Origin of the sequence: Streptomyces sp. NPDC001832, from assembly GCF_040297265.1 — a bacterium.
Lineage (GTDB): Bacteria > Actinomycetota > Actinomycetes > Streptomycetales > Streptomycetaceae > Streptomyces.
This window is the reverse complement of the sequence record NZ_JBEOYU010000009.1, coordinates 1-57,671: the sequence shown is the minus strand read 5'-3', so window position 1 is coordinate 57,671 and position 57,671 is coordinate 1. Positions and strand designations below refer to the sequence as shown.

General features: G+C 68.6%; 44 protein-coding genes, 1 tRNA gene and 2 pseudogenes (1 of these 47 running past the window's edge). 27 read left to right on the top strand and 20 right to left on the bottom strand.

Annotation, left to right across the window (positions count from 1 at the left end):
• The 14 genes and pseudogenes from ABT115_RS10220 to ABT115_RS10150 all read left to right on the top strand — a co-directional run.
• Nucleotides 1–1,197, top strand: partial view of an ATP-binding protein gene (locus tag ABT115_RS10220; RefSeq protein WP_351786338.1) — the 3' portion only. The gene continues 1,437 nt to the left of window position 1, outside the view; 1,197 of the gene's 2,634 nt are visible here — the last part of the coding sequence; its start codon lies off the left edge, out of view; it ends in the stop codon at nucleotides 1,195–1,197.
• A gap of 50 nt (nucleotides 1,198–1,247) precedes the next feature.
• A tRNA-Pro gene (locus tag ABT115_RS10215) sits at nucleotides 1,248–1,321 on the top strand.
• 1,137 nt (nucleotides 1,322–2,458) lie between these two features.
• Nucleotides 2,459–3,490, top strand: coding sequence for a 2,5-dihydroxypyridine 5,6-dioxygenase NicX family protein (locus ABT115_RS10210; protein ID WP_351786336.1), 1,032 nt, complete (start codon nucleotides 2,459–2,461; stop codon nucleotides 3,488–3,490).
• A 34-nt stretch (nucleotides 3,491–3,524) separates the two neighbouring features.
• Nucleotides 3,525–4,796 carry an FAD-dependent oxidoreductase gene (locus tag ABT115_RS10205; RefSeq protein WP_351786334.1) on the top strand — a complete coding sequence of 424 codons (1,272 nt, stop codon included), beginning with the start codon at nucleotides 3,525–3,527 and terminating at the stop codon, nucleotides 4,794–4,796.
• A 94-nt stretch (nucleotides 4,797–4,890) separates the two neighbouring features.
• The gene (locus tag ABT115_RS10200; protein ID WP_351786331.1) at nucleotides 4,891–6,294 is read left to right on the top strand and encodes an MFS transporter; all 1,404 of its coding nucleotides are present in this window, start codon (nucleotides 4,891–4,893) and stop codon (nucleotides 6,292–6,294) included.
• Nucleotides 6,295–6,353: 59 nt separating this feature from the next.
• Nucleotides 6,354–7,202, top strand: coding sequence for an FAD binding domain-containing protein (locus ABT115_RS10195; RefSeq protein WP_351786327.1), 849 nt, complete (start codon nucleotides 6,354–6,356; stop codon nucleotides 7,200–7,202).
• Nucleotides 7,199–9,571 (top strand): xanthine dehydrogenase family protein molybdopterin-binding subunit, encoded by a 2,373-nt coding sequence (locus tag ABT115_RS10190; RefSeq protein ID WP_351786324.1) that lies wholly within the window; start codon nucleotides 7,199–7,201, stop codon nucleotides 9,569–9,571. Before ABT115_RS10195 ends, ABT115_RS10190 begins: the two co-directional genes overlap by 4 nt.
• Entirely contained in the window at nucleotides 9,568–10,107 is a 540-nt protein-coding gene (locus ABT115_RS10185) for a (2Fe-2S)-binding protein (RefSeq protein WP_351786322.1), read from the top strand. The genes ABT115_RS10190 and ABT115_RS10185 overlap by 4 nt, the downstream gene beginning before the upstream one ends.
• Nucleotides 10,098–10,766 carry an SRPBCC family protein gene (locus ABT115_RS10180; RefSeq protein ID WP_351786320.1) on the top strand — a complete coding sequence of 223 codons (669 nt, stop codon included), beginning with the start codon at nucleotides 10,098–10,100 and terminating at the stop codon, nucleotides 10,764–10,766. The genes ABT115_RS10185 and ABT115_RS10180 overlap by 10 nt, the downstream gene beginning before the upstream one ends.
• Nucleotides 10,763–12,328 carry an isochorismatase family protein gene (locus ABT115_RS30865; protein ID WP_502969058.1) on the top strand — a complete coding sequence of 522 codons (1,566 nt, stop codon included), beginning with the start codon at nucleotides 10,763–10,765 and terminating at the stop codon, nucleotides 12,326–12,328. The genes ABT115_RS10180 and ABT115_RS30865 overlap by 4 nt, the downstream gene beginning before the upstream one ends.
• A gap of 117 nt (nucleotides 12,329–12,445) precedes the next feature.
• Nucleotides 12,446–13,216: a maleate cis-trans isomerase family protein gene (locus ABT115_RS10165; protein WP_351786318.1), complete on the top strand. Its 771-nt coding sequence runs from the start codon at nucleotides 12,446–12,448 to the stop codon at nucleotides 13,214–13,216.
• Nucleotides 13,217–13,252: 36 nt separating this feature from the next.
• Complete coding sequence (locus ABT115_RS10160) at nucleotides 13,253–14,407, top strand: XdhC family protein (RefSeq protein WP_351786315.1); 1,155 nt, start codon at nucleotides 13,253–13,255, stop codon at nucleotides 14,405–14,407.
• A 76-nt stretch (nucleotides 14,408–14,483) separates the two neighbouring features.
• A complete protein-coding gene (locus ABT115_RS10155) occupies nucleotides 14,484–14,963 on the top strand; it encodes a MarR family winged helix-turn-helix transcriptional regulator (RefSeq protein WP_351786312.1) in 480 nt (159 codons plus the stop codon).
• Nucleotides 14,964–15,230: 267 nt separating this feature from the next.
• Nucleotides 15,231–15,430, top strand: a pseudogene (locus ABT115_RS10150) (mycothiol transferase); the annotation flags it as partial.
• Nucleotides 15,431–15,519: 89 nt separating this feature from the next.
• On the opposite strand, the pseudogene ABT115_RS10145 reads toward ABT115_RS10150, so the two are convergent.
• A pseudogene (locus tag ABT115_RS10145) lies at nucleotides 15,520–16,172 on the bottom strand (TOPRIM nucleotidyl transferase/hydrolase domain-containing protein).
• Between the two features lie 293 nt (nucleotides 16,173–16,465).
• Between ABT115_RS10145 and ABT115_RS10140 the strand changes: the two are divergent.
• On the top strand, nucleotides 16,466–20,674 hold the full coding sequence (locus ABT115_RS10140) for a carboxypeptidase regulatory-like domain-containing protein (protein ID WP_351786310.1): 4,209 nt from the start codon (nucleotides 16,466–16,468) through the stop codon (nucleotides 20,672–20,674).
• A gap of 119 nt (nucleotides 20,675–20,793) precedes the next feature.
• Here ABT115_RS10140 and ABT115_RS10135 read toward each other — a convergent pair whose 3' ends face one another.
• The 7 genes from ABT115_RS10135 to ABT115_RS10105 all read right to left on the bottom strand — a co-directional run bounded on the left by ABT115_RS10135 (nucleotide 20,794) and on the right by ABT115_RS10105 (nucleotide 29,123).
• Nucleotides 20,794–21,735 carry a formylglycine-generating enzyme family protein gene (locus ABT115_RS10135; RefSeq protein ID WP_502969064.1) on the bottom strand — a complete coding sequence of 314 codons (942 nt, stop codon included), beginning with the start codon at nucleotides 21,733–21,735 and terminating at the stop codon, nucleotides 20,794–20,796.
• Between the two features lie 165 nt (nucleotides 21,736–21,900).
• Nucleotides 21,901–22,923 (bottom strand): aliphatic sulfonate ABC transporter substrate-binding protein, encoded by a 1,023-nt coding sequence (locus ABT115_RS10130; protein WP_351786307.1) that lies wholly within the window; start codon nucleotides 22,921–22,923, stop codon nucleotides 21,901–21,903.
• The gene (locus ABT115_RS10125) at nucleotides 22,920–23,702 is read right to left on the bottom strand and encodes an ABC transporter ATP-binding protein (protein ID WP_351786305.1); all 783 of its coding nucleotides are present in this window, start codon (nucleotides 23,700–23,702) and stop codon (nucleotides 22,920–22,922) included. Before ABT115_RS10125 ends, ABT115_RS10130 begins: the two co-directional genes overlap by 4 nt.
• A gap of 4 nt (nucleotides 23,703–23,706) precedes the next feature.
• Nucleotides 23,707–24,534 (bottom strand): ABC transporter permease, encoded by an 828-nt coding sequence (locus ABT115_RS10120; protein ID WP_502969063.1) that lies wholly within the window; start codon nucleotides 24,532–24,534, stop codon nucleotides 23,707–23,709.
• Nucleotides 24,535–24,593: 59 nt separating this feature from the next.
• Entirely contained in the window at nucleotides 24,594–26,078 is a 1,485-nt protein-coding gene (locus ABT115_RS10115; RefSeq protein WP_351786300.1) for a sulfatase family protein, read from the bottom strand.
• Between the two features lie 171 nt (nucleotides 26,079–26,249).
• The gene (locus ABT115_RS10110; protein WP_351786297.1) at nucleotides 26,250–27,389 is read right to left on the bottom strand and encodes an ROK family transcriptional regulator; all 1,140 of its coding nucleotides are present in this window, start codon (nucleotides 27,387–27,389) and stop codon (nucleotides 26,250–26,252) included.
• A 492-nt stretch (nucleotides 27,390–27,881) separates the two neighbouring features.
• The gene (locus ABT115_RS10105; protein ID WP_351786294.1) at nucleotides 27,882–29,123 is read right to left on the bottom strand and encodes a PucR family transcriptional regulator; all 1,242 of its coding nucleotides are present in this window, start codon (nucleotides 29,121–29,123) and stop codon (nucleotides 27,882–27,884) included.
• Between the two features lie 602 nt (nucleotides 29,124–29,725).
• Here ABT115_RS10105 and ABT115_RS10100 point away from each other — a divergent pair.
• The gene (locus ABT115_RS10100; protein ID WP_351786292.1) at nucleotides 29,726–31,933 is read left to right on the top strand and encodes a glycoside hydrolase family 20 protein; all 2,208 of its coding nucleotides are present in this window, start codon (nucleotides 29,726–29,728) and stop codon (nucleotides 31,931–31,933) included.
• A 125-nt stretch (nucleotides 31,934–32,058) separates the two neighbouring features.
• Here ABT115_RS10100 and ABT115_RS10095 read toward each other — a convergent pair whose 3' ends face one another.
• Nucleotides 32,059–33,693, bottom strand: a complete 1,635-nt coding sequence (locus tag ABT115_RS10095; RefSeq protein ID WP_351786290.1) for an amidohydrolase — start codon at nucleotides 33,691–33,693, stop codon at nucleotides 32,059–32,061.
• A 92-nt stretch (nucleotides 33,694–33,785) separates the two neighbouring features.
• Here ABT115_RS10095 and ABT115_RS10090 point away from each other — a divergent pair, with 92 nt between their 5' ends.
• The 3 genes from ABT115_RS10090 (at nucleotide 33,786) to ABT115_RS10080 (ending at nucleotide 37,439) form a co-directional block, all read left to right on the top strand.
• Nucleotides 33,786–34,514 (top strand): TetR/AcrR family transcriptional regulator, encoded by a 729-nt coding sequence (locus ABT115_RS10090; RefSeq protein ID WP_351786288.1) that lies wholly within the window; start codon nucleotides 33,786–33,788, stop codon nucleotides 34,512–34,514.
• A gap of 195 nt (nucleotides 34,515–34,709) precedes the next feature.
• On the top strand, nucleotides 34,710–36,056 hold the full coding sequence (locus ABT115_RS10085; protein WP_351786286.1) for a carboxylesterase/lipase family protein: 1,347 nt from the start codon (nucleotides 34,710–34,712) through the stop codon (nucleotides 36,054–36,056).
• A gap of 138 nt (nucleotides 36,057–36,194) precedes the next feature.
• Nucleotides 36,195–37,439, top strand: coding sequence for a cytochrome P450 family protein (locus tag ABT115_RS10080; protein ID WP_351786283.1), 1,245 nt, complete (start codon nucleotides 36,195–36,197; stop codon nucleotides 37,437–37,439).
• Nucleotides 37,440–37,507: 68 nt separating this feature from the next.
• On the opposite strand, the gene ABT115_RS10075 is transcribed toward ABT115_RS10080, so the two are convergent.
• The 4 genes from ABT115_RS10075 to ABT115_RS10060 all read right to left on the bottom strand — a co-directional run bounded on the left by ABT115_RS10075 (nucleotide 37,508) and on the right by ABT115_RS10060 (nucleotide 41,843).
• Nucleotides 37,508–38,200 (bottom strand): formylglycine-generating enzyme family protein, encoded by a 693-nt coding sequence (locus tag ABT115_RS10075; protein WP_351786280.1) that lies wholly within the window; start codon nucleotides 38,198–38,200, stop codon nucleotides 37,508–37,510.
• Nucleotides 38,201–38,308: 108 nt separating this feature from the next.
• Entirely contained in the window at nucleotides 38,309–39,094 is a 786-nt protein-coding gene (locus ABT115_RS10070) for an SDR family oxidoreductase (protein WP_351786277.1), read from the bottom strand.
• A 104-nt stretch (nucleotides 39,095–39,198) separates the two neighbouring features.
• Nucleotides 39,199–39,738, bottom strand: a complete 540-nt coding sequence (locus ABT115_RS10065) for a PadR family transcriptional regulator (protein ID WP_351786274.1) — start codon at nucleotides 39,736–39,738, stop codon at nucleotides 39,199–39,201.
• An 89-nt stretch (nucleotides 39,739–39,827) separates the two neighbouring features.
• A complete protein-coding gene (locus ABT115_RS10060; RefSeq protein ID WP_351786271.1) occupies nucleotides 39,828–41,843 on the bottom strand; it encodes an FAD-dependent oxidoreductase in 2,016 nt (671 codons plus the stop codon).
• A 236-nt stretch (nucleotides 41,844–42,079) separates the two neighbouring features.
• On the opposite strand from ABT115_RS10060, the gene ABT115_RS10055 reads away from it, so the two are divergent.
• Complete coding sequence (locus ABT115_RS10055) at nucleotides 42,080–42,607, top strand: DoxX family protein (protein ID WP_351786268.1); 528 nt, start codon at nucleotides 42,080–42,082, stop codon at nucleotides 42,605–42,607.
• A gap of 271 nt (nucleotides 42,608–42,878) precedes the next feature.
• On the opposite strand, the gene ABT115_RS10050 is transcribed toward ABT115_RS10055, so the two are convergent.
• Nucleotides 42,879–43,577, bottom strand: coding sequence for an HAD family hydrolase (locus tag ABT115_RS10050; protein ID WP_351786266.1), 699 nt, complete (start codon nucleotides 43,575–43,577; stop codon nucleotides 42,879–42,881).
• Nucleotides 43,578–44,124: 547 nt separating this feature from the next.
• Here ABT115_RS10050 and ABT115_RS10045 point away from each other — a divergent pair.
• A complete protein-coding gene (locus tag ABT115_RS10045; RefSeq protein WP_351786264.1) occupies nucleotides 44,125–44,799 on the top strand; it encodes a ScbR family autoregulator-binding transcription factor in 675 nt (224 codons plus the stop codon).
• Between the two features lie 281 nt (nucleotides 44,800–45,080).
• On the top strand, nucleotides 45,081–45,365 hold the full coding sequence (locus ABT115_RS10040) for an SHOCT domain-containing protein (protein ID WP_351786627.1): 285 nt from the start codon (nucleotides 45,081–45,083) through the stop codon (nucleotides 45,363–45,365).
• Nucleotides 45,366–45,669: 304 nt separating this feature from the next.
• Here ABT115_RS10040 and ABT115_RS10035 read toward each other — a convergent pair whose 3' ends face one another.
• Nucleotides 45,670–46,635, bottom strand: coding sequence for a DUF5996 family protein (locus ABT115_RS10035; RefSeq protein ID WP_351786261.1), 966 nt, complete (start codon nucleotides 46,633–46,635; stop codon nucleotides 45,670–45,672).
• Between the two features lie 434 nt (nucleotides 46,636–47,069).
• Here ABT115_RS10035 and panD point away from each other — a divergent pair, with 434 nt between their 5' ends.
• From panD to ABT115_RS10020, 3 genes are read left to right on the top strand one after another with little or no spacing between them, the layout of a single operon-like run.
• Nucleotides 47,070–47,495 carry an aspartate 1-decarboxylase gene (gene panD / locus ABT115_RS10030; RefSeq protein ID WP_351786258.1) on the top strand — a complete coding sequence of 142 codons (426 nt, stop codon included), beginning with the start codon at nucleotides 47,070–47,072 and terminating at the stop codon, nucleotides 47,493–47,495.
• 30 nt (nucleotides 47,496–47,525) lie between these two features.
• Nucleotides 47,526–47,888, top strand: coding sequence for a GNAT family N-acetyltransferase (locus ABT115_RS10025; protein ID WP_351786255.1), 363 nt, complete (start codon nucleotides 47,526–47,528; stop codon nucleotides 47,886–47,888).
• A 10-nt stretch (nucleotides 47,889–47,898) separates the two neighbouring features.
• On the top strand, nucleotides 47,899–48,180 hold the full coding sequence (locus ABT115_RS10020; RefSeq protein ID WP_351786252.1) for a hypothetical protein: 282 nt from the start codon (nucleotides 47,899–47,901) through the stop codon (nucleotides 48,178–48,180).
• 412 nt (nucleotides 48,181–48,592) lie between these two features.
• Here ABT115_RS10020 and ABT115_RS10015 read toward each other — a convergent pair whose 3' ends face one another.
• The 3 genes from ABT115_RS10015 to gnd all read right to left on the bottom strand — a co-directional run bounded on the left by ABT115_RS10015 (nucleotide 48,593) and on the right by gnd (nucleotide 52,196).
• Entirely contained in the window at nucleotides 48,593–49,390 is a 798-nt protein-coding gene (locus tag ABT115_RS10015) for a family 1 encapsulin nanocompartment shell protein (protein ID WP_351786249.1), read from the bottom strand.
• Nucleotides 49,387–50,457: a Dyp-type peroxidase gene (locus ABT115_RS10010; RefSeq protein ID WP_351786247.1), complete on the bottom strand. Its 1,071-nt coding sequence runs from the start codon at nucleotides 50,455–50,457 to the stop codon at nucleotides 49,387–49,389. The genes ABT115_RS10015 and ABT115_RS10010 overlap by 4 nt, the downstream gene beginning before the upstream one ends.
• A gap of 296 nt (nucleotides 50,458–50,753) precedes the next feature.
• On the bottom strand, nucleotides 50,754–52,196 hold the full coding sequence (gnd, locus tag ABT115_RS10005) for an NADP-dependent phosphogluconate dehydrogenase (RefSeq protein ID WP_351786244.1): 1,443 nt from the start codon (nucleotides 52,194–52,196) through the stop codon (nucleotides 50,754–50,756).
• A gap of 313 nt (nucleotides 52,197–52,509) precedes the next feature.
• On the opposite strand from gnd, the gene ABT115_RS10000 reads away from it, so the two are divergent.
• Nucleotides 52,510–53,826, top strand: a complete 1,317-nt coding sequence (locus ABT115_RS10000; protein WP_351786241.1) for a peptidoglycan DD-metalloendopeptidase family protein — start codon at nucleotides 52,510–52,512, stop codon at nucleotides 53,824–53,826.
• Nucleotides 53,827–53,850: 24 nt separating this feature from the next.
• Here the strand turns inward: ABT115_RS10000 and ABT115_RS09995 are convergent, their stop codons facing one another.
• On the bottom strand, nucleotides 53,851–55,032 hold the full coding sequence (locus ABT115_RS09995) for a DMT family transporter (RefSeq protein ID WP_351786238.1): 1,182 nt from the start codon (nucleotides 55,030–55,032) through the stop codon (nucleotides 53,851–53,853).
• Nucleotides 55,033–55,254: 222 nt separating this feature from the next.
• On the bottom strand, nucleotides 55,255–55,710 hold the full coding sequence (locus ABT115_RS09990; RefSeq protein WP_351786235.1) for an ATP-binding protein: 456 nt from the start codon (nucleotides 55,708–55,710) through the stop codon (nucleotides 55,255–55,257).
• Between the two features lie 320 nt (nucleotides 55,711–56,030).
• On the opposite strand from ABT115_RS09990, the gene ABT115_RS09985 reads away from it, so the two are divergent.
• Nucleotides 56,031–57,515: an SDR family NAD(P)-dependent oxidoreductase gene (locus ABT115_RS09985; protein ID WP_351786233.1), complete on the top strand. Its 1,485-nt coding sequence runs from the start codon at nucleotides 56,031–56,033 to the stop codon at nucleotides 57,513–57,515.
• Nucleotides 57,516–57,671 lie beyond the last annotated feature (156 nt).

The following is a 57,671-nucleotide window of genomic DNA, read 5'->3' as shown; positions in this document are numbered from 1 at the left end:
CATTCCCACAACAACCAGCTGAAGGAAGCGGCACACGCACTCGCAGCCGAGGCCGCACGCACCGCCCCCGGCCCAGGCCTGATGCGGCTCCAGGCCGCCCACTTCCTCTGGGAGGGCATGCAGGCCGCCGAGGACGACGGACCCGCCCGCTCCGGTCGGCTCGCCCGGAACGCCGATCATCTTTCCGGCCGTGACAATGCCGAGCGTGCCCTGCTCACCATCCGAGCCTTCGACGCCATGATGCGCGGCGAGAACTCCCAGCTCATCGTCGACCTCTGCGAACGCGCCCTGGTCGACGGCCACCCCGCCCGAGGGCTCGGCTGGACCGACACCGAGTGGGGCTTCGAACTCCCGACCCTCGTCGGCATCACCTATGCCTTCACGGACCATCTCGACCGGGCCGAGGAGCTCTTCGGCGAGGCCGTCCGAGCCTTCGAGATCTCAGGCTGGAGCGGCGCACATCTCGCGTTCGCACACACCCTGCTCGGGCTGGTCCACCGCCGTCGCGGCCGACTGGCGGAGGCCGAGGGCTTCCTCCGCGAAGGACTGCGCCTCGCCGACCGTGTCGGCAGCGGACTTCCCGTCCACTGGGACGCGGCCTGCCTTCTGATCGACACATTGGTCGCCCGAGGCCGTGTCACCGAGGCCCGCGAAATCGCTGACCGTTACGACTTCGGATCGCCCTACCCCAGCGCGATGGTGCTGCCCGACGCGCCGTGCGTACGAGGACGTCTGCTGCTGGCCGAAGGCCGTACGAAGGAAGCGGTCACCGAACTCGAAGCGGCCGGTCAGGCCCTCGAACCCCGCGGCAGGTTCAACGGCGTCTGGGCTCCCTGGGCCGGCGATCTCGCCCGCGCACTGGCCGAGGAGGACCCGGGCCGCGCCGCCCAACTCGCCACCTCGGCCCAGGTGCACGCCGAACGCTTCGGTACGGACACCGCGATCGGTGAGGCCCTGCGCTGTGCTGCCCTCTTCGCCCGTCCCGAGGACGCCACGCATCTGCTGGCCGAGTCGGTCCGCCACTTGGAGGCGTCCCCGTCCGCGTACGAACACGCCCTGGCCCTCGTCGACTACGGCATCGCGGTCCGTTCCCCGCGCGAACTCGCCAGAGCCCATAAACTGGCCACGGCGTGCGGCGCCGAATCCCTGGCAAACCGCGCCCACCAGGCACGGGCGTCGATCCGGTCCTCGGAGTGAGGTAATGTTTGTCCTGCGCAGCCGCCCGGTAACACCGGGGGGAATCGCATCGGGACGTGGCGCAGCTTGGTAGCGCACTTGACTGGGGGTCAAGGGGTCGCAGGTTCAAATCCTGTCGTCCCGACAACAATGTCGGATGTTTCCGTAGGCCAGGGGCTCTCTTCGGAGGGCCCCCGATGCGTTGGTGGGAGGGGCTGGGAGCCCTCTCCTGCTCCTGTGTTCACCGAGCGTCGCCTGATCCGGTCGAGATGGCCGTCAGCGGCTTAGACCGACCACGGCCAACACATGCCTCGGCCGCTTCCTGAGCACGAATTCGGCCAGCTTCGGCCTCCAGTGCCGCCCTCCGGCCAGTCAGCCGGTCGGCCGCTGCACCCGGTTCTTCTTGAGGCCGGGACGAGCTGAGTGGCCATCACGAGCAGTTCCAGTTCTTCCGAGGACGTGCCAGTAGCGCACCATGCGCGAGACGGTTGAGGCAACCCGACCGGCCAAAATGGGTTTTGGTAGCTCACTTTGGTTCAAATGCCTTGGCTGGCTTGGTACTTGTCGACAAGTAATGAAAAGCAACGCTATGGCTGCGGGGGAGGAGAAGGCACTTCGGGTAACCCCCCGCCGGGGCCGGAGAGGGGTCCATGGACGGAGATGTTGTTGCCGACGCCCCGCCACAGCCACTCCCTTCCCTGGCAGCGCCGCCCCCGGGCCAACGCACTCCGTGCGCCCCGTCTCCAGCGCAGCCACGAAGGAGTAGGGCCAGCCAGGGATGAACTGCTTGAGGTGAACGCGGGGGCGGCACCGCGGCGACAGTTCGCTTCGTGGAAGCGGGAGATGACATCGGGGCCCTCCTCAGAGGCAGCATGCACGGCGGGAACCAGCCATCGGAAGACACCCTGGGCACATAGTCCGGATGCGGATGAATGAGATCCGAGCATGTATGACTCCCTTCACGCAAGGTTCCGTGCCCGTTTCATTCAACGCCCGGTCACATGTGACATCCGAGGGGACGGGATGGATACGCGAGAAAGTCCAGGTCAGGCCAGTATGGCACCGCAGTGTGATGTAAATCACCATGAAGGGTCGTATCAATGTCGACGCCAGCCTCTTGTCGGGGCGAGATCGTACGTGCTCGGATTAATTCCGTCAGCGGCGTTCCAGAGCACTGCAACCAAGGCGTCGACATCTGTCCGCATGGCTGGATCCAGGCCCCCTCACTCGCACGCCCGGGCCGTTCGATCACCGTTTCCCGTCCATCGCTTAGGAGCGAGACATGCTCGACCTCACCTCCGTTGATCTGCTCGACGCGTTCACCCGCGAGCTGAAGCTGTGCAAGCTCCGGCCCGACGAGCACGTCGTCGTCCTGTCCGAGCCGACCAGTCGCGGTGACTACGTGGCGGCCGCGTTCGGTGCGGCGAAAGCCTGCGGCGCGCACGTCATCGCCGCCACCGTCCCCGGCGGCAACCCGTCCCCCGCGGACAGCACCCGCACCGGCGCCGGGCCCGGCCTGACTGCGGTGCTGGACGACTCCACAGCGCAGGAGCTGCTCAAGGCGGCCGACCTGGTCGTGGATCTCACGCGGGAGGGCTTCATCCATGCCCCCCTGCAGCAGGAGATCCTGCGGGCGGGCACCCGCATCCTCTTCGTCTGTGACGCCCCGGACGTCCTCATCCGGAACCTGCCCAAGGAGGAGGACAAGGCGGAGGTCCTCAAGGGTGTGGAGCTGTTGAAGAGTGCATCCGTCATGCGGGTGACATCCGAGGGAGGCACTGACCTTGTCGTCGAACTGCCGGGCTCCAAGCCTGAGTTCCAAGTGGGCTTCGCCGACGACCCGGGTCGCTGGGACCACTGGCCGAGCACCATGGTGCTGTGCTGGCCGCGACTCTCCGACGGCAGGATTGTGCTGGCAGAGGGCGACATCCTGCTGCCGTTCAAGGAGTACGTGCGTCAGCCGGTCACCTTGGAGATCGCGGGCGGACACATTGAGAAGGTTTCCGGGGGAGCCGAGGCCCGGCTGCTGAACACGTTCTTCGAGGACGCGAACGACCAGTGGGCGCGGAGCCTGTCCCACATGGGCTGGGGCCTGATGCGGACCGCCGACTGGTTCGCCACCGCCCTGTACGGCAAGGAAGAGCTGATGGGCATGGACGCGCGGGCGTTCGCCGGGAACTTCCTGTGGTCCACCGGCCCGCACCCCGTGCTCGGCCGTGAGTCGTACGCGCATCTCGACATCGCCATGCGTGGCTGCACCGTCTCTGTCGACGGCCAGGAGGTCGTCACCGCGGGCCGACTCGTCGACTTCTGACACCTCTTGCCGCACCTGCATCTGGAGAGAACACATGCGATCTACTCAATCGTTCGAAGTCGTCATCGTCGGAGGCGGGCTCGGCGGGATGACCGCCGCGCTGTCGCTACGGCAACGAGGCCTGAGAGTCACCGTGTTGGAGCAGGCACCGCAGTTCGGCGAGATCGGTGCCGGCATCCAGACGGCACCCAACGCAAGTCGGATCCTGCTCGGACTGGGGCTGCGCAAGCAACTCGAGGCCATCCGCACCGAGCCCCAGGACCAGGTGCGGCGGAGGTGGAAGGACGGCAGCATCGTCGGGTTGACCGAGCTCGGTGACTTCTGCAAGAAGCGTTACAACGCGCCGTACTGGCACTACCACCGCGCCGATCTGCATCAAGTCCTCACGGACGCCTGCATCGATCCGGCCGGACCCGGACCCGTCGTCGAACTGCGCACGGCCTGCCGGGTCGTCGAACTGGACCGCAGCGATCCCCGCCGCCCGATCGCGGTGACCGAGGGCGGCCGGCGCTTCGCAGCCGACGTAGTGATCGGCGCCGACGGCATCCGTTCCCGCGTCCGCGACCTCATGGGCCTGCCGGACACCCTGGAGTTCTCAGGGGAGATGGCCTTCCGAGCCCTGATCCCCGGCGACCTCATCGCCGCGGACCCGGCGACCCGTTTCCTGATGGACCGGTTCCAGAGCACCATCTGGTACGGCCCCGGCCGGCACCTGGTCCACTACATGATCCGCGGCGGCGAGTACCTCAACGTCGTCGGTTGTGTCCCGTGCACGGACGAGGTCGCCGAGAAGTGGACCGTCACCGTCGATGCCGACACGCTCGTGAACGCGTACTCCGACTGGGACGACCGCGTCGCGGCGTTGCTGTCGAAGGCCAAGGACGACGTCCTGGCCTTCGCCCTCTACCACCGCCGCCGCGACCCGGTCTGGGTGGACGGCCGTGCGGCCCTCATGGGGGACGCCTGCCACGCCATGCTGCCTTACCAGGCCCAGGGCGCCTCCCAGGCCATGGAGGATGCCGCCGTCCTCGCCGAGGAACTGGGCCGCGTCACCGCCGACGGCATAGAGGCCGCGCTGCGCCGCTACGCCGACCGGCGCGCCAAGCACGCAGGCATGGTCCAGGAGGCGTCTTTGCAGAACAAGACCTTTTACCACTACCCGGACGGCACCCAGCAGGAGGCCCGGGACGACCTGCTCAGGCGCGGCTTCGACGGCGAGTCCGACGTCTCCTACCACTGGCTGTGGAGCGGCACACCGCTCAACGACCCGGACCTGGGTGCCTACGACTACCGCTTCGCCCGCTGACGGAACCAGCCTGCGCTTGCCCGCTCCCCAGCCCTGGTACCCCCGGTGTCCGCTCCGCGCGGGCGCGTCCCCCTCCAACACCCGTGGAGTGAACGTGAAAACAGGCGACCAGATTGTTCAGGACCTCCCCTGGAGATGGGGAGTCCAAGGCAAGATTTTCATCATCGGCGGCCTCGGCTACCTGTTCGACGCCTACGACATCGCCCTCAACGGCTTCCTCATGCCGCTGCTGGGTGGGCACTTCGATCTCACGCTCTCCGAGCGCGGCCTCGTCGCCACCTCCAACCTGATCGGCATGGCCGTGGGCGCGGTGGCCTGGGGCGCCGTCGCGGACCGCATCGGCCGCAAGAAGGCGTTCAGTATCACGCTGCTGATCTTCGCGCTCTTCTCCGTGGTCAGCGCCCTCGCCCCGAGCTACTCGGTCTTCCTGGCCCTGCGCTTCGTGGCCGGCGTCGGACTCGGCGGATGTATCCCCGTCGACTACGCACTGGTGGCGGAGTTCTCCCCGAAGAAGTACCGCGGGCGTGTCCTTACCGCGCTGGACGCGTGGTGGCCGGTCGGTGTGACGCTGTGCGGTCTGGTGTCGACGGCCATGCTGACACTCGACAACAACTGGCGATGGATGCTCACCACTATGACCGTCCCGGCACTGCTGCTGTTCTGGGTACGCCGAGGCGTCCCCGAGTCGCCGGTCTACCTCAGCAAGAAGGGCAGGGAGACCGAGGCACGTGCCGTCATCGATGATCTGGTGGCCCGCACCGGAGCGCCGGTCGAGCCGTATGTCATACCTGCCCCTGTCGAGGACGCCGGGGCCACTGGACCCAGAGCGGCCCTCGAACAGCTCCGAGACGTCTGGAAGTTCAGCCCACGGATCACCTCCGCCGCCTGGCTGCTGTTCGCAACCGTCATGCTGGTGTACTACGCGGCGCTGAGCTGGATGCCGTCGATCCTCAAGACGGAAGGCCTGGGCGACACGGCCGCCTTCATGAGCACCACGCTGATGAGTGGCGTCGGCATCATCGGTGTCCTGACGTCCACCGTGCTGGTGGACCTGGTCGGCCGGAAGTGGCTCATCGGTGTCACGGCCCCGTTGGCCTCCCTGGCGCTGGTCACGTTCGCGCTCCTGTTGGACATGCCGACAGGATCCGTGGTGGCCATAGCGGTCTTCGGTTTCCTGATGCAGCTGGCCATCCCGGCCCTGTACGCCTACGTGTCCGAGTTGTACCCGACGCTGCTGCGGGCCAGCGGTTTCGGCTGGGCGTCGTCCTTCAGTCGGGTGCTCACCGGCTTCGCACCGCTGCTGTTCGGCTCGGTCATGTGGCCGCTGCTGGGGCTGCCGCTGACCTTCGCGGTGCTGGCTCTGACTGTGGTGGGGGCCGTCGTCTGGATGGCGGTCGCAGCTCCCGAGACGAAGGGACGGGCACTGGACGGCGGCACCGAGGACGCTCCGGGAGCCCGACCGGTCCCGGTACCGGCATCCGATCAATCGGTGCTCTGAGGGCGCGCACCGACTGACCGGGCACACTTTGCCCGCCGACTCCGTACGACAGGAGAGACATGAAGCCGGCTCCCTTCCGCTACCACCGGGCGCGCGACGTCGAGGACACCACAGCGCTCCTCGCCGAACTGGGCGAAGACGCCAAGGTCATCGCCGGCGGCCAGAGCCTGGTCGCAATGATGAACTTCCGGCTGGCCCGCCCGGCCCACCTGGTCGACATCGGCTGCCTACGTGAGCTCGATCATCTCGGGGTCGGCGCCGAAGGTGAGCTGCGCATCGGGGCGCTCACCACTCATCACACGGTGGAGATCTCCCCGCCGCACAAGCTGGGAGCGGGTTTCGACATCATCCGCGACGCCATGGCGTGGATCGGCCATGTGCCGATCCGTACCCGTGGCACGGTCGGCGGCAGTATGGCCCACGGCGACTCGACCGCCGAGTGGTGTCTGCTCGCCGTACTGCTGGACGCCGAGTTCGTGGCCCAGAGTTTGCGCGGCCAACGCCGCATTCGGGCCCGGGAGTTCTTCTTCGGCTACTACACGACCGCTTTGGACGCCGACGAGATCCTTGTCGAGATCGTCTTCCCGCGTCCCGCGCCTCACGCGGCGCTCACTGAGTTCGCCGAGCGCCGCGGGGACTTCGCCATCGTGTCGGCCGCCGTCGACCTGGACTCCGACGGCCGGGCCGTCCACGGCGGTCGAGTTGCCCTCGGCGGTGTGGCCGCGAAGCCGGTACGGGTCCAGGAGGCGGAGGCGGTGCTGGCCGCCGGCGGCTCCTTCCGTGACTGCGCGGAGGCGGCAGCGGCAGCCGTGGACCCTCCGGGAGACGCCAATGGCAGCACCCAGTACCGCAAGCACCTGATCCGCACTTTGGTCGAGCGCGCCTGTGAGGAGGCGATGTCCCGGTGAAATCCGCCAAGGACGACCGACTGGTCGGCAGGGCGGTGGCCCGCCGCGAGGATCCCCGACTGCTGACCGGGCACGGCCGTTTCGTCGACGACGTCGAACTGCCCGGCATGCTGCACGCCCAGTTCGTCCGCAGCACGGTCGCCCACGCGGTGCTCACCGAGGTCGATCTCACTCAGGTGCGCCAAGTGCCCGGTGTCGTCGCCGCGTTCACCGCCAAGGACCTCGACCTGGGCGACATCACAGCCCAACTCGGACGCCCGCTCACCGAGTTCGTGCCCACTGCGATGCCCGTCCTTGCCCGCGACCGGGTCCGTTACGTCGGCGAGCCCATCGCCATCGTCGTCGCCGTTGACCCCTACGCCGCCGAGGACGGCCTGGAGGCGGCCAAGGTGACGTACGAGACCCTCACACCCGTCACCTGTGAGGATCAGGCCCTTGCCCCCGGCGCCCCGCTGGTGCACGAGGAGGCCACGCACAACACCCTTGTCGACGTCTCCCTGTTCGCCACCGAGGGCATCGACGAGATCTTCGACAACGCCCCCTGCGTCGTCCGCGTGGAGGCGAGGACCGGCCGGCAGAACGCGTTGCCGCTCGAGACCCGCGGGGCGGTCGCGCACTGGGATGGCCGCGAGGAACAGCTCGTCCTGCACACCTGCACCCAGGTCCCGCACCAGGTGCGCACCGTCGCCTCGCGCTGTCTGCGGCTCGACGAGCGCGCGGTGCGCGTGATCGTCCCCGACATGGGCGGCGGATTCGGCCTCAAGTGCGTGGTCGGCCGCGAGGAGATCGCCACCGCGGCGGCTGCTCTACGACTGCGTCGACCCGTCAAGTGGATCGAGGACCGCAAGGACGCCCTGTCCGCGTCCTTCCTCGCCCGCGAACAGCACTACACCGCACGCGCCGCCTTCGACGTCGACGGTCGGATCCTCGGCCTCGACGCGGACGTGGTGTGCGACATGGGCGCCTACTCCTGCTACCCGTTCACAGCCGGCATCGAGCCGTTGATGGCCTCCGCCGAGATGCCCGGCGTCTACAAGGTCCCCGCCTACCGGGTACGCGGCCGGGCCATCACCACCAACAAGGCGCCCACCGCCCCCTATCGGGGCGTGAGTCGCCCGCAATACGTGATGGTCGTCGAGCGGCTCATGGAAAGCGCCGCCCGCGAACTGGGCCTGGACCCGGTCGAGATCCGACGCCGCAACATCATCACCGAGTTCCCGTACACCGGCGTCAACAAGATCACCTACGACCCCGGTTCCTACCTCGAATCCCTCAACCTGTGCGAGCAGGCACTGAAGGAGGCGGGCTGGTACGGCCGGCAGGCCGCCGCCCGAGCCGAAGGACGACACATCGGCATCGGCTACAGCTGCTTCAGCGAACGCACCGGCTACGGCTCCACCGCCTTCGCGGCGCGCAAGATGGAGGTCGTCCCCGGGTTCGACCTCGCCGAGGTCCGCATGGACACCAGCGGCGCGGTCACCGTCACCAGCGGAACGATCAGCCACGGGCAGAGCCACGAGACGACCATGGCGCAGATCGTCGCCGACGCGCTCCATGTCGACATCGCCAAGGTCAAACTCCACCAGGGCGACACCGATCGCATCACCTACGGTTGGGGCACCTTCGCCAGCCGTTCGATCACCGTCGGCGGCAGTGCCGTGCGCCTGGCTGCGGCCAAGCTGGGCGACAAGCTCCGCGCGATTGCCGCCGCCGAGTGGGGCATCCCCCCGGAAGAGACCGAATTGGACCGGGGCGGGGTGCGCCGCCGCGATGACCCGGACGCAGTACTGACCCACGAGCACCTGGCCGAAACCGCGTACCTCAAATCCCACCTGCTGCCCAAGGACATCGACCCCGGCCTCACCGCCACCGCCGCCTTCGACGTCTTCAACGACGGCACCTTCTCCAACGCCACCCACGGCGTCGTCGTCGAACTGCACGAGGGCACCGGCCAGGTGGAGATCCTCGCGTACGTCTGCGTCGAGGACTGCGGTGTGGCGATCAATCCGCAGGTCGTGGAAGGCCAGTGCCGGGGCGGCATCGCCCAGGGCATCGCAGGGGCGCTCTTCGAGCAGGTGACCTACGACGGGCAGGGCGAGCCGTCGGCCACCAGCTTCATGGACTACAAGGTCCCCACCGCCCACGAGATCCCCGATGTCACCATCCACCACCTGGAGACCCCGTGCGCCTTCACCGAGACCGGGGCCAAGGGAGCCGGGGAGGGCGGCACCATCGGGGCCCCGGCCGCCGTACTCAACGCCGTCAACGACGCGCTGCGCGCCACCGGCGTCGAACTGGACAACACCCCCATCACACCGGAGACGGTCCACCGCGCCCTGACCTCGCCCGCACTGGAGCAGACACCATGAACGACACCGACAGCCTGGGCGACGACGTCCAGCTCCTCACCCTCGACGTGAACGGCACGTCGTGCGAAGTGATCACCTCGCCGCGCCGCACCCTGGTGGACGTGCTCCGCCACAACCTGCGGCTGACCGGTACCCACGTCGGCTGCGAGCACGGCATCTGCGGAGCATGCACCGTGCTCGTCGACGGGCTCCCGGTGAGGGCCTGCCTGATGTTCGCCGCACAGGCGGAGGGAACGCAGATCACCACCGTCGAGTCCCTTGCCGACCCCGGCACCGGCGAACTCGACGATCTGCAGCGGGCTTTCACCGAACACCACGGCCTGCAGTGCGGCTTCTGCACCCCCGGCTTCCTGATGCTCGCCCAGGGCTTCCTTACGGAGCGGCCCGAGGCAACCAAGGAGGAGATCCGGGAGGTCGTCGCCGCGAACCTGTGCCGGTGCACCGGCTACCAGACCATCGTCGAGGCGATCGACGCCTGCGCGACCGCCCGGCGCGCCCAGCGGGCCGCGGGCACCGAGGAGACATCATGCAACTGATCAACACCGTCCACGTCAAAGCCGCGCCCGACGCGGTGTTCGCCCTGATCAGCGACGTGCAACGAGTGGCGTCCTGCATGCCGGGCGCCACTCTCACGGGCCGTGACAAAGATGCCTGGCGCGGTGCCGTGAAGGTCAAGGTGGGCCCGATCACGGCCGCCTACGCCGGCAGCGTGCGCTTCCTGGAGGTCGACGCCGAGAAGCGGTACCTGCGTGTCCACGCCAGTGGCGCGGACACGCACGGCAGCGGCGACGCCGAGGCCGAGGTCCGTGTGGAGGTGCTCCCGGCCTCGGACGGTGCGCAACTGAACCTCACCACCGACCTGGTGATCCGTGGCAAGATCGCCCAGTTCGGCAAGGGCGCCATCGCCACCGTGTCGGACCAGATCCTCCAGCAGTTCGCCCGGAACCTCGGAGACCTCCTCCTCGCCCAGGGTGATGCGATGGTTCTCCCGGCCACCGCGGCCGCACCTCCCAGCCCGTCCGCACCCGTGGCCGGCACGGCTCCCGGTACATCCGCCGCCAGGGCCGCCACGCCCTCCGCCGAGCTGAACGGGCTGTCGCTGATCGCCGGCCCGCTGCTGAAGAAGTACGGGCCGGTCGCCGCCGCTTTCCTCTTCGGGTTCTTCCAGGGCCGACTCCTGGGCAGGGGCCGATGAGCAGGGGAATCTACGGTGCCAGCACCGATCACACCTACACGAAGGCCGGTTTCGGCGCCCCGGTCCGGCGTGGCAGCCGTCCGGCGATCGTCGTGGTGGACCTGACCCGGGGCTTCACCGAGGACTCGTATCCCTCGGGCGCCGACCTGACCGGTGTCGTGGTCGCGACCACCCGCCTGATCGAGGCGGCACGCCCGGCCGAAGTACCGGTGATCTTCACTGCCATTGCCTACACCGAGGCCGAGTCGTCCGGCGATTCGATCGCCTGGCTGCGCAAGGCACCGGGGCTGCGCGAACTGGTCGAGGGCAGCGACGCGGTGGCCATCGACCCCCGACTGCCCATGCGGCCCGGACACGACCTGCTGGTGGTGAAAAAGGGAGCCTCCGCGTTCTTCGGCACCCACCTCGGCGCCACCCTGACCGCACTCGGCTGCGACACCGTCGTGGTGTGTGGTGCCACGACCAGCGGCTGCGTACGGGCCACCGCTGTAGATGCCGTCCAGTCAGGCTTCCCGGTGCTGGTACCCCAGGCCTGCGTCGGCGACCGGGCCGACGGACCAGCCGAGGCGGCGCTCTTCGACATCCAGGCCAAGTACGGCGACGTCATCAGTCTCGACGACGCCATCGGCTACGTCAGCTCCCTGTCCGGGCCGACCGCCCCCCCGTACCACCCGACGCGCACACTCTTGAGGAGGAATCCTGTGTCCCAGCGATCGGTCCTGCAGTCCGGACTCGCCGACCTCGCCGCCACGCCCGCCACCAGCAGATGGGTCCGTTCCGGCGGCCTTCGGCTGCATGCTCTCGACTACGGCGGCGACCTGCCCCCGCTGGTCGTCCTTCCCGGCATCACCAGCCCCGCGATCACCATGGACTTCGTCGCCCGTGAACTGACCGATCTGGTCAGACCCGTGGTGCTGGACGTACGCGGCCGCGGACTGTCGGACGACGGCGAGGGCTATGGGCTGGAGGACTACGCCAAGGACACCGAAGCTCTCATCACCGGACTGGGACTCGAACGGCCGTTGCTGCTCGGCCACTCCATGGGCGCGCGGATCGCAGCCGTCGTCGCGGTGCGGGCCAAGGTGGTCCTACGGGGGACGGTCCTGGCCGAACCGCCGATGAGCGGCCCGAGCCGCGGACCGTACCCCACCGGTCTGGACGCTTTCCTTCGGCAGCTGTCCGAGGCCCGGCGTGGCACAGATGCCGATGAGGTAGCCCTCTCCTGGCCCGACTGGCCGAGGCGCGAGCAGGAACTGCGGGCGCGCTGGCTGTCCAGCTGCGCCGAGGAGGCCATCGCGGCCACGCACCACGGATTCGAGCACGAGGACTTCTTCGACTGGTGGCCGCGTGTACCCGAGCCCGCGCACCTGATGTACGGCGCCGACAGCCCGGTCGTGACCGACGCGGGGGTGCAGGAGGCCACCGTGAGCAAGGCGTCGGCCTCGCTGCACCAGGTCCCCGGAGCCGGGCACATGATCTTCTGGGACGCCCCGGCGACCGCTCTCACGGCCCTGCGTACGGCTCTGAGCACCATCCTTGTCCCGGCCTCGCACTGGCCCTGATGCCGCGGCAGGCAACGGGGCGAACGTTGCCTGCCGAGCCACAAGCCCCACCCACGCCGTGACGGCGGGCCACGTCCGAGTGACGACGCCGCACACTCAACCGGAGGACCCCACCCCATGACGGACCATCACATCGGCCTGATAGTGCCCAGCTCCAACCTGACGATGGAAGCCGAACTGCCGCGCATGCTGAACGCCCGCGAGGCCGTCGAACCCGATGACCGCTTCGTGTTCCACAGCAGCAGAATGCGGATGAAGCATGTCACCCCCGAGGAGCTGCGCGGAATGAACGCGCAGACCGAGCGGGCCGCCCTCGAACTGGCCGATGCCCGACCCGACGTCGTCGCCACCGCCTGTCTGGTCGCCATCATGGCCCAGGGACCGGGCCACCACTGCGTGGCGGAGGCCGAGATCACCTCCGCGCTGCGCGCCGAAGGCGCCAAGGCTCCAGTGGTCTCCAGTGCCGGTGCCCTGCTCAGCGGCATCAGTGCTCTCGGCGCCAGGCGGGTCGCCGTCATCACGCCGTACATGAAGGAACTGACCGCCCGGGTCGTTGCCTACATCGAGGACGCCGGCGTCGAGGTGGTCGACGCGCTCAGCCTCGAAGTGCCCGACAACCTGGCGGTCGCCCGCCTCGACCCCGCCGATCTGCGCGAGCACTGGCGGCGCCTCGACCTGCGCCGGGCAGACGCCCTGGTGCTGTCGGCGTGCGTGCAGATGCCGTCCCTCGCGTCGATCCAGCCGGTGGAGGACGAAGCCGGATTGCCCGTGCTGTCGGCGGCCACGTCGACGGCGTTCAGCATCCTGACGGAGCTCGGCCTGCCCCCCGTCGTGCCGGGCGCCGGAAGCCTGCTCAGCGGGCGGGTGACCGGCTCGACCACGGGCTAAGACCGGAGTGCGGTCGGGTACCAAAGGGAGTGACCCATGCGTGACGTGCTGGATCCGCTGATGTCCTGGTGGGCCGAAGGCAAGGCGTCGGCGTTGGCCACCGTGGTGGCCACGCACCGCTCCGCTCCCCGTCGGCCGGGTGCTTCGATGCTGGTGGGCCCGGCCGCGGAAGCGGTCGGCAGCGTCTCGGGCGGCTGCGTCGAAAGCGCCGTCTACGACCTGGGCCAGGAGGTCCTTGCCGGAGCTCGTCCAGTGCTCCAGCGGTACGGGGTGTCCGACACCGATGCCTTCGCGGTCGGGCTGACCTGCGGCGGCACGCTCGACGTGTTCGTGGAGAAGGTCGATCCGGAGACGTTCCCCCAACTGGGGGAGGTGGCCGCGGCGGTGCGGGCCAGGCGGCCGGTCGCCGTTGCCACCGTGATTGTCGGGCCACGGGAACGCCTCGGTCGCCGACTGGTCGTCTGGCCGGACCGGGTGGCGGGCGGGACCGGCTCGGACCGGCTGGACGGCATCCTGTGCCAGGACGCCCGTGGCCTGCTCGACGCCGGTCGGACCGGTGTACTGCGCTACGGTACAGACGGGCCGTGCCGTAGCGAGGACAGCGAGGACCCGGACGTGTCCGGCGACGGGCTGGAGGTGTTCGTCGAGTCCTTCGCACCGCCACCCCGGATGATCGTCTTCGGTGCCATCGACTTCGCGGCCGCCCTGGCCCGCATGGGCTCGTTCCTCGGCTACCGAGTCACGGTGTGCGACGCGCGCCCGGTGTTCGCCACCGCCGACCGGCTGTCCGGCGCCGACGAGGTCGTGGTCGAGTGGCCGCACCGATACCTCCAGGCCGAGGCGGAAGCCGGGCGGATCGATGGGCGCACCGTGATCTGCGTGCTGACCCACGACCACAAGTTCGACATCCCCCTGCTGCAGGTTGCGCTGCGCCTGCCGGACGTCGGCTTCATCGGCGCGATGGGTTCCCGACGCACCCACCGGGACCGGTGGAACCGGCTCATGGAGGCAAGGCTGACCGAGACCGAGCTGAAACGGCTGTCCAGCCCGATCGGCCTCGACCTGGGCGCCCGGACCCCGGAGGAGACCGCCGTATCCATCGCGGCCGAGATCATCGCCCTCAAGAGCGGCGGCAGCGGACTCCGGCTGACCGAGCGGACGGGGTCGATTCACCACGGTTTCGGCCGTTGACCGAGGGGCTCTCCCGCCGCATTCCGACCACTGCCGCTGTCGCTCGGTCCAGGCCGTGCGTGCTTAAGTAGGCCCTATGACCGACCAGATCCCAACAGCCGAGACCACGCCGGAGATACCCGCTGCTCTGACCGCCGCGCCCGGCTATCAAGTCCGCCGTCTCTACCAGGCATATCTCGCGGTATGGGCGCGCGACGTGGATCCGGTGCTGACCGGCCCGCAGTTCGCGGTACTGCAGGCGGTCGAAGCCAACCCGGGTCGCGACCAGCGCTCCATGGCCGCTGCCGTGTCCCTCGACACATCCACCATGGCCGATGTGGCCCGCCGACTGGAGAACCGCTGCCTGCTTGCCCGCCGCCCCGATGCCGCCGACGGCCGCCGCAAGCTGCTCTACCTCACCGACGCGGGCAGCGAGGCCCTCCGTGGGGCCCGTGACCGGGCACGGGCGCTCGACAAAGTCCTCCTGGAGTCCTTCGACGAGACGGAGCGTGCACCGTTCATGGCCACGCTGCAGGAGCTCGCCGACCACTGGGAGAGGCTGGCGGAGAACTCGTAGCACAACTGTCATGCTTCCGGGGCGAGTTCTGCTCCTGCCCACCAGGATGCCGACTACCGCGACACTCAACGCCACCACCATGGGTACGCGACCGCCCGCACGGCGCGGCGCACGGGGTAACCGCCGCCAGGAGAACGGTTCAGTGATTCGATGCCCCGGCCAAGAGGCTGCCGACCATAGAGCAGAGTCACGCGGGAGATCCGGAGTGAAAGTAGACGTGGACTCCTGCTGGCTGCCACTGGTGTCGGTAGTGGCCTTGCCCTGAGGCTGGTCGAGAGCGCGTTCGCCGGTCTCGCCCGCGAACGGGCGGCAACCGACGCTGCGCTGGCCGAACATTCGGATCTGGGTGCGCGCGTGGATCACGACAACACCTCCATCCGCGAGTTTTGGGTACACAGGAGTACGCCCGCCACTGTGGACACGCCGACCTGCTGCGCGAATGCGTTGACGGCAGGGTGGGGCAATAGCGGACTCGGCCCGCTGGAGGCAGAGTTCGTGATGACGCAGTGCCTGTGCTCTCTGGCGGGGGCCGTACGCCGGCGTTGACGTCGGATTATCAGACGTGGGTGAGGAGGCGCTCCAGCGGCCGGGGAACGCGCTTGAGGTCCAGGTGCGCGACCAGTGCCTGCGCGTAGAGCGCCTTGCGACCGCTGTGCGTTCCCATGAAGCGCCGCAGCTGGTGTTCCACGGGCCGTTCCCGCTGTGCCGGCTGGCCCTGGAAGGTGTGGAAGGGGCGCATCTCGCCCTGGGCCTCGATCACCTGCTGCACGCCCTCGGCCCCGACAGCGCGGATCAGCTCGTCCTCCAGGTCGGCGACGCACACATGGAACCCGAGTGTCTCCAGTTCGGCGTGCATGAGACCGGAACCGAGCCCGACCCGCTCAAGATGACGCCGGAAATGCCGCTCCTCGCCGATGTCACAGAGACCGGCCAGCGGGAGGCCGAGCCCTGGAGGGCCGCACACGTCCAGGAAACGCCCGATGTTCGTCGCACCTCCGAGCGGTACTACCGCGACGTTTCTGCACCGAGGTCGCGGCCGTAGCGCGTGGCCAGCGCTTCGAGCGCGACCTGATCACTGTTCCCCTCGACGAGCACGATTGTCCGCACACCGCCGCCCAGCTCCCGTGCCACCGAGGCGGCCGCACCCGCCTCCGATCCGCCGGCCGCCCACGCGGCCAGCGCCAGGCGAAATTGCCTCAACTCGTCCACGAGACCTCACTTTCCGACGTCATCCTGGCACGACCGAGATCCCGTACGCACGCACGTTTCCGGGGGCGATGACTCGACGCGATTCGACATTCGTCGGGCTCGCGCCGGGATCATCCCGACGTTCGACCGATGACGGAGCTGTGCCGCTGGCCGTAAGGTCCGCGCAATCCCGTCACTGCAGCACGCTTGGCCGCGGAAGGGAGTCGCGGTTGAAGAAGTGCGACTGAGCCGAGATCTGCCCTGCTCAAGAATTCACGACTTGGGGTCGCATGCACCCCATAGGAGAGCTGTACATGTCTCATCCCCCGTCCGCGCAATCAACCCGCCTCAGATCGCGTCCGGTCGCGTCAACCACGACGGCCGGACGCCTCTGCGCGCTGATCGTGGCGCTTGCCGTCGCCGCACTCACACTGATCGTTGTGCCGGCCGCGGCCTCAACCTCCGCTCCCTCCGCCAAGAATCCTGTCCCGGCCACGAAGGCCGCCGACTCGACTTCGCCTGGCCAGCACCCCACCAAGCAGGTGTGCGGCAAGCCGTCGAAAGCCGGCGAGATGTCCTGCCTTTCGATGGTCCGCACCGATGTCACCGCGACGAAGGGCCTGCAGCGCGATGCCGCTCCCCTCGGGTTCGGTCCGGCCGACCTGCGGAGCGCGTACAAACTGCCCGCGCCCGGATCCACTGAGACGGTCGCCATCGTCGACGCCTACGACAACCCGAACGCCGAGGCGGACCTGGCTGTTTACCGTCAACAGTACGGGCTTGCGCCGTGTACCACGGCCAACGGCTGCTTCAAGAAGATCGACCAGCGCGGCGGCACGAACTATCCGTCGCCGGACTCCGGGTGGGCCGCGGAGATCGCCCTCGACATCGACATGGTCAGCGCGGCCTGCCCGACCTGCAAGATCCTGCTGGTCGAGGCCGACGACAGCAACCTGGACAACTTGGGTGCGGCCGTGAACCAGGCGGTGGCCCAGGGAGCCAAGTTCGTCTCCAACAGCTACGGCGGCAGAGAAGGTTCCGATCAAACCCAGGCCGACGACGCCTACTTCAACCACCCCGGCGTCGCGATCACCGTCAGCACCGGCGACTTCGGTTACGGCGTCTCATATCCGTCCTCATCGCCGAATGTGACGGCGGTCGGCGGCACCTCGCTGGCCAAGGACACCTCCACCACCCGCGGTTGGACCGAGGCGGTGTGGAGAGGCGCGGGCAGTGGCTGCTCGGATTATGCGTCCAAGCCGTCGTTCCAGAAGGACACCGACTGCGCCCGCCGTACGGTCGCGGATGTGTCCGCCGTCGCCGACCCGAACACCGGTGTCGCGGTCTACCACGGTGGCTGGCAGGTCTTCGGCGGCACCAGCGCGTCCGCCCCGATCATCGCCTCGGTCTACGCGCTGGCCGGGATTCCGGCGACGGGTACGGCCCCGAACTCCTACCCGTACGCCCAGCCGTCCGCGCTCAACGATGTGACCTCCGGGAGCAACGGCAGTTGCACGTCGGCGTATCTGTGCAGGGGCGCGCCGGGTTATGACGGGCCGACCGGTCTCGGCACTCCGAACGGGCTCGCCGCGTTCCGTTCCGGGCCGAACGGCACTGTCACGGGCACCGTCACCGACGGCACGGCTCCGCTGGCGGCGGCCAAGGTCACCGTGGGTGACGTCACGGCGATGACGGACGGGCAGGGGCACTTCACCCTGACCGTGCCACCGGGAACGTATGACGTCAGCGCGAGCAAGTTCGGGTACGCCGGCAAGACCGTGCCGGGTGTCGCGATCGCTGATGGGAAGACGACGACCGAAGACTTCGCGCTGACCGCGAAGCCGCTTGTCGACGTCGTGGGCACGGTCCATGACGGTTCCGGCCAGGGCTGGCCGTTGTATGCGACCGTACAGGTCAAGGACGAGCCGACATCGGTCGCCTACACCGACCCCAAGACAGGGAAGTACACCCTGAGCGTGCCCGCCGGGGCCACCTACACTCTGCAGGTCGACCCGTTGTATCCGGGCTACAAGCAGGGCTCTCAGGATGTTCAGGTGGGTTCGACGGATCTGACGCATGACGTCAATGCATCGGTCGACCCGATGACCTGCAGCGCGCCCGGATACGGCTACCGCTACGCCGGTACCAGCGAGTCGTTCAACAACTTCACCACGCCGTCGGGCTGGACCGTTGATGACAAGGTGGGCAACGGCCAGACCTGGGTGTTCAACGATCCCCGCAAGCGCGGCAACAAGACCGGCGGGTCCGGCAGCTTCGCCATCGTCGACAGCAGCAACTACGGTTACGGAAACTCCCAGGACACGTCGCTGATCAGCCCGGTCATGGACTTCAGTCAGCGAACCCACCCTTCCCTGGTCTTCCGCACCGACTACTACGGCTTCTCGTTCGGCCAGACCGGGGACGTCGATCTCAGCGTCGACGGCGGCCAGACGTGGACCAACGTCTGGCACCACACCAAGGACAGCACCCGGGGGCCGCGGACCGAGGTGGTGGACCTGCCCCAGGCTGCCGGCAAGGCCGACGTCCAGGTACGGTTCCACCTCACCGCCAAGTGGGGGTGGTGGTGGCAGGTTGACGACGTCTTCATCGGCGACCGCACCTGTGACCCGGTGGACGGCGGCCTGGTCGTCGGCCAGGTGACCGACAAGAACACCGGGGCCGGGCTCAACGGCGCCACGGTGACGTCGGCCGACAAGCCCGCGGAGAAGACGACCTCGGCGGCGACGCCGAACGACCCGAACCTGGGCGACGGCTTCTACTGGATGTTCTCCTCGCTCAGCGGGGAGCACAAGTTCACCGCCACGGTGGGGAACTTCTACAGCCCGCAGGACATCACTCTCAACGTCGCCCCCGACCAGGCAACCGACGGCACGGTCGCCCTGCCCGCACCCCGGATCGCGGTCAGCCCGGCCCAGCTCAGCAAGACCGTCGACTGGCAGGGCCGGGGCAGCTCCACCATGACCGTGAAGAACACCGGAACCGCCCCGGTGACCGCCAAGTTCGATGAGCTGCCGGGCGTCTACAAGCCCGCCGCGGCAGCCAAGGGTGCTCCGCTGCAGGAGCTGAAGGGAGATTACAGTCCCCTGCGGTTCCGGCCCGGCAAGACCACGCAGCCGGCGGCCGCCAAGTCCTCGGTGACGCCGTACGCGGCGCCGTGGACAACGGTGGCCGACTACCCCGTGCCGATCATGGACAACGCTGTGGCGACCATCAACGGCAAGGTCTACTCGGTCGGGGGAGTCGACGGCAAGCATATGCTCAGCAAGGCCTACGTCTACGCCCCGGGCGCCCAGGCGTGGAGTGCCCTGCCGAACCTGAGCGTCGCCCGTGAGGCGCCGCAGGCGGCCGCCTACGGCGGCAAGCTCTACGTCTTCGGGGGTTGGGGCGCGGACTCGAATCCGGTGGCCAAGACCGAGATCTACGACCCGCTGACCGGCACCTGGTCCACGGGCGCCGACAACCCGAAACCGTCCGCCGGCGCCGCCGTGACCGTGCTGGGCGGCAAGATCTACATCGTCGGCGGCTGCGCGGCCAACGACTGCGGCAGGACGGATGTGCAGGTCTACGACCCGGCGTCAGACTCCTGGAGTTCGAGCAAGGCCTACCCGGAGTCCATTGCCTGGCTCGGCTGCGGCGCCATCGCGAACAAGCTGTACTGCGCGGGCGGGATGTCGGGCAGGTCCACCACCAAGCACGCCTACAGCTACGACCCGGCGTCCGACAGCTGGACTCCCGTCGCCGACCTGCCGATCGACCTGTGGGCGATGGGCTACTCGGCGCCAGGCGGCAAGCTCCTCGTGTCCGGTGGCGTGACCAACGACTCCAGCACGATCACCAACAGGGGCTACACCTACGACCCGGGATCCAATACCTGGACCGCGCTGCCCAACTCCGTCAGAACTCTCTACCGCGCCGGCTCCGCCTGCGGCTTCTACAAGATCGGAGGTACTACCGGAAACTTCGTCGCCGTCACGAACTCGGAGCTGCTGCCCGGCTTTGACCAGTGCGCTGACACAACTGATGTCTCCTGGCTCTCAGTGGGCAAGACCGGCGTGACACTGCAGCCGGGCGAGAGCGTTGACGTCCCCGTGAGCTTCAACGCGGACATCGCCGAGATCACCCAGCCGGGCACGTTCACCGCGCAGCTCCTGATCAGCGCGAAGACCCCGTACGGGATCGCGCCGGTGCCGGTAACGCTCACGGTGAAACCGCCCAAGACCTGGGGAAAAATCACCGGGACGGTCACCGGAGTCGACTGCACCGGCACGTCGGCGCCGCTGGCCGGAGCAGCCGTGCAGATCACCTCGAAGAATGCGGCGAGTTACACGCTGAAGACCGACAAGAACGGTCATTACGCGCTCTGGCTCGACGTCAGGAACAACCCGCTCAAGTTGACCGCGTCCAAGGAAGGCTGGGCGTCGCAGACCGCATCGGCCGAGATCAAGCCGAGCAAGGCGACCACAGCCGACCTCTCTCTCAAACCCGAGCGCGCCTGCAACTGATCTGACGCTCCGTGCGGGCTGGGCCGGGGCCCGGTCCGCACGGACAGGTGAAGGCACCGCCACCGATCCGATGGCGGTGCCTTCACTCTTGGGGCGGGGGAGCGTCGGGGCGGACGCGGTCAGCCGGAATAGACGCAGCGGAATCCGGTGTGACCGGCGGAGCTGTCGGGGGCGTTGGAGGTGCGGGCGGCGACCCGGTAGCGGTTGCAGTAGGAGGGGTGGCACATGTGGGAGCCGCCGCGCATCACCCGGGTGATGCCGTTGGACGGGCCGGTCGGGGCGATGCGGGTTTCCGGGGTATTGGCGGCGTGCCAGTCGGGGCTGAACCAGTCGAGGCACCACTCCCATACGTTGCCGGTCATGTTGTGGAGTCCGTAGCCGTTGGGGGGAAAGGCGTTGGCGGGGGCGGTTGAGAGGTAGCCGTCCTCGGCGTTGTTGCCGTGGGGGAAGTCGCCCTGCCAGATGTTGCAGAGGTGCTGGCCTTGGGGCGTGAGCTCGTCGCCCCAGGGAAAACGTCTGCGCTCGAGCCCCCCGCGCGCGGCCCGCTCCCATTCGGCCTCGGTGGGCAGCCGCTTTCCGGCCCAGGCGGCGTAGGCGGCGGCGTCGTGCCAGGAGATGTGCACCACGGGGTGGCCCTGACGGTCGTCGATCGAGGAGCCGGGCCCTTCCGGGGCCAGCCAGCAGGCGCCGCGCACGGCGCGCCACCACGGTGCGCCGGGGACGCTGCCGTTGATGACGTGCTTGTGGGCGTCGGGAGGGACGAAGCCGGCGAAGACGTACGACCACTCGAAGTGCTCGGCCTCCGTCACGTACCCGGTAGCCTTGACGAAGTCGGCGAACTCGATGTTGGAGACGGCGGTCGCGTCGATGTGGAAGGGACGTAGCGTCACCTGCCGCACCGGGCCCTCGCCGTCGCCGGGGATGGCGTCGGGGTCGTTACCGCCCATCCAGAAGGGGCCGCCGGGGATGGCGACCATACCTTGCAGGATCTCCTCGCGCTTCCGTACGGGAACGAGGAAAGGGAGTGTGCCCGTCGCTTGCGCCGGCACGGCGGCGGAGATCGAAGTGTCCGACCTGGCAGGCTTGTGGTGCGGGCCGCAGCACGCGCCGCCGCCGGCCAAGGGCAGGGGCGTGCCCGGCGGGATGATGTCGGGCATCGCGGAATCCTTTCTCCGCGGCACGTGGCGGCACGGGGCGGACCGGCGGGCCCGGGGCCGCCGGTGAGGTCACTGCGGCGGTCCGGCTGCCGCACCTGCCGCCTTGTAGAGGTCACCCACGTAGTAGTCCTTCGCGTCGGCGGGTGACTTGAGCTTGCCCATGTTCGTGAAGACGTCGGTCAGGCCGTTGAACCAGCCATCGACAGTGCCGTTGGCGGTCAGGTCGGTCAGCTCCTCGGAGGAGAGCAGCTTCACGTACTTGGTGGAGCCGGCGAGCTGATCGGCGGGCAGCTTGAGGAAGTTGGCGGTGACCTTCTCGGATTCCTCCGGATGGGCGGCGATCCAGTCGTTCGCCTGCCGCAGCACGGAGGTGACCTTGCGGACCAGCGCCGGGTTCTTGTCGGGCAAGTCGGGCTGGGTCACGAAGACGTTGGGGAACGTCAGCTCCGGGTAGTAGTCCTCGGTACGACTGACCTCGGTCAGATCGGGGACCCGCTTCTTGATGGTGTCGATCAGCGGATACCAGATGGCCGCCGCGTCGACTTGGCCGGAGGAGAAGGCCGTGACGACGGTGCTCGGGTCCATGGTGACCCGGGTGATGTCGGACGGTTTCAGTCCGGCCTGGTCGAGCGCCAGGTTGAGAATCATGTCGCCGGAAGTGCCCTCGGCCACGGCGACCTTCTTGTTCTTGAGGTCGGCGGGCTTGGTGATGCCGGTGCCAGGGCGGGCGATGACGCGGTCGGCCTGGCCGAGCATGTTGACTGCGACGATCTTTGCCTTGCCGGAGGCCGGTAGCCACAGGGCGCCAGGGCCGAGGTAGCCGAAGTCGAGGTTGCCTGCGCCGAGCGCCTGGACCTGCAGCGGGCCGTTGGTGAACACCTTGAGGTCGGGACTCAGTCCTGCCTTCTGCCAAAGGCCTTGCTTGGCGGCGACCGCGAGGGCGGCCGAGCCACTGTAGTCCGCGATGTAGCCGAAGGTGACAGAGGTGGTCCGGCCTGAGGACGAGGAGGGCTCGGAACTGCAGCCGGCGGCGGATGCGACAAGGGCGAGAACAGCGGCAGCGGCCCACAGGCCGGCGGTCCTGCGCTTCATGAGGAGGTTCCTTCGAGGATGGTCGGCTGGTGGTAGACGGCATTCCAGACCTGTCGCCGCAGGCCGGCGAACTCGGCGGACAGGCGCATCTCCTCGGTGCGGGGATACGGCAGGTCGACGGGGATGATCCGGTGGACACGTCCGGGGCGGGCGGCCATGACCACGACTCGGCCGGCGAGGTAGACCGCCTCGTCGACATCATGGGTGATGAACATGACCGTGCGGCGGTCACGGCTCCAAGTCTCCAGCAGCGAATCCTGCATGCGGACCCGGGTGAGGGCGTCCAGTGCGCCGAAAGGCTCGTCCATGAGGAGGACCTTGGGATCCACGGCGTACGCCCGGGCGATGGCGCACCGCTGCTTCATGCCGCCGGACAGCGTCTTGGGCAGGGCGTCGGCGAAGTCGCCCAGGCCCACCATGTCGATCACCTGCCTGGCTGTGGCTTGTCGTTCGGCCCGGCCGACACCGGCGACCTTCAGGCCGAACTCGACGTTCTCGGTGACGGTCATCCACGGGAAGAGCGCGTACTGCTGGAAGATGACACCCCGCTCCGGGCCGGGGCCACGTACCTCTTCGCCGTCGACCGTCACCGAGCCGCCAGTGGCATCCAGGAGGCCGGCCGCGATGTTGAGCATGGTGCTCTTGCCGCAGCCCGAGGGGCCGACGACGGTGACGAACTCGCCGTCCTCGATGGTGAGGCTCACATTGTCCAGGGCCAGAAATCCCCCGCCCTTGCTGCCGAAGTCGCGGCAGACCTCGCGGAACTCGATGGAGGGCATGGAGCTATCTCCTTTCCTGCCATCCGGTCAGTCGGTGTTCGGCAAGCAGCAGTAGTCGGTCCATGACCAGACCGACGGCGCCGATGGCGATCAGCTGGACGAACATCGTGGGCAGGTCGTAGTACAGCTGGGCCTGCTGCATCCGGAAGCCGAGCCCGCTCTGGGCTGCGATCAGTTCGGCGGCGACAACGGTGGCCCATGCTGCGCCCAGGCCGATCCGCATGCCGACCAGGATGAACGGGGTGGAGGCGGGCACCACCACGCCGAGGAACACCCGGCTGTCCTTGGCGCCGAGCACTCGGGCGGCGTTCACCAGTGTGGGGTCCACCGACACCACGCCCTGGAAGGTCGACACCACCGAGGAGAGAAAGGCGGCCAGGAAAATGACGAAGACTTTCGGAGTCTCGCCGATACCCATGAGCACGATGGCCAGCGGAATGACCGCCAGGGGCGGAACCATCCGGAAGAACTGCAGCCAGGGATCGATCAGTTGACGGACGATCGGGTACCAGCCCATGGCGAATCCGACTGGCACGGCCAAGGCCACGCCGATGACGTAGCCGGTGAGCACGCGCCGGAGACTGGCGCCGAGGTCGTCGAGGAGGACGCCGTCAAGGATCAGTTCCCAACCACGGCTCAGCACCGACAGCGGGCCGGGGAAGCCCTGGATGCCGCTGTGTGCGAGGACGGTCCATACCAACAGGCCGAGTGCGGCGGAGGACAGTGCGAGCAGGAAACCACGGAGGCTGATGCCTTGGGGCAGCCGCCTGACCGGATTGCCTGCGCGGCCGGCCGTGGGCGGTGTGGGGTCGAGGGCCGCGCCGGTCGTCATGGGGGCGTTCTCCGAGCGGGCTGTCCGCCGGGCCGGTGCGGTGGACGTGGCGTGTTGTTTCATGCCACCTCATCCGCCACTCCGTCGACGTCGGGTGCGCGGCTGCTGATGTCGGACATGTAGCTCATCCATGTGTAGGCGGGGTCACCCCGGTGCAGGAGTTCCTGGTACAGACGCTCCGTCAGTTCTCGCCGGACGGCGGCGTACGCGGGCGCTTCGTGGACGTTGTGCAGTTCGTGCGGGTCCGCTTCGAGGTCGTAGAGCTCATTGACGCTTTCAGGGTTGTACACCAGCTTGTGGCGACGGTCGCGGATCATCCTCTGCGAGTAGGGGAAATGGTGGCCGTGGAACTCGGTCACCACCTGCTCGCGGGTGCCGTCGGCCGGCTCACCGGCCAGTACCGGCAGCAGGCTCGCCCCGTCGCAGCGTTCCAGTGCCGGCAGACCGGCCAGGCCCAGGACCGTGGGGTTGAGGTCGATGAGAGTGGCGAAATCGTCGCGGACCTGCTGCGGGCAGCCGGGGACGCGCACGATTCCCGGGATGCGGTAGATGTCCTCGTACATCGCCGGGCCCTTGTCGTTGAGCCGGTGGGAGCCGGTGAACTCACCGTGGTCGGCGGTGAAGACGACAGCGGTGTCCTCCCACAGGCCACGGGCCTTCAGCGCGTCCAGGAGACGGCCGACCTGGTGGTCGATGAGGGTCACATATCCCCAGTAGACGGCGATGAGCTTGCGCCAGGCGTCGGTGTCGAAGTCGTCCGTCGACCAGTACGCGGCGTAGTGGCGTTGCACATCGGGCTTACCGGCGAAGGTTTCGGCCATGGAGGCCGGCAGCGGCACCGATGCCGGGTCGTACATGTCGTAGTACTCGTCCGGGATGAGGTAGGGCAGGTGGGGACCGAACCAGTGGCAGGACAGCATGAACGGCTTGCCGTCGGTGTGCCAGGCGTCGGCATAGCGGTCGAGCAGATCGAGGGTCTGGTCGGTGAGGTAGGCCTCGATGGTGGCCTCGGGCGGCTGCTGTAGGCGGCCGGCTATCAGATGGCCGCGGCCGGTGCCATTCGTCGCCGAGCCGAAGACCGCGTCCTTGACTGCGAAGCGGGGGTAGCCCTTGGCATCCAGCCATGCTTCGTAGGAGGGATGGTGGACGGGGTTGAGTGCTCCGGGAAGGTGTTCGCCGTCCATGGCGTAGTACTCGGGGCCGCGGGTGCGGCCGATGTGCCACTTGCCCACGTGGCCCATGTTGTAGCCGGCCGCCAGCAGCGGCTGGGAAAGCACCGGCGAACCGTCCTCGACTTCGTCGCGTGCGCCACCGTTTCGCTCGGGATTCACCAGCAGGCCGTGGCGGAAGGGATGCTGCCCGGTGAAGAGCGAGGCGCGGGCCGGGGTGCAAATGGCGGTTGGTGTGTAGAAGCTGTCGAACCGGGTGCCTTCGGCTGCGAGGGAGTCGAGCGCGGGGGTGCTGATGGTGGTGTTGCCGTAGCAGCCCAGGGTGTCGACCCGGTGCTGGTCGGTCATCAGGAAGAGGAGATTTTGGGGGGACACAGGCAGACGGACCTTCCGATCGGCCCCTGGAGGAGGAGCGTGGGGACAGCGCCGGGCTGTGGGGAGAGGTGATGGAGAGCTCTCAGCACCCATTTTTCCTGGATCGGATCATATTTATGGGAGGTCTGGCCCACAAGGGGTCGGTGGCCGTGTATCCGCCTACCGTTCCTCTCACGCCTTCAGCGGCTCCTCCCGGAGCAGTAGCGCCACTGCTCCGAGGGCCGCCGCGTTGACTCCCAGATCTGCTTGCACGACGTCCACTCGTCTTGCTGCGTGCGGCAGGGCCAGTCGTTCGATCGCCTGGCGGATGGGGTCCAGGACGAGCGAGCCCAGCTGAGCCAGCTCTCCTCCGATCACGATCCGTGAGGGGTCCAGTTGTGTCACGGTGCCGGTCAGCACCCTGCCCAGTCTGTCCGCGGCGGTGGAGACGACCCGGCTTGCCGTCGTGGAAAGGTCGCGCACGGCGGCGATCAGGGTGTCCAGGTCGGCAAGGACAAGGCCTTGCCGGGCGCATTGCTCCAGTAGTGCCGCGCCCCCGGCGACTCCTTCGAGGCAGCCCCGGCCACCGCAGTGGCAGGGCTTCCCGCTCGGATCCACGCTCACATGGCCGATTTCACCGGCACATCCGTGTGCCCCGGCCACGGCTCGGCCGCCGACCACCAAGCCGCCGCCGATTCCTGTGGACCAGCGCACATAGACAAGGTCGTCCACCGAGCGTCCCGCGCCCCAGGTCGCCTCGGCCAGAGCCGCGGAGCGGGAGTTGTTGCTCAGTACCACCGGCACGCCGAACTCCTCGGCGATACGCGTCCGCAGTGCTTCGATCTCGTCGGGTTTCCACTCGGTGCCGACGATTCCGACGAGGCCCGCGCCGATTGCCACGAGCGTCGACGGGTCGACCACCGCTTCACCGGCCGTCCGCCGCAGCAGATCTGCCGCCGGGGCCACTACGTCGGCGCGCACCGCAGAGGGCAGGTCGCACATGCCGCTGGCCACCACTTCGTGGGAGGTGTTGACGATAACCAGGCGCATCCGGCTGCGGCCGATGTCGAGCCCGGCGTACAGGCCGGCGGAGGGATTGAGCGCGACCCGGGTCGCGGGCCGGCCCCGGCCGCGCGCTGTCGTGTCGTCGGCGCTCTGCTCGACCAGGACACCGCCATCGAGCAGTCCGGCGACGATGCTGAACAGCGTGGTCTTGGGCAGGCCGGTGCGCCGGCTCAGCTCGGCGCGGCTGAGTGCCCCCGAGCGGCGCAGTTCGGCGAGAACGAGGTCGTCGTAGGCCGCCCTGTTACGGCGGGCAGGAGTAACGGTCATCGCAGCATGATGCGCCATTGTCCGTTATTCGGGCAAAGACGGGAAGAAATTCCCCTGCCATGACCGGCCCTCCGCAACACAGCAGGCCGTGGCGGCGGCCGGGTGCAGAGACCGCGACCGGAGAAAGCAGACCGGCTGCAACCGTCGGCGACAGGGTTCTGGTGCAGCCATCCTGAAGGACCTGCCCTGCTCAATTCGATCCTTATTCGGAATAATTGGCGGGGCCTGGTCAGACAGCGACCGTACCTGGGGAAAGATCCACCGGGACGGTTACCGGTGTCGGCTGCACCGGCACCTGATTTGACGCTCCGTGCGGGCCGGGACCGCCCCGGCCCGCACGGACAGGTGACGGCCCCGCCACCGATTCGATGGCGGGGCCTCAACCCTTCTCGGCCGTATCCTGCCCTCGACGACTGACCGGAATGGACAGGCGACCCCCGTCGCCCGCGTTGATCGGCAACAGTCTTCAGATCTATGTCGAGGCCGTAGAGTTCAGCCTGCAGGCCGGTAGCGGCCGGTGAACCGTGCGAGTTTCAGTCCGAGGTGCAGGCAGAGACGTTCATTGCCGTCTTTGAGGTTGGCGCCTGTCAACTGCTCAAAACGCTGAATGCGGTAGTACAACGACGTACGATGCAGTTTCAGGCGTTGGGAGGTCGCGAGTGCGTTGCCGGCGAGATCAAGGTAGGTCTCCAGCGTCTGAAGCAGAGGCAGCGCTTCGGGATCGGTTAAAAGCTGCTCGAGCCCGGGATGAAGCTCAAGCTCGCCGGGGTTTTGACTGAACAGTTGTGCGAATACCCGATAGATGCCGAGTTGGGACCATCGGGCAATCCCGCTGACGTCGGGCATGAGAGCAGCAATACGAGCTGCTTGGCCGGCCTCGAGATAGGAGCCACGTGCCTGCGCCAACTCCGACCGTGGCTGCCCGACGCCGATCACGGATGTCGACACCTGCTCGAGTCCGGACAGCGCGGACTGCAGGGCATGGTCGAGGTGGGACACACAGCGGTTCACTGTCACCTCGTCGACCTCCCCCTCCGTACCGACGAGAAGTAATCCGTCGCTGTGAGAGACAAGGTGGACGGTGTGTCTTGCGGGCAGTTGGTGGCGGGTGTTGACGAGTGCATGTTCGAGGGCGAGTCGCACCTGGTCATCCGGCTCGGCGTCGGGGGTGAGCACCGGCCGGGCCACCAACACGACAACACCGAGGGAGGGGTCGAAGTGCCCGCCGTCGATGAGGGTGCGCGCCGCAGAGGTCTGGACATCGTTGTCACAAAGCAGCAGGTTCCTGACCGCCTCTGTCTCCCGGTTTGACGCGAGCTCGTCGGCCAGCACCTCGCGATAGAGCACGAGGGCGAAGTCTTGGGCGGTGTTTTCGGCCAGCGCGATCTGCTCCGGGCTCATCAACTCGTCGGTATCGTCGGTATCGATGAGCCACAGATACCCCAGGAGAAGGTCGTGGTGCCGGATCGGTATGCATACCCGCGGCAGCATGCCGAGCGAGGCGTTGTGGGGAATACGGACCGGGTGCCGCGCCTTGGCCAGCTCGAACCGACGCAGCCATGCAAGCACTTCGGCAGATACACAGCGCTGCAGAATCGACGTATGGCGCACCGTGTCAAGCAGCTCGCTGTGCCGGCTGTAGACCACCAGCCGCTGTCGGCGGTCCTCGACGGTCGCTGGGCGAGACAGCTTGGTCGCGAGCGAGTCGACGAGGTCTTGGAGCTCTGCGTACATTGCACACCTCCGGGGCCGATGCAGCCCGTGCTGGTCGTCGAGCACTCTGCCTGTGGGGCGCTCGGATTGCGGCCACCAGCGCGGTGGCGGCATCAGTGGCACAGGCCCGGCACAGCGCTCGGTGGGGCGTGGGACCACTGGCGGCCCAGGTGGGGCGGCCCGGTGCCGGCCGGTCATCAGGAACAGGAGATTTGGGGGTGACACAGGCAGACGGACCTTCCGAGCGGCCCCTGGAGGAGGAGCGAGGGAGAGTGCCGGGCTGGGCCGCGGGAAGAGTTGATGGGAGCTCTCGGCGGCCATTTTTCCTGGATCGGATCATATTTATGGGAGGTCTGGCCCACAAGGGGGCGGTGACCGTGTAACCGCCGGCCGTTCCTCTCACGTCTTCGTCGGTTCCTCTCGGAGCAGTTTTGCGCCATTGCTCAGAGGGCCGCCGCTGCAACCGCCGGCGACAGGGTTCTGGTGCAGGCATCTTGCAGGACCAGCCTTGCGCTCAATACGATCCATTTTCGGAATAACTCCAGGCTTTACACCCGCACGAGGCGCCGACCGACGCGCACCCCCAGACCGACGACACCCGATGCCCGATCCCAGGAGGCGCCATGCACCACCTCAAGCGTCGATCGTTTCTCGCCGGTGCGGCGGGAGCCGTCGGCGCTACGACCATCGGGGCCCCGGCCCGGGCGTCGGAGGACAGCGGGTCCGACGTCGCTTTCACGCTCGCACACAACGGCCGTGGCAAGGCGACGGTGCTTTGGTGGGGAGGCACCACCGCACAGTTCGCGGCCTCTGAACTGGCCGACTATGTACAGCGGATGAGCGGTGCCCGCCTTCGGATCCTGCGTGCACAGCCCGAACAGCCGCAGACAGCCACCTCCGGAGTGCTCGTGCTGCCCGGAAGCCAACGCCAGTCAACCGCCGTCCCGCCACTGTGGCTGGCCCAGGCCGACAGGCAGCTGCGCGACCAAGTCACGGACAGCTATCTGGTCAGTGCCACCGCGGACGGCGTGCTGCTGAGCGGGGTGGGCGACCGTGGCGTGGGGTACGCGACTTACGCGCTGCTGGAGCAGTTCGGAGTCGGCTTCTTCGCGCCGCAGTTCAGCTACTACCAGGGTGCCGCCGAGACCGTGCCGCAGACGGGCGACATCACGGTGCGTTCCCAGACCAGCCTGGTCGCTCCATCCTGGCCGGTGCGGCGCAAAGCGATCGAGGAGGGCTGGAGCATCAACCAGGCCGGCCTCATCGCGCTGATCGACTGGATGGGCAAGCAGCGGCTCAACATCCTGGTCTTTCCGTACGACTACGTCGGGGCCGGAGTCTCTCGCTATGAGGACTTCGCGGCAGGGATGGCACCGGAACTCGCGAAGCGCGGCATCATCGTGGAAGTCGGCGGTCACGGGTACGACGCATTTCTCCGCCGTGCCGACTATGCGCAGTACTACACTCCCGGGGCCAACGTCTTCAACGTGCACGACGAAGCGGCGGTGTCCCAGTATGTCGCCAACGTCGTCGCCTATCTGCGGGCCCGGCCCGAGATCGCCATCTTCGACTGCTGGCCACCGGACGGGGCGACGTGGCCGAAGGCGGCCCTCGCCAGGTTCGGCACCGCCACCAACGCCGAAGTCCACGTTGTGAACAAGCTTGTCGCCGCCCTCGCTGACGCCGGACTCCATGTCCAGGTCGAACGCATCGCGTACGGCGCCGGTCTGGACACGCCCACAGTCGGGAACACTTTCGACCCGAGCGTGCTCATCGACTTCGCCGCCTATGGACGCACGTACTCCGTCCCGTTCGGCGATCCGTCCTCGTCCGTGAACGCGAACTATCTGGACGTGCTGCGCCGCTGGCGCGCGGCCCACCCGGGCACACTTGCGATCTACGACTACTCGCGCCGCTATCGCTGGCGCGAGCTCGGCAATCCGATCGGAGTCCTCGTCCAGGACACGGAGGCGTACCGCAGTGTCGGCGTCAACGGCATCGGCATGTACTCCGAACCGGCGAGCTGGCTGCAGTTCGAGGCGATCCATCTGTTCGGCGCCCGCAGCGCGTGGAATCCGACGACGACCTACGACGACTTCACGAGCGGCTACCTGCCCGCGCGGTTCGGGCCCGCAGCACAGGAGATGGCCGACTACCTGCTGTGCACCGCGGATGATCCGGACGTCCTCGACAAGCCCGGCCAAGGCGTGGCCCTGCGGACCAAGTACCAGGCCGCCGCAGCCGACATCGCCGCGGCGCGAGCGAAGACCGCAGGGGCCGGCGCCGCCGCGATCGTCCTCGGCCGGCTGGCCTGGGGCTGCGAACTCGCCCTGGCCGATATCGATATCAGCCGGTACACCCAGGCCAACGACCAGGCCGGCAAGCAGCAGGCGATGGCCCGCTACCGCGAGCTGACCCAGCGGCACCGATTCAATGGCATCCAGCTCGAATCGGCCTTCACCACCACGCGCTATGGCGAACAGGTCACCCGGGCGCAGATCGCCAAGCAGTATCGCTCCCCAGCGTGGGGTTACCTGCCGCAGATCCAGTTCACCGTGCGGCAGGGTGACTCCGTCGATGTGACCATCACGGCCCAGGACGTCGACTTTCAGGGGCACGACGTGGACTGGACGCTCAGCACACCCCAGGGCCTCACCGCCGAGCGCACCCAGGGCCGTTTGCGAGCCTTGGGCCCGCTCGAGGCTTCGGAAGCGGTCCGCCTGAGCGCCGGGCCCGCCGCCACACCCGGGAAGTACGCCGTCACTGTCGCCTTCGCTGTCGACGGAAAAAACCTGACGTCCGCTCAGTGCGCTGTCATCGTGTCCGGGTAGAGAGCGTTCAATCGCTTTGGCCGGGAGGGCAGCTGGTGCCGAACCGGCTCCAGATGCGGGCGTCCTCGCTGCGCAGGGGCCAGGACTGAGCCGGCCTGGTCGGCAGGCTCAGAGCCGACAGGCGCTCAGGCGGCGTGCACGAGCGTGCCGCCGACGTAGGTCCGCAGGACACGTGCCTCGGCGATCTCCTCCGGCGGCGCCGTGAAGATGTCGCGGTCCAGAACCACCAGGTCGGCGAGGTTGTCGGGGCGCAGACTGCCGGTGTCGTCCAGGCCGTTCACATGCGCGGTGCCCGCGGTGTAGGCGGCGGCGGCCGTCGCCAGGTCGAGGCGCTGCTCGGGAAGGAAGACCCGGTCGTCGGTTGTCCCCGGCTCCATCCGGTTGACCGCGACATGGATGCCCGCGATCGGGTCGGGGCTGCTGACGGGCCAGTCGCTGCCAGCGGCCAGGGTGGCTCCGGCGCGCAGCAGACTGCCGAACGGGTACTGCCATGAGGCGCGTTCGGGGCCCAGGAAGGGGATGGTCAGCTCGTCCATCTGCGGTTCGTGCGCGGCCCAGAGCGGCTGGATGTTGGCGATGGCGCCGAGCCGGGCGAAGCGCGCGAGGTCGTCGGGATGCACGACCTGGAGGTGAGCGAGGTGGTGGCGGTTGCCGCGGTGTCCGTTGGCTTCGATGGCGGCCTCGATCGAGTCGAGGGCCTCGCGGACGGCCCGGTCACCGAGGGCGTGGAAGTGGACCTGGAAGTCCAGGGCGTCGAGCCGGGTGACGTAATCGCGCAGAGCGGCGGGGTCGACGAAACTCAGGCCCGTGTTGGCGGTGGCACAGCCGCAGCCGTCGAGATACGGGGAGGTCATCGCGGCGGTGAAGTTCTCGGCGATGCCGTCCTGCATGATCTTCACCGAGCCGGCCCGGAAGCGGCCGTGGCTCAACTGCTCGCGCAGCGCGACCAGTTCGTCGATCTGCTCGGCGCCGCGCTCACGGTCCCACCACAGCGCGCCGCTGACGCGGGCGGTGAGCGAGCCGTCGCGGGCGGCGGCCAGATAGGCGTCCGACGGATCGGGCTTGCCGCTGAAGATGCCGAGCAGGGCATCCTGCCAGCCGGTGATACCGAGGGAGTGCAGCAGTTCCTGGGCCCGCAGCAGACCCGCGAGCCGGTCCGCTGGGGTGCCCGCCGGCACCAGACGGGAGACCAGCGCCGTGGCGCCCTCCTGGAGCATCCCGCTGGGTGTGCCGTCCGGTTCGCGCTCGATGCGGCCGTCGGCGGGGTCGGGAGTGGCGGCCGTGATTCCGGCCAGCTCGAGCGCCCGGGTGTTGGCCCACGCGCCGTGGTGGTCACGGTTCGACAGCAGGACCGGACGATCCGGGACCACGGAGTCGAGCAACTGCCGGGTGGGCAGGCCACCGTCGAAGCTTTCCATCGACCACCCGCCGCCGGTGATCCACAGGTGGTCGGGGTGGGCGTCCGCGTAGGCCCGTATCCGGCCCAGGTACTCCTCGGTGCCGACGGTGCCGGTCAGGTCGCACTCAGCCAGCTCGGTTCCGCCGTACACCGCGTGGATGTGGGCGTCCTGGAAGCCGGGGAGCAGTAGCTTCCCCCGAAGGTCGACGACCTCGGTGCCGGGACCGATGAGTTCGCGCACGTCGTCGTGTCCGACGGCGGCGATCCGGTCGCCGATGACGGCGAGTGAAGTGGCCCGGGTGCGGGCCGGATCGGCGGTGAAGACGGCTCCGCGGGTGAAGACCAGGTCGGCTGTGGTCATATGGCGCTCCAGAGCGTGAGGAAACGTGAGGCGGGCGCCATGCAAGCGGCTCGACCATTTACACGTCAAGGGTGTTGTCGTAAGGTCCGCGCATGTCTGAACGCGTGGTTCCCGAAAGCGAGCGACGGCGGCGCAGGCCGACCAAGCAGGGCGCAGTCCTCTCGGAGAGGCTGATCGTCGAGACCGCGCTGCGCCTTGTCGCGCAGCACGGTGCGGAGGCACTCTCGGTACGGCGGCTCGGCGCCGCACTGGGCGCCGACCCCAGCGCCATCTACCGGTATTTCCGCAACACCGACGCACTGCTGCTCGCCCTCGCCGACGAACTGGTCGGCCGCGCGCAGGAGGGCTGGGCGCCCACCGGCGACTGGCGTGCCGACCTTCGTGCGATCGGTCTGCGGATTCATGCCTCCTACCGGTCCAACCCGCAGGCAGCCCTTCTGGCGGCGCACCGTACGACCGGACGCGTCCACGAGACCGGCGCCGTCGAGACGATCCTCGGCATCCTGCGCTCGGCGGGCTTCCCGGACCCTCTCGTGGTGCGGATGTACCACGCCTTCGTCGATCAGGCCCTCGCCTTCGCGGCCCAGGACGCCGCCGCCCTCGCCCTTCCGCAGGATGCCCGCGAAGCGGACGCGGAGGTCTGGCACGCGGTGTACGGCAAGCTGTCGGCCACCACGCACCCGAATATCGCCGCGACCTTGCCCCTGCTCGCCGCCGACATGCGCGACAGCGGTTATCCCTTCGCCCTGGAACTGATGCTGGACGCGATGGCGGCGCGACGGCCCGCTGCGAGCGGCCCGGCTGCGCCGCGGCCGCGCTGATCACGCTCCTCGACGCCGCCTCGGTGATCCCCGTCAAGAAGGTGCGCTGAGGCCCACGCACCCCCTGGCTCCGGTGCCCGCCGACCGCACGTTACGGTGCGAAGGCCCCCAATCCCGCGACATTGCGGAAGATTCGCCATTACGTCGAACGCGACGCCCCTGCAACTGAGCCGCATATAACAGGAGCACTCTCCGATGACAGACACCCTTGTCCGCACCGCGCACGGCCCGGTGCGAGGTGAACGCCGCACCGACGGAAGCCTCCGCTTCCTCGGCATCCCGTACGCACAGCCGCCGGTCGGCGAACTCCGCTTCGCCGCACCCGTACCGCCCGAGCCGTGGAGCGAACCGCTGGACACCACCGCGTACGGCCCGACAGCCCAGCGCCGTCCGTTCGCCGAGGTCACCACCATTCCCGAGCCGTCCATCCCGGGCGACGCTGTCCTGAATCTCAATGTCTTCACCCCTGACATCGCCCCCGCCGAACCGCTGCCGGTCCTCGTCTGGATCCACGGCGGCGGGTACGTGGCCGGCTCGGCCGCCAGCCCCTGGTACGACGGGGCCGCGTTCAACCGGGACGGCGTGATCCTGGTGTCGGTCGGCTACCGACTGGGCATCGAGGGCTTCCTGCACCTTGAGGACGCCCCCGACAACCGGGGGGTGCGGGACTGGATCGCCGCCCTGGAGTGGATCCGCGACAACATCGCGAACTTCGGCGGCGACCCGGCCAAGGTCACCGTCGCCGGCCAGTCGGCGGGCGGCGGCGCCGTCCAGACGCTGCTCGCCGTGCCCGCAGCCCAAGGTTTGTTCAGGGCAGCGATCTCGGTTTCCGGCGCGACCATGCGGCCGCAGGGCAGAGACCTGGCCGAGACAGTGTCTACGCTCTTCACCGCCCGTACCGGCACACCTGCGACAGCGGTCGCACTGCGCAACCTGACGGACAACGAACTTCTCGACCTCCAGGACAGGTTGGGCGAGCCGGGCCCGGACCGCGACGCACTCCCGATGCTGGTCCTCGCGCCCTTTGCGGACGGCGAACTCATTCCGAGGCCGGTGCCGGAGGCACTCATCGACGAAGAGGCAGGCGCGGACGTGCCGTTGATGATCGGCTTCACCGCCCACGAGTTCGGCATGATGCAGCCCGCCGAGGTGGGCCAGTCCCTCACGGACGAGGTATTCCGCGCCCCCGCCATCGCCATCGCCGAGGCCCGAGCCCGGGCGTCCCGTCCCACCTGGCTCTACCAGTTCGAGTGGACTGCCACGGCGCCCGCCTTCGAGGGCTTGGCGCATCACTGCGTGGACATCCCCTTCGCCTTTGACCTCCTGAACGCCCCCGGCGTCCCCGAGGCCGTGGGCGCCCACCCACCCCAGCCGCTTGCCGACGCCATCCACGCGTCCTGGGTCCGTTTCGTCCGCGACGTCGACCCGGGCACGGCCTGGCCGCCCTACACACAGGACACCCGCGCGACCCGAATATGGGCCACCGAACCCCGCACGCTGCACGACCCGCTGCGTCGCGTACGTGAGACTTCGCTGCCCTGAACCGCACACCTCGCGGGTGCTGGCCGCGGCGTGCGCCGCGCTTCCTTTCGGCGGCGCCGCTTGCCCATTACGCTGAAACATCTCTGCGTAAAACGCCTAAAGCCGCGCAAAGAGGCGCGATGCCCCACGGGAGGCATGATGAGCCAGCAACCGGTCCTCCTGCCCTACACCGACCCGGCCTTCGTGGCTGACCCCTTTCCGCTCTACCGACAGTTGCGCGAGGACGGGCCGGTGCGGCGCGCCGTCATCGCCGGGGGCCTGGAAGCCTGGCTGGTCACGCGGTACGAAGACGGCCTCATGGCCCTGTCACACCCGCAGCTGAGCAGCGACGTCCGTGACGCGTCGGATCCCCGGCTCATTGAGCGGCTGCCCGCCAGCGAGCGCGAGTCCCTGCTGCGCAACATGCTCCGCTCCGATCCGCCCGACCACACCCGCCTGCGCCGGCTGGTGTCCAAGGCGTTCACCGCGCACAGGGTGGCGGAGCTGCGGCCCCGCGTCCAGGAGATCGCCGACCGTCTGCTCGACGAGATCGTGCCCGCCGGTCGCGCCGACCTCATCGAGAGCTATGCGCTGCCGCTTCCGGTCACCGTGATCAGCGAACTGCTCGGCGTACCCGTGGCCGACCGGCACGACTTCCAGCAGTGGACCGACGACATGATCCTCCAGGGGATCAAGCCGCCGGACCCGGCCCGGGTGGACGGGGCGTGGCAGCAGATGCGCTCGTACCTGACCAAGCTCTTGGAGGCCAAACGAGCCCGGCCCGGCGACGACCTGCTCAGCGCGCTGATCGTGGCCAGGGACGAGGAACAACGGCTGGACGAGGACGAGCTGATCGCCATGGCCTTCCTGCTGCTGGCGGCCGGATACATCACCACGGTCAACCTGATCGGCAGCGGCATCGCCGCACTGCTCGCCCACCCCGGCCAGCTTCGGTTGCTGCGGGACGACCCGGCGCTGCTGCCGGGCGCGATCGAGGAGTTCCTGCGTTACGACGGGCCGGTCAACCCCGGCATTGCCAGGTTCGTGCGCGAGGACGTCACCATCGCCGGGGTGAACATCCCGCGCGGCGCGACCGTGCTGATCGCCTCCGCCATCGCCGACCGCGACCCGGATCACTTTCCCGAACCCGACCGCCTGGACATCTCCCGGCAGGACAACGCCCACCTCGCGTTCGGGCACGGCATCCACTACTGCCTGGGCGCACCGCTGGCCAGGCTGGAGGGGCAGATCGCCATCGGCACCGCCCTGCGCCGCCTTCCCGACCTCGCCCTGGGCGTGCCCCCGGACGAACTGCGGTGGCGGCCGGGCGGACTGCGCGGCCCCGAACACCTGCCGGTCACCTTCACATTCGCTGACGGGGCCGTCGCCGGCAGGCGTTCCTGAACCACGTGTCGGCCGGTGGGGTGTCCCGGAACAAACAGCATCGGCCGGACGCGTTGCACGGCCCTGGCTCAGAGTGATCGAGCGAGCCGGAAGCCGAGGTCGTCGATACGAAAGGTCGGGTGACTCTTGCGGCGGCACGACGCACGGCATCCTCGGGGGTGATCGTATCCACCTCCGCCACGGAATACGCGGTACGGGCCGTAGACCCGGGGATCGTAGACGTCCCAGCACCACTCCCACACGTTGCCGATCATGTCGTGGAGGCCCCAGGCGTTCGGCGCCTTGGTCGCGACGTCGTGCACCTCGCCGCCGGAGTTCCCGCGGTACCAGGCGATCTCGTCCAGCTCTCCGTAGCGCGCACCAAAGGTCCCGGCCCTGCACGCGTACTCCCACTCCGCCTCGGACGGGAGCCGATAGCCGTCGGCCTGCCAGTCGCAGACCACGTCCTGTCCGTCGGGGTCGTCGCCGATCGAGTAGCAGGGTTCGAGTCCCGTCGCCTGCGAGAGAAGGTTGCAGAACCGAACGGCCTCCTTCCAGGAGACCTCGGTCACCGGTGTCCGCGGCCCTGCCGAACTCGCCGGCGCCTTGCCCAGAACGGCTCGGTACAGCTCGCGGGTCACGGGATACGGCGCCAGCCGGAAGGATCCGACCTCGACGTTCCAGTTCGTCTTCGTGCCTTCGTCACGCAGGGCGATCTCCCCGGCAGGGATGCTCCTCATGCCTGCGGCGATCTCCTGTCGGAGTGTCGATTCAGGGCTCATCGCAGCTCCTCATGCGCGTCGGCGTACAAGGCCGACGCACCGGCTGTCAGCGGCCCCGGAGGGCGGCTCATACGTCTGGACCTTCGAGCAAGTGACGATACAGAGGTCTCAGCAGTCCAGTCCGCCCTTCGAGGCGACGAACCTGGCCGGCACCTCGCCCCCGCCGTGCACCGCCAGATCGGCCCCACTGACGTACGGAGCCAGACCACCCGCCAGATACAGGCAGGCGCGTGCCACATCGTCCGGTACGGCCATCCGCCGCAACGGAATCACCGCGGCGACCGCGGCGCCGCCGTCCTCTCCGTACACCGGTGCGGCGCTCTCGGTGCGGATCAGCCCGGTCGTGATGTGGTTGACGCGCACCTTCGGCGCCCATTCGAGCGCCAGTGCCCGGGTCAGTGCGAGCAGTCCGGCCTTCGCCGCCGTGTAGGCGGCGGTGCCGGGCTGCGGGGTGTGCGCGGAGACGCTGCCGATGTTGATGACCGAGCCGCCCTCGCTCTGGCCCTGCATGATCCGGTTGGCGGCCTGCGCCACATAGAACGGGGCCAGCAGGTTGAGCGTGACGATCTTCTCGACGAACCGCGGCGAAACGGTGGCCGCGTCGGCGTCGGGTGAGCCGCCCGCGTTGTTGACGAGCACATCCAGCCGTCCGAACCGTTCCACCGCCGTGTCGACCAGCGCGGCGGCGGCCGCCGGGTCGCGGACATCGGTGGCGCGGAAGTGTGCCTGCCGGGCGCCACTTGCCGGCGGTTTTGGCGGTTCGTTGCGCCCGCAGACCAGTACATCCGCGCCGGCGGAGAGGAAGGCCTCGGCGATCGAGGCGCCGATACCCTTCGTGCCACCGGTGACGAGCACTGCCCGTCCCGTGAAGTCGATCGGATTGCCGATGTCCATGGTCCGCCTCTGCTGGGGCCGAAGTGCATGCTGATCGGTTCGGTAAAGTTACCAATCGTTTGTTTGGTGGAACAGTCACCGCCTGGGCCGAGCGGGAAACCCACCTACGAAATCGGTTCCTCGTCCGGGGCCAGTGCCCGCGTCAGCCAGCCGATCCAGAAGTTCTCCAGATCGATGCCGCCACGCAGAACCAGATGCCGCAGCCGGTCCTCCTCGGAGTTCCGCTCAGGCGGGAAGTCCCGTTCCTCGATCTCCAGGTACTCCGCCAGCTGCCGACGATGCAGCTCCAGATGGCGGCGCAGCTCCGCATCCAGACCGGGTGCCCCGACGACCGCCGCCGCACGCATCCGCAGCAGCAGCGGATCCCGGATCTGCTTGGGGTCCTCGGAGCGTGCCACCCATGCGGACAACGCCTCCCGGCCCGCGGGCAGCACCTCGTACTCCTTCTTCTGCCCACGGGCGGGCTGCTTCGACGGCAGCGCCCGGATCTGCCCGGCCTGTTCCAGCTTCCCCAGCTCGCGGTAGATCTGCTGGTGCGTGGCGGACCAGAAGTAGCCGATCGACCGGTCGAACCTGCGAGTCAGCTCCAACCCCGATGACGGCTTTTCGAGCAGGGCGGTGAGGATCGCATGCGGGAGTGACATGGGGTGCATCCTAAGGACGGCCGGGCAGTGGCCCCATGACGGAGGGGCCGGACCGGTCGGAAACCCCCGGGCGGGGGCTTCCGGATCCGTCACAGCGAAGCCGCGAGCTCCGTGCCCTGGCGGATCGCGCGCTTGGCATCCAGTTCGGCGGCCACATCGGCGCCGCCGATCACATGTGCCGTGCGGCCGGTGGCGAGCAGTTCCTCGAAGAGCTCGCGGCGCGGCTCCTGGCCCGCGCAGAGCACCACCGTGTCGACCGGCAGAAGGTGCTGTTCGCCGTTGACCGTGAGGTGCAGTCCGTCGTCGTCGATCCGGTCGTAGGCAGCGCCTGCGATCATCGTGACGCCGCGGTGCCGCAGCTCGGTGCGGTGGATCCACCCGGTCGTCCTGCCCAGTCCCGCACCGACCTTGCTGGTCTTGCGCTGGATCAGATGGACGGTGCGCGGCGCCTTCGGACGTTCCGGGGCGCAAAGACCGCCCCGGTCGCGGTAGTCGGTGTCGACGCCCCACTGCCGGAAGAACACCTCGGGGTCGAGGCTTGCCGCATCGCCCGAGTCCGTCAGGAACTCGGCGACGTCGAAGCCGATCCCGCCCGCCCCGATGATCGCGACCCGGTCGCCGACCTGAGCCCCGTCACGCAGGACATCGAGATAACTGACCACGCTGGGGTGGTCCAGGCCTGGTATCGCGGGGGAGCGGGGCGTTACACCGGTGGCGAGGACGACCTCGTCGAAGCCTTCGAGCACATCGGCCGTGGCCCATGTACCGAGCCGCAGCTCGACCTTCTCCTCCGCGAGCCGAGTACGGAAGTAGCGCAGCGTTTCGTTGAATTCCTCCTTGCCGGGAACCCTGCGCGCCACATTCAGCTGGCCGCCGATCTCCTCGTCAGCGTCGAAGAGCGTCACCTCGTGACCGCGCTCGGACGCCGCGACGGCGCATGCGAGCCCGGCGGGCCCGGCGCCGACGACCGCCACCCGCTTGACGGTGCGGGTCGGCGACAGAGTGAGCTCGGTCTCGTGGCAGGCCCGCGGATTGACCAGGCAGGAGGTGACCTGGCCACTGAAGATGTGGTCCAGGCAGGCCTGGTTGCAGCCGATGCAGGTGTTGATCGCGTCGGCGCGGCCCTCGGACGCCTTGACGACGAAGTCCGGGTCGGCGAGGAACGGCCGGGCCATCGACACCATGTCCGCCCGCCCCGAGGCGAGGATCTCCTCGGCGACCTCGGGCGTATTGATGCGGTTGCTCGTCACCAGCGGTACGGAGACGGCACCGCGCACCTTTTCGGTGATCCAGGTGTAGGCACCGCGTGGCACCGAGGTGGCGATGGTGGGGATACGGGCCTCATGCCAGCCGATGCCGGTGTTGATGATCGTCGCGCCGACGGCCTCGATCTCGCGGGCCAGCTGCACGACCTCCTCCAGCGAGGAACCGCCGGGCACGAGATCCAGCATCGAGAGCCGGTAGATCAGGATGAAATCGCTGCCGACCCGTTCGCGGACCCGGCGCACGATCTCGACGGGGAACCGGATGCGGTTCTTGTACGAGCCGCCCCAGCGGTCGGTGCGGTGATTGGTGGCGGCGGCGATGAATTCATTGATCAGATAGCCCTCGGAGCCCATGATCTCGACACCGTCGTACCCGGCACGCTGCGCGAGCTCGGCGGCCCTGGCGAAGTCTTCGACCGTCTCCTCGACCTCGTCGTCGTCAAGGGCGTGCGGAGTGAATGCGCTGATCGGTGCCTGGATAGCGCTCGGCGCAACCAGGTCGGGATGGTGTGCGTACCGGCCGAAATGCAGGATCTGCATGGCGATCCGGCCGCCCGCCCCATGCACGGCGGCGGTGACCCGCGCATGCTGCTCGGCCTCCGCCTCGGTGGTCATCTTGGCGCCGCCGGGGAGCGAGCAGGCGCGGGCGTTCGGAGCGATGCCGCCGGTGACCATCAGGCCGACGCCGCCCCGGGCGCGTTCCGCGTAGAAGGCGGCCATCCGGTCGAAGCCGCGCTCGACCTCCTCCAGACCGATATGCATCGACCCCATCAGCACCCGGTTGGGGAGGGTGGTGAACCCGAGGTCGAGCGGGCTCAGCAGATTCGGGTACGGGCTCATGAGGCGGCTCCTCGCGCAGTGTCGTTGCGCCAGTTGTAAACCACCGGTACCCCATTATGCAACAAGTTGCATAATGGGGTACGTCGCAGAGTCACGAGTGCGGTCGTCCCTCGGACGGCGTAACACCAGGACACGTCGGCGCCCCGGGCCACGGAGGGTGGAACCGTGGCGCCTGTCCGCCACGGCGCGGGTGGCGCGTCGAAGCCCACTGACCCCCGAAACTTGCGGAGACCTTCATGGCCTGCCTCGACCGGCGTGACCTCGGCCTGCTCGTCCTGCGCGTCGGTACCGGCGCGGTACTGACCGCGCACGGCACCCAGAAGCTGGCCGGCTGGTTCGGCGGCGGAGGCATCGAAGGAACCACCGCCGCGATGGAGGCCATGGGCTACCACCCGCCGAAGCACAGCGCGGTCGCCGCTGGGCTCGGCGAGGCGGGCGGCGGCGTACTGCTGGCCCTCGGCCTCGCCACCCCGGCGGCCGGTGCGGCCGCTGCCGGTGCGATGGCGGGCGCCGTGGCCGTCCACGCACCCGCCGGATTCTTCGCACAGCGCGGTGGCTACGAGTACCCGGCCTTCCTCGGCTTCACCGCTGCGGCGATCGGCCTGACCGGACCCGGCCGGTACTCCCTCGACCACGCCACCCGGCACGTCTTCAACCAGCCATGGATGGTTGCCCTTGCCTTCGCGGGCAGCGCGGTCGCGGTGGCGGCCGTCGTCGGCAAGCGAGCCAAGGGCCGGGCCACGGTCGACCCTGACACGACCTGACCATCCGGCAGGACAGGGACCGGACGGCACCCCAGGGAGGGAGCCGCCCGGTCCCGACCGGGCTGCTGCGTCGGTGAGGTCATCGAGGTGACGGAACCTCAGCAGCCGCATGCGTACGTCTGGACCGCGGGTGCGCCGGTGGCGCGGGGCTGCCGGGTCCCTACGCGAGCGCCAGGCCGACCAGTGTTCGTCTGGGCGCATCCACGCACGTGCGGACTGATGCGGGTGGGTGGGGAGGGTGCGCGCAGATCTCGACGAGGTGCCCGGCACCTCATTCGCGGGGTGGTTCTGCCCTGGCGATCCGGGTGATGGCCCAGGCCACCAGATCAGGATCACCCAGGGTGCTGACCCATAAATCGACCCGGTCCGCACCCCGTCCGGCCGGGCGGGGGCCGACCCCCAGCACACGCAGGCCGGCGCTTCGCGCCGAGTCGATACCGGTGACGGAGTCCTCCACCGCCAGTGCCTCCTGCGGCCGCACGCCGCAGAGATTCGCCGCGGCGGCATAGACGTCCGGATGGGGCTTGGGCCGCAGTGTGTCGCCCGCGACGACGATGTGGCCGAAGTGGCCCAGCAGCCCGGCCCGGTCCAGGCTGGACTCCACCATGTCCAGGGGGCAGTTGCTGGCAACCGCGAGTGGAAGGTGGCGGGCGGCCAGACGGACCAGCGCTGCCGCGCCCGGCATGGTGACAGGGTCTGCGGCGACCAACGCCATGAAGTGCTGGAGAAGCGAATGGGTCATATCGCCGGTGAGGTCAGGCTTTCCGGTCTCCTTGGCCATGAGGCTCCCGCACTCGGTGTAATGCACCCCCTTGGCTCGCTCGGCGAATCCGGCCGGAGGCTTGAGGCCGAACTCTCTGAAGACTCTGTTGCGTGCGTCCTGCCAGTGGCGTTCGGTGTCCATCAGGGTTCCGTCGCAATCGAACACGATAGCGGCCGGTGACCAGTCAAGGATGCGATGAGCTGTCATTTCTCTGCCGTTCTCGGAGTTTGCCGAACCCGCTCTGCCGACCGGTCATGCGAAGTCGGACTGCGGGAGAAATGCGCTCGACTGGAGACTGGGATGCCGAACGGTCTTCCTTGACCGCGCGCGAAGGTGGTCGATTCGCCTGCGTGGGGCCCATCGCTCAGGACATCAGCCGTCTCATTGGGTCGAGCCCGAAAACATCGTGGTCACTACGTTAATTTTGTGCGAATAAGGGCGCAATCACTACTTCGAGTGTTTGACGGGCAGGCCGGTCGCAGGCTAGACGCGAGGGGCGAGGCGGCCGGAGGGTGGCTGCGGAGCACCGTGAATCAGATCAACTGACTTGCTATGCACGTCAGTTGATACAACCGTGCCGTAGTGCGTGCCTGAGGGCAGACCCGTTCGCGGAGCTGTCGGGATGAGGTCGGAAATTTCACCGATGTCACCCACATGCATGCACGGTCGAAGAATAATAAAAGCTCAGCGGCCAGCGGTGCGGTGCCGCCAACGCGCGGGCGCACTACCTCCCTGCGCCGAACTCGTTGCATGAATGAACAAAGGTGGAACATACGTGCAAGACAGGGCGCGAGCGACCCGGAGATCCCTACTGGAAGCCGCAGCACAACTCTTTGTCGAGCAGGGATACGCGGGCACCAGCATCAACGACATAAGTGGCCGCTCCGGGAAGACCAGCGGAGCCATCTACTTTCACTACTCCAGCAAGGAAAAGCTCGCCCTCGCCGTCGTCAGTGAACAGTTCGCCGCATGGCCGCAATTGGCCCAGCACTACACAGCCCCGGACGTCCCACCGCTCGAGAAGCTCGTCGCTCTGAGCTTCGAAATCGCCAGAGTCCTGCGTGAGGACGTCGTAGCCCGCGCAGGTGCCCGCCTGTGGGCCGAGCGCCGAGGCATCGACGCGACCGTGCCCGCACCGTTTGACGCGTGGACCGCGGCCGTCACCCGGCTTCTCGCCGAGGCCCGGTCCAAGGGCGAACTCGCCGAGGGTATCGAGCCGTCGGGCACCGCCACGACACTCGTGTACGCGCTCTTCGGCCTGTACAGCCTCACCGACGAGGTGGCGGGGGAGCAGGAACTCGGGTCACGGCTGGACCAGTGGTGGCTCCTGGTCCTGAACGCACTGCAGGCGCGTCCCGACCCCGCCGCCCTGATCGCACGAGCGCGAGCACGGTTCCCCGTGAACGGTCCGCCTGCCTGGGCCGAGTGAGAACGCGCCTCACGCCGGATTCCGTCGCTGTCGCCTTCCCTCTCAAGGCAGGAGCCGGCGTGGCGGAGGTGCGGCCCGTCGTCGGTGAGGATCAGGTCGATGCCGACGAGAGGTGCTGTATCAGAGTGATGGTTCCCTGCTCCGTGTCATCACCGAGGTTGGCTGGGGGCTGAGGCCGTGCGACCCTTCGCTGCCAGACCCGCGGCGAGCGATGATGGATGGCGAAGCGGTTTGTCCCGTCAGTCCCCCCACGCGGGATGACCTGGGGAAGTGACGTGCAAATGATGTTCTGGTACAACCACGACATGAACGGCTGGGGCTGGCTCGCGCTAGCCATCAGCACGGTGCTGTTCTGGGCGTTGATCATCACCGTCGGCGTCCTGCTCTACCGAGCCCTGGCCCGCCCCACTCGGCCCAGCAGCGAGAACCCCACCTGGCAGAAGACGCCCCCGCCGGGCGGCCCTGAGCAGATCCTCGCCGAGCGGTATGCGCGCGGCGAGATCGACGAGGAGGAATACCGGCGCCGCCTGGCTACCCTTCGCGGCTCACCACCGGGCCCGACCTGAGCGGACCAAGCCCTGTGGAACCTGACTGGCGGTTCGTCAGGGAAGTGGGTGATCGGTGCATGGCGCCGCGCCGTCACCGGACGGAGCTGTGGGGTGCGTGTGCGGTCGAGCGTGAACGCGTGAACGGCGCCGACCGTCCCCGCTCGGTCAGTGACCGCTCCGGTCCGCCCTGGGCAGCCGGACTAGACGGAAGGCGCTGCCGAACCCGGGGCGGTTCAACAGCGCCTCCTGCCCCGTCCAGGCCAGCCGCCAGTCCAGCAGGTCACGCCCGCCTTCGGGCCGTCCGGCAGGGGGAGGCGATGGTTCATGGCCGAGGACGCCGCCCGGACCTATGTCCGTTCCAGCGGGCTGGATCCGCCTCCAGCGATGCCCGGTCCCATTTGCCCCGTGTGGCGGCGGCCTCGTAGGTGGTGTGCAGAAAGCCCAGCAGCGTCCGATCGGGTTCGCGGGCGGTGCGTACCGCCTCATATGGCAACAGGAACTGGCCGTTCTCCCGGCTGTAGAACGCCTCGGAGGGGGTGACAGGGCTCTCGGCGAATCCGTCGGGTTCGGGGTAGGCATAGGAGTAGAAGGCCCCCTCGTCACCGCCGCCGGGCCAGAAACCGCAACTGCTCAGCTCGCGTGAGTAGCCCTCCTCCATGACCCAGTCACCGCAGTTCGGCGCGCCACCGGGGTGGCGTGGGGCGCCGCGTCCGGAGAACCGGGTGCATGCAAGGTCCATGGCACCCCAGAAGAAGTGAACCGGACTGACCTTGCCTCCGAAATAGCTGCGGAACTCGCCCAGCACCCGGTTGGCCTGGAGAAGCTGGCGCCAGAACAGGTGCGCGGCATGCGGGTCGTACGTGTGGTGGGAGAAGTCCTCCGCGAACGGGACCGCCCGCTCGACCTCGTTGGGATGCCCCTGAATCGTGGTGGGGACACCCGTGTCCTCCAGGGCCTGCAGGACTCGGGCGTGGAAGTCCGCCACCGGCATGGACTCCAAGGCGATGCGTCGGGCGCCGCCGTCACTGGTGCGCAGACTCAGTTCGTGGTCGATGAAGTCGAACTCGATATCGAAGGCCCCCGCACCGTGGGGAACGGCCGAGGTGGTCAATCCCCGTGGGCTGACGTAGAGCGTCACCTGCCACCAGTGATTGAGCAGCGGGGCGTGTGCCAGTCGGACCTTTCCGACGATCTGTGTCCACATATGCAGTGTGTCGCGCGTCTCGGCCCACTCGGCAACCCGCAACCGCGGCCACTTCCCGGCTCCCGAGTGGGTTTCCGTCGTCACTATGGTTCCTCCGGAGCTTCGAATGTCCGCTGAAGACCGCGGCCCCCGCGAGGACCCGGACCAACGGACGATAGTCGCTTGCCCCATCGTCGTCCTGTCCGACGGCGTCGGCCATCTGAGCGACAGCCGTCACCGCGCTTGAGTCGGTGACGGCGTCACCCGCAGGGCTGCGGCGGGATCGACGGCACGCTCTACTGCGCCGACGGCAACGGGCCGACGACGCTGCGAACGGCCAGTTGGCGCCCTGACAGCTGTGAGGGCGGGCAAAGCTCTCTTGCAATTGCCTGACGGTGCGTCAGAAAGGTCAAAAGTGGTCAGTATGAGCTGAAAAACCTGGGGAACGCTGCCCGGACATGCGACTCGTTGTAGAGTAGGAAAATTCGCCCTTGACCTGCAAAAGCACAGGCAGGGAGCCTATGTCCAGGAGTACCTCGATGATGCGCACAATGTTCAAGTCCAAGATCCACCGTGCCACCGTGACCCAGGCCGACCTGCACTACGTCGGTTCCGTCACCGTTGATGCCGAGCTGATGGAAGCCGCTGATCTGCTGCCCGGTGAGCTGGTACACATCGTCGACATCGACAACGGTGCGCGCCTGGAGACGTACGTCATCGAGGGGGAACGAGGCTCGGGGGTCATCGGTATCAACGGCGCCGCCGCCCACCTCGTCCACCCCGGTGACCTGGTCATCCTCATCAGCTACGCCCAGGTCGACGACGCCGAGGTCCGCGGACTGACTCCGCGCATCGTGCACGTCGACGCCGGCAACCGTATCGTCGCGCTCGGCGCCGATGCCTCCGAGCCCGTACCCGGCGCCTCCACCGAACGGAGCCCGCACGCCGTCCCCACGGCGCGCTGACCCGGCTCCACCACCGAGGGAGCACCCGTCATGGCAGAACGGACCGGCCCGAGAGAACTCGACATCCGCGACGACCGCGCAAACGGCAAACTGCTCGCGTACGAAAACGACAAGGCCGCCGCCGGAGTCATCGCGTACTTCGTGATGGACGGTGACCCCGCCGCGCTCGTCGCCGTGCACACCGTCGTCGAACCCGGTCACGAGGGCAAGGGCATCGCGGGCGCCCTCGTCCAGGAGTTTTACGCCATGGCGGGCCGTGAGGGCGTCCCGGTCGTCCCGCTCTGCACGTACGCCGCGAAGTGGGCGCAGCGCCACCCCGACCAGGCTCCCGAAGCCCCTGCCGCACTGGTGGAGCAGGCGAAGACGCAGCTCAAGTCCCACCCTGAACTGTAGTGAGAAGCTGTTGGCCGGGCGGTTGAACTGTTCGGCCGATGACGCTTGCCCTGCTGCGGCGCTCACCGACGCTGCTTCGGCTCCGACGCCGGCGCTGCTCGCCGAGGAGGCGGGGGAGCGCCAGGCCGATGCCCGTACGGTCGTGGTCGACGGCGCCTGGGGTGTTTCGAGGCCGGTGACCGCGGGGCTGGCGCAGGCGTCCATGGCCGATGCGGTCACCCGTACGGCCACCCCGATCCCGGTGCTCTCCAGCCCACGGCCGGGCCTCGCCGCCGCGGCCGCCGCACGCTGACCTGCTGTTCGCGTTCAGGACCCGCGCGGATCATTCGGAACCTGTGGGTATGGACTCACCGGGCGCGGAGAGCCGCCCCGGGGGACGGTGGAAGGAGATCCACCCCGAACCGCTCGGAGGCCTCCGATGACCAATCCGTACCCCGACCCCGTGCCACCGGCGCCCACCCCGGGACCGATGCCGGGGCCTCCGGCGCCGCTGCCGGAGCCGCCGCCTCCGCCGCCCGGTCCCGTCCCGCCCGGCCCGTCACCGGATCCGATTCCGCAGCCGCCCACACCCGAGCCGCCGCCTCCGCCGCCCGGTCCCGTCCCGCCCGGCCCGTCACCGGATCCGATTCCGCAGCCGCCCACACCCGAGCCGCCGCCCGCACCGGAGCCGTCACCCCGGCCGGCCGGCCACGGCCGTCAGTTCCTCAGGCGATGATCGGGACCACGGCCTCGGGCGTCAGCATCCGGAAGGTGAACGCCTGATGGAAGTAGAGCCGGATGTTGGTCGCGTCGTGGTCCCGATAGCCGATCGACAGGTCCTGACCCAGGCGCAGTTCGAAGTCGCCGCCACGGGTGGACAGCAGCACTCCGCCCGTGACGGCGGGCGCCCACAGGATCTGGTCGTCGAGCAGCCGGGCCAGATGGGTGGCCACCGGGTATCCGTGGTCGGAGGTCTCGGTCGCCTCGGTGAAGGCATCGGCACCGAGCAGCAGCCGGTACGGCCCGTCGACACCGGCCAGCCGCAGTCGGGTCAGTGCCTGGCTGACAGCGGCCGGGTAGTCGCGGGCGTCGGCAGGCAGCGGCAGCGGTGAGTGCGAGGAGCCGTCCCGGAGTCCGGTGATCCCGGCCGACGCGTACCCGTCGATGATCGACATGTCCTCGGCGAACGCACAGGTGCGGGCCGCTTCCTTGACGGGCTGCCAGTCGCTGTCTTCGGAACCGCGCTCGACATCGTCCACGGCCGACCGGGTCACCGTGAACGGCACCCGCCACTCGATGACGGGCACCGAGGTACGGGCCCGGGCGATCACGTCCGGCGTGGGTGGATCGATCTCACGCAGATGACCGTCGCCGATGGCCGCCAGCTCGGGGCCGTCCGGGCCGGTGACATCGACGACACGGCGGCCCGCCAGATGGCGGCTGAAGGTACGCCGGGCCTCTTCTTCGATCTGGTCCCAGGCGGCTTCAGTGACAGGGGCGAGTTCGCGGTGGAGGTTGTTCATCGCTGGGCGCTTTCTTGCAGGCTGCCGATGTGCAGCGAACCGTCGGCCGAACGGACCGGCACCGGGGCCTGTGCCACTGTCGACGCGGACGCCGGCTCCGGCAGGGCCTCGGTATCGGCGGGCGACGGCGGCGGGGCGTCGAAGAAGTCGGCGCTGGGGGCGTAGAAGAGCGTGCCAGTGACCGCCGTCGAGAAGTCGAGGATGCGGTCGTACGAACCAGGCGGACTGCCGAGGAACATATTGCGGAGCATCTGCTCGGTCACGCCCGGATCGGCGGCGTAACCGATGAAGTAGGTGCCGAACTCGCCCTGTCCGAAGCTGCCGAACGGCATATTGGCCCGCAGGATCTCGCGCGACGTGCCGTCCGGTTCGGTGATCGTAGTGAGGGCGACATGCGAGTCTGCGGGCTTGACGTTGTCGGAGAGCTCGATGTCGGTGAACTTCGTACGGCCGATGACCCGCTCCTGCGCCTCGGTGCTCAGCGTGTTCCAGGACGCGAGGTCGTGCAGATACTTCTGCACGATGACATAGCTGCCACCCGCGAACCCCGGATCCTCGGCGCCGACCAGGGCCGCCGACCGTGCACCCGCCCCCACCGGGTTCTCGGTGCCGTCGACGAAGCCGAGCAGATCCCGCTGGTCGAAGTAGCGGAACCCCTGTGTCTCGTCGACGACCTTCACCGCCCCGCCGAGCCGGCCGAGGAGCTGGGCCGCCCACTCATAACAGGCGTCCATCCGCTCCGCCCGGATATGGAACAGCAGATCCCCCGGGGTGGCGGGCGCATGGTGGCGGGCACCGTGCAGTTCCTGGAACGGGTGGAGCCCGGCCGGCCGCGGCCCTGCGAACAGCCGGTCCCAGGCGGCGGACCCGAAGGCGGTCACAGGGGCCAGGCCGGCGCCCGGGAACCGGAATCCGATGGAGCGGGTGATCGCCGCCAGATCCGGCAGCACCTCGCGTACCACGGGCTCACCGCCGGGCTCGATCGTGGCGACCAGGATCAGGGCGGCGTTGGTCAGCGGCGCGACAACGGGCTGGGCCGCGACCTGTTCCGCGGTGGCGTCGGGCATGCGGGGGCTCCATGGGGCGTCGACGGTACGGAACGACCGCGGGCCAACGGTGCGGAACGACCGCGGGCTTGCGGTACGGGGTAACAACTGGGCTCGGTGCTACTTATCCATACCTGCGACGGGGCCGCACCCCGGGTCACCCGACCGGGCGACCGCGCGGGGGCAGGCCGGTTTCGCGGGCACTGCACAGTGGCTGCACCAGGACTGCCTGGTCGAGATCAGTGCCAGAACGTGGCGAGTGTGTCTCGCACGCCGTACCTGCCGAAGCCGCGGGGCGGGCGCCGGCGTCCGCCGCGTCACCCCACTTCGACCTCCGAACGGTCGCCGCTCCAGAGGGTGTGGAAGGAGCCCTCGCGGTCCGTACGCCGGTATCTGTGCGCGCCGAAGAAGTCGCGCTGCCCCTGGGTGAGCGCCGCGGGCAGCCGGTCCGCGCGCAGTCCGTCGTAGTACGAGAGCGCGGCTGCGAACCCGGGCGTCGGCACCCCCTGCCGTACCGCCTCGGCGACCACCGTGCGCCAGTCGTCCTGTGCCGCACCGATCTCCTCGGCGAACTGCTTGTCCGAGAGCAGGCTCAGCAGGTCGGGGCGGGTCTCGTAAGCCGCCCGGATCCGGTCCAGGAACACGGCCCTGATGATGCATCCGGCCCGCCAGATCGCCGCCACCGCGCCGAGGTCGATGTTCCAGTCGTACGCCTCGCTGCCCGCCCGGAGCTGGTGGAACCCCTGCGTGTACGAGACGATCTTGGACGCGTACAGCGCCTGCTCCACCCGGTCGGCGAAGGCCGCAGCCTCCGCCCCGCCGAGCGCCGTGGGCGACGGGCCCGCCAGGCGCTGCGCCGCCTCGCGCAGATCCGCATGGCCGGACAGCGAGCGGGCGAAGACGGCCTCCGCGATACCGGAGACGGGCACCCCCAGATCCAGCGCGATCTGCACCGTCCAGCGGCCTGTTCCCTTCTGTTCTGCCCGGTCCTGCACGATGTCGACGAAGGGCTTTCCGGTGGCCGCGTCGGTGTGGGCGAGGACCTCCGCCGTGATCTCGATCAGATACGAGTCCAGGCGGCCGGTGTTCCAGCTGCGGAATGTCTCGGCGATCTTCGCGGGGGAGTAGCCCGCTACGCCACGCAGCAGGTCGTACGCCTCCGCGATCAGCTGCATGTCCGCGTACTCGATGCCGTTGTGGACCATCTTCACGAAGTGCCCGGCACCGTCGGGGCCGATGTGGGTGGTGCACGGGGTGCCGTCCTTCGCCTTGGCGGCGATCTTCTCCAGCAGCGGCCCCAGCGATTCGTACGACCGGGACGAGCCGCCCGGCATGATGCTTGGCCCGTTCAGCGCACCCTCCTCGCCGCCTGAGATGCCGACGCCCACGAAGTGAATGCCGCGTTCGCGCAGTTCCTTCTCGCGGCGGCGAGTGTCCTCGAAATGTGCGTTGCCACCGTCGATGATGACGTCGCCCTCTTCGAGGAGCGGGGTGAACTCCTGGATCACGGCGTCCGTCGGATCGCCCGCCTTCACCATGATGACCAGCCGGCGCGGACGTTCCAGCGCCGCCACGAACTCCTCCGGCGTGTGCGCGGCAATGAAGGAACCCTCGTGGCCGAACTCCTTGATCAGGGCGTCCGTCTTTGCGGTCGTTCGGTTGTGCGCGGCGACCGTGAAGCCGTTGCGGGCGAAGTTACGAGCGAGATTGCGGCCCATGACCGCGAGTCCTGTGACGCCGATCTGCGCAGTGCCGCTCATCTGTGTGCTCTGCAATCTGTGTGGGGATGCCGGGATCTTCAGTATGGATACGGGGTGCGGGAACGGCCTGTTCAGCATGGGCCGTATGGACTCGCCCATGCTCATCAGGAAAGTACCTGGAGGGTCCAGGTAGCGCCGCACTGGCCGCGTTTCCCCACGCCTACCGGCCCCTACCGGCCCCGAACCTCGGGCGGCGGTGTCCCCTGGGCCGCTCGTGACGGGTGAGCCGCTATCGCTCTCTTGTCATCGCCCTTTGTCTGCCAATAAGTTGGGCGCTTGCGACGTGTCCTACTGGTAGTGGGGGAACCAAGTCATGGCCGCAAGCGGACGGCACCGCAGATATCAGCCCAGCAGGCTCAACCGTGCCTCGCTCACGGTGACCGTCGGCGGTGCGGGCATTGCGCTCCCGCTCATCGCGGCCGCGCCAGCAGGCGCCGCCTCGACGAATGTCTGGGAGAAGGTAGCTGCCTGCGAGTCTGCCGGCAACTGGCACGTCAACAGCGGCAACGGCCACTTCGGTGGCCTGCAGTTCACCCGGTCTACATGGGTGGCCTACGGCGGCACGGTCTACGCCCCGCGCGCCGATCTGGCCACCAAGGACCAGCAGATAGCCATCGCGGAGAAGGTGCTCGAGGGACAGGGGCCCGGCGCCTGGCCGGGTTGCTCGACACGGGCGGGGCTGACCAGCGGCGGGGAAGCCCCCGGCACCAACCCGCAGTCGCAGCGGACCAGCCAGGTACAAGCGCCCGGGAAGGCCGCAGCAGGGAAGCCGGAGACGAAGCAGACGTCCACGCCCACCAAGCCGACCACCGTGCCCGGCCAGCGCGAGTCGTACACCGTGGCCAGCGGTGACTCGCTCTCCGCGATCGCGGCGGCCGAGCATGTCCGGGGTGGCTGGCAGCACCTGTACGAGGCAAACCGCACGGTCGTGGGGGACGATCCGGACCTCATCTTTCCAGGACAGCGCCTGAGCCTCGATGTGGCCCAGGCACCGAAGACGGGTTCCAAGGCGGGCTCGACGGCGACCGCGAAGCCCAAGACCGCACCGCGTCAGATGGCCAAGCCGCAGCGCCAGATCACCAAGCCGCAGCAGCACTCGGCAACGTCGCAACACCAAACGGCGAAGCCCCAACACCAAACAGCGAAGTCCCAACACCAGACCACCAAGCCGAAGCAACACCCGAAGAAGGCCGAGAGCCCCAAATCGCAGCGGGCAGAGAGGCAATCCGACGGCCTCGTCGCGCCGGTTGCGGTGGGTATCGGTACCCCGTACCACCAGGCCGGTTCCTGGGCCAGTGGCCATCACACCGGTGTCGATTTCCCCGTCCCGACCGGCACTTCGGTGCGGGCGGTCAGCTCCGGTACGGTCGTATCGGCGGGCTGGGCGGGGGCGTACGGATACCAGATCGTCATCCGGCACCGCGACGGCAAGTACAGCCAGTACGCGCATCTGTCCGCGCTTCATGTGCGTGAGGGCCGGCATGTCTCCGCAGGCCAGCGGATTGCGCGCTCCGGCTCGACCGGGAACGTCACCGGCCCGCATCTGCACTTCGAGATTCGCACCGGCCCCGGTTACGGTTCGGACATCGACCCGCTGGCCTACCTCAGGGCGGGCGGCGTCAGCGTCTGAACGGACCCCTGGGGCCCGGCTGTGTCAGCCGGCGCGGCAGGCCCTGCGGTCGCGGCCGCTTTGCCGTGCTGCGGTGCCGTTGTGCGACGACCGCCCGGGCCCGAACTCCATCTGCCCGATCCGACGCTCCAGCGGCATCATCACAGGCAGCGCAGGGGCTGCCGAGAACGTTTCCGCGATGGCTTCGACAGTCCCGGCAGGCGTCGACGCTGCGGGCTCGGAATGAACGACGATCGTCCGCGTCTCAGCCGGCTGGGCCAGACTCAACGCCGGTTCCGCAGCCCCTTCGCCGCTGGGCTCCGTGTCCGAGCGCTCCGCGTCCGTCCCGTTGCCCGGAGCGTGCGGGTACGCGACCCCGACCGGCTGCCCGGCGCGGAGCTCCGCGCCCAGCCGCTCTGTCGTGAGGAGGATCAGCCCGCCCGCGGCGACCACCCCGCAGGCCAGCGCGAGCATGGTGCCCGCCGTACCGTGCCGGAACTGCTCATCGAACAGGGTGATGCCGACAGTCGCGGCTATCACCGGGTTCACCACGGTCACCGTGGCCAGCGGTGCGGTCAGCCCGGCGCCCCGGTACGCGGCCTGGGAGAGCAGCAGCCCGGCGGCCGCGAAAGCGACTATCGCCAGCAGCGCCAGCATTCCGGCCCCTGCCGCACCGGAGGCCCACTGCACGGCCACCGTCTTCGTGAACACCGAGGCGATACCGAAGGCGACGCCCGCGGCCCCGGCCAGTAACACGCTCCTTACTACCGGCCGGTGCAAGCCTGTGGAGATCAGGAAGAGCGCCGCGACCGCGCCGAGTGTCAGGCCGGCGAGCATCAGTTGATCCGGGCCGCTCAGGGCGTGCGACTCGGCGTTCCCGGTGAGCGCGAGCAGGCCTGCCAGACCGACGGTCGCCATGATCGCACCGCGCCATGCGGTGGCACCTGCCCGGCGGCGTACGAAAAGTGCCGCCATCGGCAGGGCGAAGACGATGGTCAGCGCACCGAGCGGCTGGACGAGACTGAGCGGACCGTAGGCCAGTGCCACGACATGCAGCACCGCGCCCGAGCCGTTCAGTGCCACGGCGGCCCACCAGACACGGTTGCGTAAGGGTGCGAGCGAGCGGTCGTCTCCAGTCGTGGCCACGCGCTCCTGGATGATGGCCCCGGCCGCGTAGGCGATCGCGGAGACCAGTGACAGAAGCACGGACAGCGCAAGAGAACTCATGTACACCACGATGTCGCTTCGAAGCGGCCGCGTCGTCGTCCCTCAGGCGGCAATCCTGCGTACTGCTTTCGTAGTACGGGAGTGGTCCCAGGGTCCTCCTGCCGACGGTAGTCCTCCCTCCGGAGGGCCTCGGAGGGATCCCCGGGGGGCGCGGACGCCACGCCCGCTCTGGGCCGGTCGACCGTGGGTGTGGGGCAGGAGGTGTCCCGCCCGCCCCACAGCTCAGCTGCTCAGCTCGAACTCGGCCCGGATGCGCTTGCCCACCGGCACGCGTTCGGCGGTCAGCCGGTCGCACAGCGCCACCACGATCTCCATGCCGTGGCCGCCGGGGCGCGTCGGGTCGGGTGAGGAGAACAGCGGCAGGGCCGTGCTGCTGTCGTACACCGTGACGCTGACGCGCTCAGCAGTGCCCTCCAACTCCAGGAGATACGGGCCCTGGCTGTACCGGTCCGCATTGGTGACCAGCTCACTCACGGCCAGCAGCAGATCGCTGCGGGTGTGCTCACCGAACACGGCGGGCCACTCGGCGGCCAGCCGGACCAGAAAGCGGTCGGCCAGGGCCCGGGCCTGCGCGATGCAGCCGGGCTCGCCGTCGAACACCTCGGCGCTGTGCAATACCTCCGTGAGCCGGTCTCCACAGGGGCGGTCGACCGGGCGCGAAGTGACCTGTTCGTTCATGTGCTCCAGCCCGGGCGACGCAGGGTGTTCGGTGACAGCTGCTCGACGTTCGCCTACCCGCGACGAACGAACCCACTCCGGGGAAATCCCGGCAGTTCTCAGCCACGGCCGGCCGCAGCGAAGCATAGATCACCGAAGCGCGGCGGAGCCGTCGGGGCGCAGTCATGCACACACACGCGCCCGCGAACCGCGACGAACACCCGAAAGGTCATTCGAACGGAGCAGTGTCCGGTGCATGGCAGACTTGATCGGGGCGTTCGGCCCGGCAGGACCAGTCACGGCGGTCGGCGCCAACAGAGACAAGTGACAGAGGAACGGCAATGACGGTGACAGAGGACAGCTTGGAGCTTGCTCCCGGCACTGAGGAGTTCGGCCCGGGTATCGACCCGGAGCGGCTGGCCGTCTGCCTGAGCGTGCTCGACGAACTCGACAGCATCGAGGTCGACCACCCCGACGCCATCGCCGTGCGCCGAGCCACGGCCGGGATCTACCGGACCGTGAAGCAGCGCCGCCGTCAGGAGCGCCGAGCCGCCAAGACCGCGCACGACAAGGCCGTCACCGAGGCCACCGCGACCGGCTCGGCCGACCGTATCGACGACGAGACCCAGGGTGTCCTGCCGTCGTCCTCGGCCAAGGCCGAGATCGCGGGTGTCCTCCAGCGCCCCCGGTCCTGCTACATCTGCAAGGCCCGGTACGTCGAGGTGGACGCGTTCTACCACCAGCTCTGCCAGCCGTGCGCCACGGCGAACCGGGCGCGCCGCGACGCGCGGACCGACCTCACCGGCCGGCGCGCGCTCCTCACCGGCGGCCGCGCGAAGATCGGCATGTACATCGCGCTGCGGCTGCTGCGCGACGGTGCGCACACCACGATCACCACCCGGTTCCCCAACGACGCGATCCGCCGCTTCAAGGCGATGCCCGACAGCGACGAGTGGATCCACCGTCTGAAGATCGTCGGCATCGATCTGCGCGATCCCGCCCAGGTCGTCGCGCTCGCCGACTCGGTCGCGGCCGAGGGCCCGCTGGACATTCTGATCAACAATGCGGCGCAGACCGTGCGCCGCTCCGCGCACGCGTACAGCGAACTGGTCAACGCCGAGTCGGCCCCGCTCCCTGCGGGTGAGCTGCCCGCGGCCGAGGTCATCGGCACCTTCGGTAGCGGCACCGTCGACCGTGTCGCGGCCCTCCCGGCCGCCCGCAAGGAAGGCCTGAGCGCGCAGGACGTCACCGAGCTCGCCCTGGTCACCGGGTCCGCCTCCCTGGAGCGGATCGCCGCCGGAACGGCGATCGACGCGGGCGGTCTCGTACCCGATCTGCATGACACCAACAGCTGGATCCAGACCGTCGAAGAGGTCGGACCGATCGAGCTGCTGGAAGTCCAGCTCTGCAACTCCACCGCGCCGTTCATCCTGATCAGCCGGCTCCGCCCGGCGATGGCGGCGACCGCCGCCAAGCGCGCCTATGTGGTCAACGTCTCCGCGATGGAGGGCGTGTTCAGCCGTGGCTACAAGGGTGCGGGCCACCCGCACACCAACATGGCCAAGGCCGCGCTGAACATGCTCACGCGCACCAGCGCCCAGGAGATGTTCGAGAAGGACGGCATCCTGATGACCGCCGTCGACACCGGCTGGATCACCGACGAGCGCCCGCACCCCGACAAGATCCGCCTCGCCGAAGAGGGCTTCCACGCTCCGCTCGACCTGGTGGACGGCGCCGCCCGCGTCTACGACCCGATCGTGCGCGGCGAGGAGGGCGAGGACCTGTACGGCTGCTTCCTCAAGGACTACGCGCCCGCCAACTGGTAAGGGCTGTCCCGTAATCCCCGGCGGGCGCGCGACGACAGCTGCGGCACCTCGCGGCGTTGTCGGGACGTCCGCATACATCCAGTATGCGGACGTCCCTCCGCCTTGCGATGCACCGCATCTGACGCCGCGCGCTGATCCACCGGGGATTACGGGACA

Bases quoted from the DNA above. Each gene is read 5' to 3' on its own strand.
- ABT115_RS10055 (WP_351786268.1), top strand. From the start codon at position 42,080: ATGGCCTGCCTCGACCGGCGTGACCTCGGCCTGCTCGTCCTGCGCGTC.
- ABT115_RS10105 (WP_351786294.1), bottom strand. From the start codon at position 29,123: ATGTACGCAGAGCTCCAAGACCTCGTCGACTCGCTCGCGACCAAGCTG.
- ABT115_RS09990 (WP_351786235.1), bottom strand. From the start codon at position 55,710: ATGAACGAACAGGTCACTTCGCGCCCGGTCGACCGCCCCTGTGGAGAC.
- ABT115_RS10040 (WP_351786627.1), top strand. From the start codon at position 45,081: ATGATGTTCTGGTACAACCACGACATGAACGGCTGGGGCTGGCTCGCG.
- ABT115_RS10155 (WP_351786312.1), top strand. From the start codon at position 14,484: ATGACCGACCAGATCCCAACAGCCGAGACCACGCCGGAGATACCCGCT.
- ABT115_RS10075 (WP_351786280.1), bottom strand. From the start codon at position 38,200: ATGAGCCCTGAATCGACACTCCGACAGGAGATCGCCGCAGGCATGAGG.
- ABT115_RS10160 (WP_351786315.1), top strand. From the start codon at position 13,253: ATGCGTGACGTGCTGGATCCGCTGATGTCCTGGTGGGCCGAAGGCAAG.
- ABT115_RS10070 (WP_351786277.1), bottom strand. From the start codon at position 39,094: ATGGACATCGGCAATCCGATCGACTTCACGGGACGGGCAGTGCTCGTC.
- ABT115_RS10000 (WP_351786241.1), top strand. From the start codon at position 52,510: ATGGCCGCAAGCGGACGGCACCGCAGATATCAGCCCAGCAGGCTCAAC.
- ABT115_RS09995 (WP_351786238.1), bottom strand. From the start codon at position 55,032: ATGAGTTCTCTTGCGCTGTCCGTGCTTCTGTCACTGGTCTCCGCGATC.
- ABT115_RS10125 (WP_351786305.1), bottom strand. From the start codon at position 23,702: ATGCCCTCCATCGAGTTCCGCGAGGTCTGCCGCGACTTCGGCAGCAAG.
- ABT115_RS10080 (WP_351786283.1), top strand. From the start codon at position 36,195: ATGAGCCAGCAACCGGTCCTCCTGCCCTACACCGACCCGGCCTTCGTG.
- ABT115_RS10165 (WP_351786318.1), top strand. From the start codon at position 12,446: ATGACGGACCATCACATCGGCCTGATAGTGCCCAGCTCCAACCTGACG.
- ABT115_RS10140 (WP_351786310.1), top strand. From the start codon at position 16,466: ATGTCTCATCCCCCGTCCGCGCAATCAACCCGCCTCAGATCGCGTCCG.
- ABT115_RS10010 (WP_351786247.1), bottom strand. From the start codon at position 50,457: ATGCCCGACGCCACCGCGGAACAGGTCGCGGCCCAGCCCGTTGTCGCG.
- ABT115_RS10100 (WP_351786292.1), top strand. From the start codon at position 29,726: ATGCACCACCTCAAGCGTCGATCGTTTCTCGCCGGTGCGGCGGGAGCC.
- ABT115_RS10205 (WP_351786334.1), top strand. From the start codon at position 3,525: ATGCGATCTACTCAATCGTTCGAAGTCGTCATCGTCGGAGGCGGGCTC.
- ABT115_RS10065 (WP_351786274.1), bottom strand. From the start codon at position 39,738: ATGTCACTCCCGCATGCGATCCTCACCGCCCTGCTCGAAAAGCCGTCA.
- ABT115_RS10095 (WP_351786290.1), bottom strand. From the start codon at position 33,693: ATGACCACAGCCGACCTGGTCTTCACCCGCGGAGCCGTCTTCACCGCC.
- panD (WP_351786258.1), top strand. From the start codon at position 47,070: ATGATGCGCACAATGTTCAAGTCCAAGATCCACCGTGCCACCGTGACC.
- ABT115_RS10210 (WP_351786336.1), top strand. From the start codon at position 2,459: ATGCTCGACCTCACCTCCGTTGATCTGCTCGACGCGTTCACCCGCGAG.
- ABT115_RS10185 (WP_351786322.1), top strand. From the start codon at position 9,568: ATGAACGACACCGACAGCCTGGGCGACGACGTCCAGCTCCTCACCCTC.
- gnd (WP_351786244.1), bottom strand. From the start codon at position 52,196: ATGAGCGGCACTGCGCAGATCGGCGTCACAGGACTCGCGGTCATGGGC.
- ABT115_RS10045 (WP_351786264.1), top strand. From the start codon at position 44,125: ATGAACAAAGGTGGAACATACGTGCAAGACAGGGCGCGAGCGACCCGG.
- ABT115_RS30865 (WP_502969058.1), top strand. From the start codon at position 10,763: ATGAGCAGGGGAATCTACGGTGCCAGCACCGATCACACCTACACGAAG.
- ABT115_RS09985 (WP_351786233.1), top strand. From the start codon at position 56,031: ATGACGGTGACAGAGGACAGCTTGGAGCTTGCTCCCGGCACTGAGGAG.
- ABT115_RS10195 (WP_351786327.1), top strand. From the start codon at position 6,354: ATGAAGCCGGCTCCCTTCCGCTACCACCGGGCGCGCGACGTCGAGGAC.
- ABT115_RS10050 (WP_351786266.1), bottom strand. From the start codon at position 43,577: ATGACAGCTCATCGCATCCTTGACTGGTCACCGGCCGCTATCGTGTTC.
- ABT115_RS10120 (WP_502969063.1), bottom strand. From the start codon at position 24,534: ATGACGACCGGCGCGGCCCTCGACCCCACACCGCCCACGGCCGGCCGC.
- ABT115_RS10180 (WP_351786320.1), top strand. From the start codon at position 10,098: ATGCAACTGATCAACACCGTCCACGTCAAAGCCGCGCCCGACGCGGTG.
- ABT115_RS10060 (WP_351786271.1), bottom strand. From the start codon at position 41,843: ATGAGCCCGTACCCGAATCTGCTGAGCCCGCTCGACCTCGGGTTCACC.
- ABT115_RS10130 (WP_351786307.1), bottom strand. From the start codon at position 22,923: ATGAAGCGCAGGACCGCCGGCCTGTGGGCCGCTGCCGCTGTTCTCGCC.
- ABT115_RS10110 (WP_351786297.1), bottom strand. From the start codon at position 27,389: ATGACCGTTACTCCTGCCCGCCGTAACAGGGCGGCCTACGACGACCTC.
- ABT115_RS10090 (WP_351786288.1), top strand. From the start codon at position 33,786: ATGTCTGAACGCGTGGTTCCCGAAAGCGAGCGACGGCGGCGCAGGCCG.
- ABT115_RS10025 (WP_351786255.1), top strand. From the start codon at position 47,526: ATGGCAGAACGGACCGGCCCGAGAGAACTCGACATCCGCGACGACCGC.
- ABT115_RS10015 (WP_351786249.1), bottom strand. From the start codon at position 49,390: ATGAACAACCTCCACCGCGAACTCGCCCCTGTCACTGAAGCCGCCTGG.
- ABT115_RS10085 (WP_351786286.1), top strand. From the start codon at position 34,710: ATGACAGACACCCTTGTCCGCACCGCGCACGGCCCGGTGCGAGGTGAA.